This window comes from Ensifer sp. Root954, from assembly GCF_001429005.1.
Classification (GTDB): domain Bacteria; phylum Pseudomonadota; class Alphaproteobacteria; order Rhizobiales; family Rhizobiaceae; genus Ensifer; species Ensifer adhaerens.
The window spans coordinates 549,103-599,827 of the sequence record NZ_LMJM01000052.1; the positions used below are offsets into that span (position 1 = coordinate 549,103).

At 63.6% G+C, this 50,725-nt stretch carries 52 protein-coding genes, 1 tRNA gene and 1 other RNA gene (1 of these 54 cut by a window edge); 25 read left to right on the plus strand and 29 right to left on the minus strand.

The window, feature by feature from the left end; translation table 11 throughout:
• From infB to rimP, 4 genes are all read right to left on the minus strand, one after another.
• Nucleotides 1–1,908, minus strand: partial view of a translation initiation factor IF-2 gene (gene infB / locus ASE71_RS33245; protein ID WP_034804758.1) — the 5' portion only. The gene continues 804 nt to the left of window position 1, outside the view; only the first 1,908 of its 2,712 coding nucleotides appear in the window; it begins with the start codon at nucleotides 1,906–1,908; its stop codon lies beyond the left edge, outside the window.
• Nucleotides 1,909–2,013: 105 nt separating this feature from the next.
• Entirely contained in the window at nucleotides 2,014–2,721 is a 708-nt protein-coding gene (locus ASE71_RS33250) for an RNA-binding protein (RefSeq protein ID WP_029742363.1), read from the minus strand.
• A gap of 5 nt (nucleotides 2,722–2,726) precedes the next feature.
• On the minus strand, nucleotides 2,727–4,346 hold the full coding sequence (nusA, locus tag ASE71_RS33255; protein WP_029742362.1) for a transcription termination factor NusA: 1,620 nt from the start codon (nucleotides 4,344–4,346) through the stop codon (nucleotides 2,727–2,729).
• Between the two features lie 46 nt (nucleotides 4,347–4,392).
• Complete coding sequence (gene rimP, locus ASE71_RS33260) at nucleotides 4,393–5,013, minus strand: ribosome maturation factor RimP (RefSeq protein ID WP_029742361.1); 621 nt, start codon at nucleotides 5,011–5,013, stop codon at nucleotides 4,393–4,395.
• Nucleotides 5,014–5,286: 273 nt separating this feature from the next.
• On the opposite strand from rimP, the gene ASE71_RS33265 reads away from it, so the two are divergent.
• Nucleotides 5,287–6,921 carry an MFS transporter gene (locus tag ASE71_RS33265; RefSeq protein WP_029742360.1) on the plus strand — a complete coding sequence of 545 codons (1,635 nt, stop codon included), beginning with the start codon at nucleotides 5,287–5,289 and terminating at the stop codon, nucleotides 6,919–6,921.
• A gap of 109 nt (nucleotides 6,922–7,030) precedes the next feature.
• On the opposite strand, the gene ASE71_RS33270 is transcribed toward ASE71_RS33265, so the two are convergent.
• The 5 genes from ASE71_RS33270 to ffs form a co-directional block, all read right to left on the minus strand.
• Nucleotides 7,031–8,269 (minus strand): lytic murein transglycosylase, encoded by a 1,239-nt coding sequence (locus tag ASE71_RS33270; RefSeq protein ID WP_029742359.1) that lies wholly within the window; start codon nucleotides 8,267–8,269, stop codon nucleotides 7,031–7,033.
• Between the two features lie 42 nt (nucleotides 8,270–8,311).
• Nucleotides 8,312–8,917, minus strand: coding sequence for a recombination mediator RecR (gene recR / locus ASE71_RS33275; RefSeq protein WP_029742358.1), 606 nt, complete (start codon nucleotides 8,915–8,917; stop codon nucleotides 8,312–8,314).
• Nucleotides 8,918–9,079: 162 nt separating this feature from the next.
• On the minus strand, nucleotides 9,080–9,403 hold the full coding sequence (locus ASE71_RS33280) for a YbaB/EbfC family nucleoid-associated protein (RefSeq protein WP_029742357.1): 324 nt from the start codon (nucleotides 9,401–9,403) through the stop codon (nucleotides 9,080–9,082).
• Nucleotides 9,404–9,442: 39 nt separating this feature from the next.
• Nucleotides 9,443–11,311, minus strand: a complete 1,869-nt coding sequence (locus tag ASE71_RS33285) for a DNA polymerase III subunit gamma/tau (RefSeq protein WP_060519509.1) — start codon at nucleotides 11,309–11,311, stop codon at nucleotides 9,443–9,445.
• A gap of 45 nt (nucleotides 11,312–11,356) precedes the next feature.
• An RNA gene (gene ffs / locus ASE71_RS33290) (signal recognition particle sRNA small type) lies at nucleotides 11,357–11,454 on the minus strand.
• A 64-nt stretch (nucleotides 11,455–11,518) separates the two neighbouring features.
• Here ffs and ASE71_RS33295 point away from each other — a divergent pair.
• From ASE71_RS33295 to ASE71_RS33310, 4 genes are all read left to right on the plus strand, one after another.
• Complete coding sequence (locus tag ASE71_RS33295) at nucleotides 11,519–11,971, plus strand: HIT domain-containing protein (RefSeq protein WP_029742355.1); 453 nt, start codon at nucleotides 11,519–11,521, stop codon at nucleotides 11,969–11,971.
• 2 nt (nucleotides 11,972–11,973) lie between these two features.
• On the plus strand, nucleotides 11,974–12,954 hold the full coding sequence (nudC, locus tag ASE71_RS33300; RefSeq protein ID WP_034804765.1) for an NAD(+) diphosphatase: 981 nt from the start codon (nucleotides 11,974–11,976) through the stop codon (nucleotides 12,952–12,954).
• Nucleotides 12,955–12,979: 25 nt separating this feature from the next.
• On the plus strand, nucleotides 12,980–13,687 hold the full coding sequence (locus ASE71_RS33305) for a helix-turn-helix transcriptional regulator (protein WP_060519507.1): 708 nt from the start codon (nucleotides 12,980–12,982) through the stop codon (nucleotides 13,685–13,687).
• An 80-nt stretch (nucleotides 13,688–13,767) separates the two neighbouring features.
• The gene (locus ASE71_RS33310) at nucleotides 13,768–14,136 is read left to right on the plus strand and encodes a VOC family protein (RefSeq protein WP_034804768.1); all 369 of its coding nucleotides are present in this window, start codon (nucleotides 13,768–13,770) and stop codon (nucleotides 14,134–14,136) included.
• Nucleotides 14,137–14,200: 64 nt separating this feature from the next.
• On the opposite strand, the gene ASE71_RS35445 is transcribed toward ASE71_RS33310, so the two are convergent.
• From ASE71_RS35445 to ASE71_RS33320, 3 genes are all read right to left on the minus strand, one after another.
• Nucleotides 14,201–14,338 carry a DUF1127 domain-containing protein gene (locus tag ASE71_RS35445; protein ID WP_064817013.1) on the minus strand — a complete coding sequence of 46 codons (138 nt, stop codon included), beginning with the start codon at nucleotides 14,336–14,338 and terminating at the stop codon, nucleotides 14,201–14,203.
• 423 nt (nucleotides 14,339–14,761) lie between these two features.
• A complete protein-coding gene (locus ASE71_RS33315; RefSeq protein ID WP_029742350.1) occupies nucleotides 14,762–15,616 on the minus strand; it encodes a prephenate dehydratase in 855 nt (284 codons plus the stop codon).
• A 26-nt stretch (nucleotides 15,617–15,642) separates the two neighbouring features.
• Complete coding sequence (locus tag ASE71_RS33320; RefSeq protein WP_060519505.1) at nucleotides 15,643–16,398, minus strand: 3-deoxy-manno-octulosonate cytidylyltransferase; 756 nt, start codon at nucleotides 16,396–16,398, stop codon at nucleotides 15,643–15,645.
• Between the two features lie 156 nt (nucleotides 16,399–16,554).
• Here ASE71_RS33320 and ASE71_RS33325 point away from each other — a divergent pair, with 156 nt between their 5' ends.
• Entirely contained in the window at nucleotides 16,555–17,238 is a 684-nt protein-coding gene (locus tag ASE71_RS33325; RefSeq protein ID WP_060519503.1) for a c-type cytochrome, read from the plus strand.
• 146 nt (nucleotides 17,239–17,384) lie between these two features.
• Here the strand turns inward: ASE71_RS33325 and ASE71_RS33330 are convergent, their stop codons facing one another.
• The gene (locus ASE71_RS33330) at nucleotides 17,385–18,329 is read right to left on the minus strand and encodes an AEC family transporter (RefSeq protein WP_060519858.1); all 945 of its coding nucleotides are present in this window, start codon (nucleotides 18,327–18,329) and stop codon (nucleotides 17,385–17,387) included.
• A gap of 241 nt (nucleotides 18,330–18,570) precedes the next feature.
• Between ASE71_RS33330 and ASE71_RS33335 the strand changes: the two genes are divergently transcribed.
• From ASE71_RS33335 to ASE71_RS33350, 4 genes are all read left to right on the plus strand, one after another.
• The gene (locus tag ASE71_RS33335; RefSeq protein WP_029742346.1) at nucleotides 18,571–18,852 is read left to right on the plus strand and encodes a BON domain-containing protein; all 282 of its coding nucleotides are present in this window, start codon (nucleotides 18,571–18,573) and stop codon (nucleotides 18,850–18,852) included.
• Nucleotides 18,853–19,094: 242 nt separating this feature from the next.
• Nucleotides 19,095–20,291 (plus strand): CmlA/FloR family chloramphenicol efflux MFS transporter, encoded by a 1,197-nt coding sequence (gene cml / locus ASE71_RS33340; protein WP_060519501.1) that lies wholly within the window; start codon nucleotides 19,095–19,097, stop codon nucleotides 20,289–20,291.
• A gap of 104 nt (nucleotides 20,292–20,395) precedes the next feature.
• A complete protein-coding gene (locus ASE71_RS33345) occupies nucleotides 20,396–21,202 on the plus strand; it encodes a MerR family transcriptional regulator (protein ID WP_060519499.1) in 807 nt (268 codons plus the stop codon).
• A gap of 39 nt (nucleotides 21,203–21,241) precedes the next feature.
• Complete coding sequence (locus ASE71_RS33350) at nucleotides 21,242–22,171, plus strand: hypothetical protein (RefSeq protein WP_060519497.1); 930 nt, start codon at nucleotides 21,242–21,244, stop codon at nucleotides 22,169–22,171.
• Nucleotides 22,172–22,288: 117 nt separating this feature from the next.
• Here ASE71_RS33350 and ASE71_RS33355 read toward each other — a convergent pair whose 3' ends face one another.
• Genes ASE71_RS33355 through ASE71_RS33365 form a run of 3 tightly spaced genes read right to left on the minus strand, consistent with a single transcriptional unit; the run spans nucleotide 22,289 to nucleotide 23,736 of the window.
• The gene (locus ASE71_RS33355) at nucleotides 22,289–22,912 is read right to left on the minus strand and encodes a dihydrofolate reductase family protein (protein WP_060519495.1); all 624 of its coding nucleotides are present in this window, start codon (nucleotides 22,910–22,912) and stop codon (nucleotides 22,289–22,291) included.
• A gap of 12 nt (nucleotides 22,913–22,924) precedes the next feature.
• Complete coding sequence (locus tag ASE71_RS33360; RefSeq protein WP_060519493.1) at nucleotides 22,925–23,401, minus strand: SRPBCC family protein; 477 nt, start codon at nucleotides 23,399–23,401, stop codon at nucleotides 22,925–22,927.
• Nucleotides 23,402–23,403: 2 nt separating this feature from the next.
• Nucleotides 23,404–23,736, minus strand: a complete 333-nt coding sequence (locus tag ASE71_RS33365; RefSeq protein ID WP_060519491.1) for an ArsR/SmtB family transcription factor — start codon at nucleotides 23,734–23,736, stop codon at nucleotides 23,404–23,406.
• 351 nt (nucleotides 23,737–24,087) lie between these two features.
• Between ASE71_RS33365 and ASE71_RS33375 the strand changes: the two genes are divergently transcribed.
• Complete coding sequence (locus ASE71_RS33375; RefSeq protein ID WP_060519483.1) at nucleotides 24,088–24,486, plus strand: DoxX family protein; 399 nt, start codon at nucleotides 24,088–24,090, stop codon at nucleotides 24,484–24,486.
• 102 nt (nucleotides 24,487–24,588) lie between these two features.
• On the opposite strand, the gene ASE71_RS33380 is transcribed toward ASE71_RS33375, so the two are convergent.
• From ASE71_RS33380 to ASE71_RS33410, 7 genes are all read right to left on the minus strand, one after another.
• Nucleotides 24,589–25,227 (minus strand): class I SAM-dependent methyltransferase, encoded by a 639-nt coding sequence (locus ASE71_RS33380; protein WP_060519481.1) that lies wholly within the window; start codon nucleotides 25,225–25,227, stop codon nucleotides 24,589–24,591.
• Nucleotides 25,228–25,410: 183 nt separating this feature from the next.
• Entirely contained in the window at nucleotides 25,411–26,283 is an 873-nt protein-coding gene (locus tag ASE71_RS33385; RefSeq protein ID WP_060519479.1) for a sigma-70 family RNA polymerase sigma factor, read from the minus strand.
• Between the two features lie 103 nt (nucleotides 26,284–26,386).
• Entirely contained in the window at nucleotides 26,387–26,692 is a 306-nt protein-coding gene (locus ASE71_RS33390; RefSeq protein WP_060519477.1) for a putative quinol monooxygenase, read from the minus strand.
• 190 nt (nucleotides 26,693–26,882) lie between these two features.
• Entirely contained in the window at nucleotides 26,883–27,515 is a 633-nt protein-coding gene (locus ASE71_RS33395) for an ATP-dependent Clp protease proteolytic subunit (protein ID WP_034804815.1), read from the minus strand.
• A 44-nt stretch (nucleotides 27,516–27,559) separates the two neighbouring features.
• Nucleotides 27,560–27,916: an SRPBCC family protein gene (locus ASE71_RS33400; RefSeq protein WP_060519474.1), complete on the minus strand. Its 357-nt coding sequence runs from the start codon at nucleotides 27,914–27,916 to the stop codon at nucleotides 27,560–27,562.
• The gene (locus ASE71_RS33405) at nucleotides 27,913–28,227 is read right to left on the minus strand and encodes an ArsR/SmtB family transcription factor (RefSeq protein WP_034804822.1); all 315 of its coding nucleotides are present in this window, start codon (nucleotides 28,225–28,227) and stop codon (nucleotides 27,913–27,915) included. The genes ASE71_RS33400 and ASE71_RS33405 overlap by 4 nt, the downstream gene beginning before the upstream one ends.
• A gap of 185 nt (nucleotides 28,228–28,412) precedes the next feature.
• A tRNA-Ser gene (locus tag ASE71_RS33410) sits at nucleotides 28,413–28,502 on the minus strand.
• A gap of 380 nt (nucleotides 28,503–28,882) precedes the next feature.
• Between ASE71_RS33410 and ASE71_RS33415 the strand changes: the two genes are divergently transcribed.
• From ASE71_RS33415 to ASE71_RS33425, 3 genes are all read left to right on the plus strand, one after another.
• The gene (locus ASE71_RS33415; RefSeq protein WP_060519472.1) at nucleotides 28,883–29,200 is read left to right on the plus strand and encodes a hypothetical protein; all 318 of its coding nucleotides are present in this window, start codon (nucleotides 28,883–28,885) and stop codon (nucleotides 29,198–29,200) included.
• A gap of 39 nt (nucleotides 29,201–29,239) precedes the next feature.
• Nucleotides 29,240–29,893: a peptide-methionine (S)-S-oxide reductase MsrA gene (gene msrA, locus ASE71_RS33420; RefSeq protein WP_060519470.1), complete on the plus strand. Its 654-nt coding sequence runs from the start codon at nucleotides 29,240–29,242 to the stop codon at nucleotides 29,891–29,893.
• 305 nt (nucleotides 29,894–30,198) lie between these two features.
• Complete coding sequence (locus ASE71_RS33425; RefSeq protein WP_034804831.1) at nucleotides 30,199–31,191, plus strand: BMP family lipoprotein; 993 nt, start codon at nucleotides 30,199–30,201, stop codon at nucleotides 31,189–31,191.
• Between the two features lie 84 nt (nucleotides 31,192–31,275).
• Here ASE71_RS33425 and ASE71_RS33430 read toward each other — a convergent pair whose 3' ends face one another.
• Nucleotides 31,276–31,485, minus strand: coding sequence for a SlyX family protein (locus ASE71_RS33430; protein ID WP_034804834.1), 210 nt, complete (start codon nucleotides 31,483–31,485; stop codon nucleotides 31,276–31,278).
• Between the two features lie 75 nt (nucleotides 31,486–31,560).
• On the minus strand, nucleotides 31,561–32,292 hold the full coding sequence (locus tag ASE71_RS33435; protein WP_034804837.1) for a sulfate transporter family protein: 732 nt from the start codon (nucleotides 32,290–32,292) through the stop codon (nucleotides 31,561–31,563).
• 194 nt (nucleotides 32,293–32,486) lie between these two features.
• Between ASE71_RS33435 and ASE71_RS33440 the strand changes: the two genes are divergently transcribed.
• The 3 genes from ASE71_RS33440 to ASE71_RS33450 are packed head-to-tail and all read left to right on the plus strand — an operon-like array spanning nucleotide 32,487 to nucleotide 35,487.
• Nucleotides 32,487–33,848, plus strand: a complete 1,362-nt coding sequence (locus ASE71_RS33440; RefSeq protein WP_034804840.1) for an amidase — start codon at nucleotides 32,487–32,489, stop codon at nucleotides 33,846–33,848.
• Nucleotides 33,845–34,756, plus strand: a complete 912-nt coding sequence (locus ASE71_RS33445) for an ROK family protein (RefSeq protein WP_060519468.1) — start codon at nucleotides 33,845–33,847, stop codon at nucleotides 34,754–34,756. The genes ASE71_RS33440 and ASE71_RS33445 overlap by 4 nt, the downstream gene beginning before the upstream one ends.
• Complete coding sequence (locus tag ASE71_RS33450; protein ID WP_034804846.1) at nucleotides 34,753–35,487, plus strand: copper homeostasis protein CutC; 735 nt, start codon at nucleotides 34,753–34,755, stop codon at nucleotides 35,485–35,487. The genes ASE71_RS33445 and ASE71_RS33450 overlap by 4 nt, the downstream gene beginning before the upstream one ends.
• Nucleotides 35,488–35,573: 86 nt before the next feature.
• Here ASE71_RS33450 and nagA read toward each other — a convergent pair whose 3' ends face one another.
• The 4 genes from nagA to ASE71_RS33470 are packed head-to-tail and all read right to left on the minus strand — an operon-like array spanning nucleotide 35,574 to nucleotide 39,432.
• A complete protein-coding gene (gene nagA, locus ASE71_RS33455) occupies nucleotides 35,574–36,734 on the minus strand; it encodes an N-acetylglucosamine-6-phosphate deacetylase (RefSeq protein WP_060519466.1) in 1,161 nt (386 codons plus the stop codon).
• On the minus strand, nucleotides 36,731–37,753 hold the full coding sequence (locus ASE71_RS33460; protein WP_043626593.1) for an SIS domain-containing protein: 1,023 nt from the start codon (nucleotides 37,751–37,753) through the stop codon (nucleotides 36,731–36,733). The genes nagA and ASE71_RS33460 overlap by 4 nt, the downstream gene beginning before the upstream one ends.
• A gap of 33 nt (nucleotides 37,754–37,786) precedes the next feature.
• Nucleotides 37,787–38,551 (minus strand): GntR family transcriptional regulator, encoded by a 765-nt coding sequence (locus ASE71_RS33465; RefSeq protein ID WP_034804855.1) that lies wholly within the window; start codon nucleotides 38,549–38,551, stop codon nucleotides 37,787–37,789.
• Complete coding sequence (locus tag ASE71_RS33470) at nucleotides 38,548–39,432, minus strand: N-acetylglucosamine kinase (protein WP_060519464.1); 885 nt, start codon at nucleotides 39,430–39,432, stop codon at nucleotides 38,548–38,550. The genes ASE71_RS33465 and ASE71_RS33470 overlap by 4 nt, the downstream gene beginning before the upstream one ends.
• Before the next feature lie 198 nt (nucleotides 39,433–39,630).
• On the opposite strand from ASE71_RS33470, the gene ASE71_RS33475 reads away from it, so the two are divergent.
• From ASE71_RS33475 to ASE71_RS33510, 8 genes are all read left to right on the plus strand, one after another.
• The gene (locus tag ASE71_RS33475; RefSeq protein ID WP_060519462.1) at nucleotides 39,631–40,527 is read left to right on the plus strand and encodes an N-acetylmuramic acid 6-phosphate etherase; all 897 of its coding nucleotides are present in this window, start codon (nucleotides 39,631–39,633) and stop codon (nucleotides 40,525–40,527) included.
• Nucleotides 40,528–40,584: 57 nt separating this feature from the next.
• Nucleotides 40,585–41,844, plus strand: a complete 1,260-nt coding sequence (locus ASE71_RS33480; RefSeq protein ID WP_034804866.1) for an ABC transporter substrate-binding protein — start codon at nucleotides 40,585–40,587, stop codon at nucleotides 41,842–41,844.
• A 342-nt stretch (nucleotides 41,845–42,186) separates the two neighbouring features.
• Complete coding sequence (locus ASE71_RS33485) at nucleotides 42,187–43,137, plus strand: carbohydrate ABC transporter permease (protein ID WP_034804869.1); 951 nt, start codon at nucleotides 42,187–42,189, stop codon at nucleotides 43,135–43,137.
• 11 nt (nucleotides 43,138–43,148) lie between these two features.
• On the plus strand, nucleotides 43,149–43,988 hold the full coding sequence (locus tag ASE71_RS33490) for a carbohydrate ABC transporter permease (RefSeq protein WP_060519460.1): 840 nt from the start codon (nucleotides 43,149–43,151) through the stop codon (nucleotides 43,986–43,988).
• Nucleotides 43,985–45,049: a Gfo/Idh/MocA family protein gene (locus ASE71_RS33495; RefSeq protein WP_060519458.1), complete on the plus strand. Its 1,065-nt coding sequence runs from the start codon at nucleotides 43,985–43,987 to the stop codon at nucleotides 45,047–45,049. The genes ASE71_RS33490 and ASE71_RS33495 overlap by 4 nt, the downstream gene beginning before the upstream one ends.
• A 13-nt stretch (nucleotides 45,050–45,062) precedes the next feature.
• Nucleotides 45,063–46,064, plus strand: a complete 1,002-nt coding sequence (locus tag ASE71_RS33500; RefSeq protein ID WP_034804877.1) for an ABC transporter ATP-binding protein — start codon at nucleotides 45,063–45,065, stop codon at nucleotides 46,062–46,064.
• A 256-nt stretch (nucleotides 46,065–46,320) separates the two neighbouring features.
• On the plus strand, nucleotides 46,321–47,544 hold the full coding sequence (locus ASE71_RS33505; RefSeq protein WP_034804880.1) for an efflux RND transporter periplasmic adaptor subunit: 1,224 nt from the start codon (nucleotides 46,321–46,323) through the stop codon (nucleotides 47,542–47,544).
• Nucleotides 47,545–47,553: 9 nt separating this feature from the next.
• Nucleotides 47,554–50,694 (plus strand): efflux RND transporter permease subunit, encoded by a 3,141-nt coding sequence (locus ASE71_RS33510; protein ID WP_034804897.1) that lies wholly within the window; start codon nucleotides 47,554–47,556, stop codon nucleotides 50,692–50,694.
• Nucleotides 50,695–50,725: the final 31 nt, after the last annotated feature.

Sequence of the window (50,725 nt, forward strand, 5' to 3'; positions counted from 1 at the left end):
CATGGACGGACCGGCTTCCTTGACGTGTTCGCCCTTGTCGTTGACGAGCGCGCGCACACGGCCCCACTGATCACCGGCGACGATGATCTGACCCGGACGCAACGTGCCCTTCTGAACGAGGACGGTGGCAACCGCACCGCGACCGCGGTCAAGCTCGGCTTCCACGACCGTACCTTCGGCCGTCCGGTTCGGATTGGCGCGCAGGTCGAGGATTTCCGCCTGAAGCAGGATCGCTTCGAGCAGCTTGTCGAGGTTGGTGCCGTTCTTGGCGGACACTTCCACGTCGAGGACTTCACCGCCCATGGATTCGACGAAGACTTCGTGCTGCAGCAGTTCGGTGCGAACCTTCTGCGGATTTGCCGACGGCTTGTCGACCTTGTTGATCGCCACGATGATCGGAACACCGGCCGCCTTGGCGTGGTTGATCGATTCGATCGTCTGCGGCATCACGCTGTCGTCAGCCGCAACCACCAGGATCGCGATATCGGTCGCCTGGGCACCGCGAGCACGCATGGCGGTGAACGCCGCGTGGCCGGGGGTGTCGATGAAGGTGATCTTGTTGCCGTTCTGCTCGACCTGGTAGGCGCCGATGTGCTGGGTGATGCCACCGGCTTCGCCGGCCACCACGTTGGCGTGGCGGATCGCATCGAGCAGCGAGGTCTTGCCGTGGTCGACGTGACCCATGATCGTGACGATCGGCGGACGCGGTTCCATTTCTTCGTCCGTGTCCGAAACGTTGAAGATGCCCTCTTCGACGTCGGATTCCGAAACGCGCTTGACCGTGTGGCCGAATTCGCCGGCGATGAGTTCGGCCAGGTCGGCATCGATCAGATCGCCGGGCTTCATCATCTGACCTTCCTTCATCAGGAACTTGATGACGTCAACGGCGCGCTCAGACATGCGCTGCGACAGCTCCTGAATGGTGATGGTCTCGGGCAGGATGACTTCGCGCGAAATCTTCTCGCGGGTTTCCTGCATCTGGCTGCGCTTGAACTTCTCCTGGCGGCGACGCATGGCCGACAGCGAACGGGCGCGCTGGCCGCTATCCTCGTCGGCAGCGGTGGTCAGTGTCAGCTTGCCCTGGCGGCGGCCGTCGTCGCCCTTCGGGCGGGCCGGAACCTTGGCAGGCTCGGGACGCACGACCTTGCCGCGCGCCGGACCTGCGCCGGGACGCGGACCACGATCGTCATCCTTTTCGTTGTCGACCTTACGGCCGCGCAGTGCGCCGGCCGGAGCCGGGGTCGGAAGTCCACCTGCCTGGTCGGCGGGCCGTCCTGCCTGCGGGCGGCTGTCAACGCGACGCTCGGTGGAAGCCGGTGCGCGAGCAGCCACGGGGCGCTCTTCAACAACCTCTGCGGCCTTAACTTCGGCTTTGGCTTCGGGCTCGGCCGCCGCGCGGGCTGCTTCCTCGGCAGCGCGGCGTGCGGCTTCTTCCTTCTCCTGCTGGAGACGGGCTTCTTCCTCACGCTTGCGGCGTGCTTCGTTCTCAGCGCGGATGACCGCTTCTTCGGCGTCCCGGATCTGGGCTTCGGCCAGAGCACGGCGGCGCGCATCGATCTCACCGGCGGATAGCTGGTTCAGAACGACACCGACGCGCGGACGATTGGCCTGGTTGGCTTCCTGACGCGTCGAATGCTGCTGCGGCTGCGGTGCCGGGCGACCCGAAGGCTGCGGCTGAGCCGGGCGCTGATCGGCCGGGCGCGCAGCGGGAGCTGCAGCAACCGGTGTGATCGGACGCTCGTCCTTGGGGCGGTGGAAGGGGCGTTTCTTGGTTTCGACCACGACCGCCTTGGTGCGGCCACGGCCCATGTCCTGACGCACGGTCCCCTGCGAAACCCCGTGGGGCTTCAGGGTCAGCGTCTTCTTGCCCGCTGCGCTGCCTGTCTTGTCGTCGTTGTTGTCGGTCATTCCGTTCCGTTCCTAGCGATCAGGGCCGGATGCGTATCACCTGACCCTGTCTTCCAAATTGTCTCAAACAATGTACGCGATGCCAGACTGTGCCGGTGACGCGGGTCATTGCTGTGGCTTGCCAGCGCCGCCGTCGGCCCGGACCGGGACGGATCCTCGGTACTTTTCGAGCATGATTGCGCGCTTCACTACACCTTCACCCGCCTGCCCTGCAAGCGCTGCGGCATGGATAAAAGCATTACTTCCTAAAAGGCCCTCCATTTCCGCCCCGGTGAAGGGACGGAACGAAGGTATTTCCATTTCATCGTCGGCCACAAAGCTCATCGCCTTGCGGGCCTGGTCTATCTTGCGCACGCCGTCGGCCGCAGCGTCGGACGCGTGAAACACGGCGAGTGCCGCCAGTCCCCTGACGGCCTGCTCCGTCTTCGTTGCGCCGGAGATGAACTGGGCCGCCTTGCGCGCCATGTTCATCATTCCGGCCAGTTGCTCGGCGAGCAGCCGGTCGACATCGTCGGCGAGCGTCGCGTCGGCCTTGACGTCCGCCTTCAGGGCGCGGGCGAAGAACTTCTTCGCCACCGCCTTCTCAATCAGCGCCCGCTCGGCCTTGACCCAGCAGCCGCGCCCCGGAAGCTGACGCTTCAGATCGGGAACGACGCGACCGTCTGGCCCAGCCACGAAGCGGATCAACTCGTCTGGCGAACCGCTTTCACGGGTGACGATGCAGGTCCGCGTGCTGCCGTTGCGATCCTTCGGCCCCCCATCCGTGGGCAGGGCGTCCGAAGGCAGGCTGTCGGCATGATCAGAGGCGATCATCGTCCTTAAGCGTCCTGCTCGGCGCCTTCGGCAACGTCGATCGGCTCTTCACCTTCGACCTCTTCGCTTGCCAGGTCCTCTTGCGTGATCCAGCCGGCTGCGAGGCGGGCCTGAACGATCATGGCTTCGGCTTCGGCGCGCGAGACGTCGAACTTCGAGAAGGTGCCTTCGAAACGCTTGGTCTCGCCGTCCTTGCGTTCGCTCCAGCCGACGAGATCGTCAGCGGCGCAACCAGCAAAGTCCTCGACCGTCTTGATGCCTTCTTCGCCCAGCGCAACGAGCATCTGGCTCGTCAGGCCGTCGATTGAGCGCAGTTCGTCGGCAACGCCGAGTTCGCGGCGCTTGGCATCCATTTCCGCCTCGATCCGGTCCAGGTACTCGCGAGCGCGGGTCTGGATTTCGTTGGCGGTCTCGTCGTCGAAACCGTCGATCGACGCAATTTCGTCGAGATCGACATAGGCAAGCTCCTCAACGGCGGCAAAGCCTTCCGAAGCCAGCACCTGACCGACCATTTCGTCGACGTCGAGCGCATCCATGAAGAGGTTGGTGCGCTCGGTGAATTCCTTCTGGCGGCGCTCGCTCTCTTCCTGCTCGGTCAGGATGTCGATATCCCAGCCGGTCAGCTGCGAAGCGAGGCGAACGTTCTGGCCGCGTCGGCCGATGGCGAGCGACAGCTGCTCGTCGGGAACGACCACTTCGATGCGCTCGGCGTCTTCGTCGAGAACGACCTTGGCGACTTCGGCCGGCTGCAGCGCGTTGACGATGAACGATGCCGGATCCTGCGACCACGGAATGATGTCGATCTTTTCGCCCTGCAACTCGCCGACGACGGCCTGAACGCGCGAACCGCGCATACCGACGCAGGCGCCGACCGGATCGATCGAGCTATCGTTGGAGACGACCGCGATCTTGGCGCGCGAACCCGGGTCGCGGGCAACCGACTTGATCTGGATGATGCCGTCGTAAATTTCAGGCACTTCCATGGTGAAGAGCTTCACCATGAACTGCGGATGGGTACGCGACAGGAAGATCTGCGGGCCGCGCTGTTCGCGGCGAACGTCGTAGACGAAGGAGCGGACGCGATCGCCGTAGCGCATGTTTTCGCGCGGGATCATCTCGTCGCGACGGATGATGCCTTCGCCACGGCCGAGGTCGACGATGACGTTGCCGTATTCGACGCGCTTGACCGTGCCGTTGACGATCTCGCCGACGCGATCCTTGAACTCGTCGAACTGACGGTCGCGCTCGGCTTCACGCACCTTCTGCACGATGACCTGCTTGGCCGACTGGGCGGCGATGCGGCCAAAATCCATCGGCGGCAGCGGGTCGGCGATGAAGTCACCGAGCTTGGCGTCCGGATTGCGATCGCGAGCAAGCTCGAGCGGGATCTGCGTGGAGTAGTCGTCAGCCTTCTCGACCACTTCCAGAAGACGCTGCAGGCGGATTTCGCCAGTCTTGGAGTTGATGTCGGCGCGGATGTTCGATTCCGACCCATAGCGCGAGCGGGCGGCCTTCTGGATCGCGTCGGCCATCGCGGCCAGAACGATCTCGCGGTCGATCACCTTTTCACGCGCGACAGCATCCGCGATCTGCAGAAGCTCGAGCCGGTTAGCACTGACTGCCATGTCTTGTCTCCGTTGGGTTGCAGGGGGCTTTCAAGCTCCGCCCGACTTATTCCTCAATAGGTGAATCTTCGTCTTCGAAATTCTCGTTCGCGGCACGCGCAGCCTTGGCCTTCTTGTCGGCCGTCAGCGCATCGCGGATCAGATCGTCGGTCAGGATCAGCCGCGCTTCGGAAAGCGTGGTGAACGGGATCACGACGACGGGCTCCTCGCCATAGGCCACCTGGTCGCGCTCAAGCCGGAAACCGTCGTCATCGACAGAAACGATCTTGCCGCGGAATCGCTTGCGGCCATCGACCAGAACCGACGTCTCGCATTTCAGCAGGTGACCCTGCCAGCGGAAGAAGTCGGACTTGCGCACCATCGGGCGATCGATGCCCGGCGACGACACTTCGAGATGATACGCCTTGTCGATCGGATCTTCCACATCGAGCACCGGCGAAATGGCCTTGGAGATCTCTTCGCAGTCCTCGACGGTCATGGTGCCGTCGGTGCGCTCTGCCATGATCTGCAGCGTCATGCCGTTCTGGCCCGACATGCGCACGCGCACGAGCTGGTAACCCATCGGCACGATCACCGGCTCGATGATGTCGGCGACGCGCTGGTCGAGACCGGTTTCGGTGATCAGGCGGGGTTCATTTGCATTTTCAGCCGTTGTCGTATCGGACAAACGATCATCTCCTCATCGGACCGGCTAATAAAAAAGAGCGGGTCCTGACGGGCCCACTCTTCATCTACCGATCAAGAATTTGAGGCTCATATACGCCCCATCGCCGCAAATTGCAAGGCATTGGGCCGTCCGACGCAAATGGCCGGACGAACCGCCGGCGAGCATCTTCGCCAACAAGGTCAGTTTCAGCGGGTGGCACTTCGCGTTGTCGGGCCTATAACAGGAGACGAACCGCTTCGAGACGACAATCAAGAAACGAAGAGAGAAGACGAGGTGCCAACCCGTATTTCGCCGCTTGCCCCCTTCAAGCACGACATCTTCCGCACGATATGGATCGCGAGCCTCGCCTCCAATTTCGGCGGCCTCATTCAATCGGTCGGGGCCGCCTGGCTGATGACCTCCATTTCCTCGTCGGCGAATATGGTGGCGCTGGTGCAGGCTTCGACCTCGCTGCCGATCATGCTTTTCTCGCTTGTCTCTGGCGCGCTTGCCGACAATTTCGACCGGCGGCGGATCATGCTGGTGGCGCAGTGTTTCATGCTCTTCGTCTCGGCGCTCTTGACGATCTGTGCCTATGTCGGGCTGATCACGCCCTGGCTGCTCCTGCTCTTCACCTTCCTCATCGGCTGCGGCACGGCGCTCAACAACCCGTCCTGGCAGGCGTCGGTCGGCGACATGGTTCCGCGCGAAGACCTGCCGGCAGCGGTCGCGCTCAACAGCATGGGCTTCAACATCACCCGAAGCGTCGGCCCGGCGATCGGCGGCGCCATCGTCGCGGCGCTCGGTGCGGCGGCTGCCTTCTTCGCCAATACGCTCAGCTATTTCGCCATCCTTTTTGCGCTGGTGCGCTGGCGTCGCGAGGTGCCGACGAGCACGTTGCCGCGCGAGACGCTGGGGCGCGCCATTTCGGCTGGCCTGCGCTACGTCGCGATGTCGCCGAACATCGGCAAGGTTCTCTTGCGCGGCTTCCTCTTCGGCCTTTCGGCAAGCGCCATCCTTGCTCTTCTGCCGCTCGTCGCCCGCGACCTCGTTCAGGGTGGGCCGCTCACCTACGGTCTGATGCTCGGCGCCTTCGGCCTTGGCGCGATCGGCGGGGCGCTGCTCTCCGCCCGCCTGCGCGAGAAGCTTTCGAGCGAGGCGATCGTGCGCATCGCCTTCACCGGCTTTGCCGCCAGCGCCGCGATCACGGCCTGGAGCACCTATGCCTGGCTGAGCTGTCTCGTGCTGCTCATCTCCGGCGCCTGTTGGGTGCTGGCGCTGTCGCTGTTCAACACCACGGTGCAGCTTTCGACGCCGCGCTGGGTGGTTGGCCGGGCCCTTTCGCTCTACCAGACCATGACCTTCGGCGGCATCGCCGGCGGCAGCTGGCTCTGGGGTACGGCCGCCGAGCAATATGGCGCGGCCAACGCGTTGATGGGCTCCTGTCTGCTGATGTTCGCCGGCGTCGTGGTCGGCTTCCGCCTGCCCTTGCCGGAATTCACCTCGCTCAACCTCGATCCGCTGAACCGCTTCAACGAGCCGCCGCTCGAACTGGACCTGAAACCGCGCAGCGGCCCGATCGTCATCATGATCGACTACGAAATCGCCGACGACGACATCCCGGAGTTCCTGACCACCATGGCGGAACGGCGGCGTATCCGCATCCGTGACGGCGCCGGACACTGGGCGCTGATGCGCGACCTCGAAAACCCGACCACCTGGACGGAGACCTACCACGTGCCGACCTGGGTCGAATATGTGCGTCACAACCAGCGGCGCACCCAGGCGGACGCGGCCGTCGGCGACAGGCTGACGGCGCTGCATAGCGGCAAAGCACCACCGCGCGTGCACCGGATGATCGAGCGCCAGACGATCGTGCCGACCCATTACGAGCGCTACAAGCGCCAGGTGAATGTGGACATGCACTAGCTTGTGCCGGCCCTCGCGCCGATCTCGACCATACAACGAAAAAGGCCCCGGTGACGGGGCCTTTTCTTTTCGGCAGTCGGCACACCAGTGCCTCCGGCTGCAATTGGCTCTATCGCAGCTTCGCCTTCAGCGAAGCATCGGGGAAGCAGGTGGCGGCAAGGCCGCTCTTTGCCTGCCAGTCGCCGAGCGAACGGCGCGTCTTGTAGCCGGGGAGACCATCGACCTTGCCGACGTCGTAGCCCTTGGCAACCAGCGCCTTCTGCATCTTCAGAACGTCCGAGCGCAGCATGTTGCCGACGTCGCCCCAGGTGCCGCGGAACGCGCCGCCGCCCGTCGCAATGCGGTCGGCGAGGTTGCCGATGAAGAGCGCGTAGAGGTCGGAGTTGTTGTATTCCTTGAGCACGTAGAAATTCGGCGTGACGATAAACTCCGGCCCATGGCGACCAGCGGGCACCAGCATCATCGAAGATGCGGACAATTCGTGCGACGGAAAGGCCTTGCCGGAAATCCTGACGATCCCCTTGTTCGCCCAACTCGACAGGGGCTGGGCGAGGTCCGGCCCTTCCTGCGCGCAGGAGACGGCTTCGGGAATCGATACTTCGAAGCCCCAGTCACGCTCGCGCTGCCAGCCCTTCTTGACCAGATAGTTGGCGATCGACGCCAGGCTGTCTGGCACCGAATTCCAGATGTCGCGGCGGCCGTCGCCATCGAAATCGACGGCATATTGCAGGAAGCTCGACGGCATGAACTGCGGCTGACCCATCGCGCCGGCCCAGGAGCCGCGCATCGCCGCCTCGTCGACATCGCCGCTGTCGAGAATGTGCAGTGCCGCGATCAGCTCGCGGCGAAACAGGTCTGGCCGCGTCGACATAAACGCCTTGGTCGCGAGCACATCGACCACCGGATAAGGGATCTTGGCGCGGCCGAAGCCGGATTCGCGGCCCCAGATGGCAACGATCACCGAGCCCGGCACGCCATAGGTGCGCTCGATCTTCTTCAGGGTCGACGCATGGGTGGAAGCCAGGCTGCGGCCGGTGGCGGCGAGCCCCTGCAGACGCTTTTCCGAGAAGTAGTTTCCGGGCGAGGAAAACTCCGCCTGGCTCTGCTTCTGTTCCTTCGGCTTCGGGAAGCCGGGCGGCGCCAGATCCGGCAGGTCCCAGTTGAGCTTCACGTCGGAAAAGGCCGCCTTGAAGGATCCGGCGGAAATGCCGGCCTTCTTCGCCTCCGGCCACAGATCATTCTGCAGCCAGGTACGAAACTGCGCCTCGACGTCGGCTTTGGTCGCGGCTTGCGCGAGCCCCAGCCAGCCACAGAGCAGCAAGGTCGTCAGTGAAAGAAGTCTCAGCATAAGGCTTCCCCATCGGTTGGATTGCAGCGTCCGAAATGACGCTCAGATCGACGTGCGGGCGCGAAGGGCAGCCGCCAAGGTGCCTTCGTCGAGATAGTCGAGCTCGCCGCCGACCGGCACGCCATGGGCAAGCCGGGTGATCTTCACCTCCATGCCTTCGAGCTGGTCGGTGATGTAGTGCGCCGTCGTCTGGCCCTCGACGGTGGCATTGACGGCGATGATCAGCTCGCGGACGCCGCCATTGGCGACGCGCTGGACGAGACCCTTGATGTTGAGATCGTCGGGGCCGACGCCGTCGAGCGGCGAGAGCGTGCCGCCGAGCACATGATAGGCGGCGTTCATAGCGCCGGCGCGTTCCAGTGCCCAGAGATCGGACACGTCCTCGACAACGATGAGAACGGAGTGGTCGCGACGCTCGTCCGAACAAACGGTGCAGGGATCGATCGTATCGACATTGCCGCAGCAGGAACAGATGCGGACCTTGCGGTGCGCTTCGCCCATCGCGTCGGCGAGCGGACCCAGCAACTGGTCCTTCTTCTTGACGAGATGCAGGGCGGCGCGGCGTGCCGAACGCGGTCCGAGCCCCGGCACTTTCGCCAGGAGCTGGATGAGTTTTTCGATTTCGGGGCCGGTGACTCGTTTTGCCATGCGGCGCTTTTAGCCCATATCGCGCCGAAACGGAATCGCCTTCGAAACGCCCGCACGCGAAGCGGCGGGTATCGACGCGGTACCCGGCGGCTACCACCGCCGGCGCGCAAATGCTGCGGGCGGCAGACCGCCCTGCTTCCCGAACCTACTGCCTGGAGACGATCAGAAGGGCAGCTTCATGCCGGGCGGGATCGGCAGGCCGGCGGTCAGTTCGCGGGTCTTTTCCGCCTGCACGGCTTCGGCCTTGTCCTTGGCGTCCTTGTGGGCGGCGACGATCAGGTCTTCGAGGATCTCGACGTCGTCTTCCTTGAACAGCGAGGGATCGATCTTCAGGCTCTTGAGGGTGCCCTTGCCGTCGAGGCGAACGGTGACGAGGCCACCGCCGGAGGTGCCGTCGACTTCGAGCGCGGCGATTTCCGCCTGCATCTTTTCCATCTTGGCCTGCATTTCCTTGACCTTGCCCATCATCCCCATGATGTCGCGCATCGTCGTCTCCTGTCTTTCTGTTTCTGCTCGCAGACGGGACTATTCGATGTCGTCGCCAGGGACGATATCGCCGTCGGCGGATTCGGCTGTGGCCGGAGCCTGGCTCTCGGCCTCTTCTTCAACGGCGCGAATGCGCACGTCGGTGATCTTGGCGCCCGGGAACCGGGCGAGAATGGCGGCGACATCGGGGTCCTGGCGCGCGTCGTTGACGCGCTGCTCCTGCGCCCGCTGTTCCGCCTCGATCAGCGTCGGCTCACCGGCCTCGCGGCTGTAGCTGACGATCCAGTGGATGCCGGTCCATTCCTTTAGCTTGACGGCCACTTCGCCAAGCAGCGTCTTCGGCGCGTCGTCCGAGACGTTGACGTCGAGACGGCCGGGCTCGATCCGCACGAGCCGCAGAAAGCCGCGCACCAGCGTCTTCAGCTTGATGTCGCGGTTCTTGGCGCAGAGATCGGCGATGTCGGCGATCGAATTGACCGGCACCGACGGCTGCGGCTTGGCCGCAGGCGCCGCCACCGGGCGTTCTTCGATGTGGCCAACGGCAACCGCCTGGGGCGCCACGTCCGGGACGGCGCGCAGCATGGTCGCGCCATTGCTCGTCGGGCGCTGCACCGGCATCGGCTGCGATGCCTGCGCCGACACGGACACGGAAGCCTCGGCCTGTGCGCCGCCGCCGTTGCCACCTGAAGGGCCAGGGCGAGCGCCGCCGCCTTCATTGCCGGAAAGTTCCAGCAAGCGCCGCGCGGCCTCTTCAGGCGCCGGCAGATGTGCCGCATGCGCCAGGCGGATCAGCACCATTTCGGCGGCACCCGCCGGGCGCGACGAGCTTTCGGCTTCCGGAATGCCCTTCAGGAGCATCTGCCAGATGCGCGAGAGCGCCGTAACCGCCACGCTCTCGGCAAAGCCGGCACCGCGGGTGCGCTCGATCTCGCTCAAGGACTGGTCGTTGACCGCCTCCGGCACGTATTTCATCCGGGTGACGAGATGGGTGAAATCGGCAAGGTCGGTCAATACGACCGTCGGATTGGCGCCGGCCTCGTATTGTGCGGTGAATTCCTTGAGGGCCGCGGCGACATCGCCTTTGACGACGTGCTCGAAGAGGTCGACGATGCGGGCGCGGTCGGCAAGGCCGAGCATCGAACGCACGGTTTCGACTTCCACAGCGCCGCCGCCATGGGCAATCGCCTGGTCGAGCAGCGACAGGCCGTCGCGCGCCGAGCCTTCGGCAGCGCGGGCCACCATCGCAAGCGCTTCCGGATCGAAGGATACGCCTTCCTTGCCGAGGATCGTCGAAAACAGGCCGACGAGATCGGACGCGCTGATGCGGCGCAGGTCGAAGCGCTGGCAGCGCGACAGAACCGTGATCGGCACTTTGCGGATTTCGGTGGTCGCGAAGATGAATTTCACATGCTCTGGCGGCTCTTCGAGCGTCTTCAGCAGGCCGTTGAAGGCCTGGGTCGAGAGCATGTGCACTTCGTCGATGATGTAGACTTTGTAGCGGGCCGAAACCGGGCGGTAGCGCACCTGTTCGATGATCTCGCGGATATCGTCGATGCCGGTGTGTGACGCCGCGTCCATTTCGATGACGTCGACGTGACGCCCATCCATGATCGCCTGGCAATGTTCGCCGGGAACGCGCAGGTCGATGGTCGGCCGATCGATATCCGGTGTCTTATAGTTCAGCGCGCGGGCGAGAATGCGGGCGGTGGTGGTCTTGCCGACCCCGCGCACCCCGGTCAGCATGTAGGCTTGGGCGATGCGGCCGGTTTCGAACGCGTTGGTGAGCGTGCGCACCATCGGTTCCTGGCCGACCATCAGGTCGGAGAAATCCTTGGGGCGATACTTGCGCGCCAGAACACGGTAGGCGGCTGGTTTCTCAACGGATGAAATGGACGTATCGTCGCTCATCGACCCTGCCGCTGTTCGAACTCTTGTCCCGACAGGACGGAGAAGGTGGGAGGCTGGCACGATGACCCGTGCCGGAGCTCGTTGGGGCTGCTTCCTTCCGGACCTGACCCGGTTGGCGAGTGGCTCGTCCACCACCAACCTCCCGGCTTCCATATCGGCAATATCGAAAGCAAATGCAAGCCAAGCCGTCAAAAAACTGATATCGATATGCAAAACAAGGCGAATCCGCCATTCTCAATAGCCGAGGAGACCCAGTTGACGACCTTCACCCTCGACGAGCGGCTCGAGCGCGACGGCATTCCGATCGCCTCGATCGGGCTTTGCCAGATGCGGCTGATGAACGACCGCCGCTGGCCCTGGCTCGTGCTCATTCCTCAGCGTGAAGGCATTTCTGAGATCTTCGACCTCACCCCGCTCGACCAGACGATGCTGACCTTCGAGACGACCATGGCAGCGACGGCGCTGAAGAAGGTCACGGGCGCCGAGAAAATCAATATCGGCGCATTGGGCAACATCGTCCGGCAGCTTCACGTGCATATCATCGCCCGCAGCGACGGCGACCCGAACTGGCCGGGGCCGGTCTGGGGCTTCGGCAAGGCGGAGCCGTGGGACGAAAAAGAACATCAGGCCTTCGCAGCCCGCATTCTGGAAAACCTCTGAACATGACGAAATCGATCTTTGACCTTCGCAGCCCGCATCCAGAGCCAAGCACCCTCGTCGCCTTCTCGGAGAATCATCTGGATCGCCAGTCGGAGCACCGGGCCGACGATTGCGTCCAGGTGGCACTGAAGCACCCGGGTGCGCATTTCCTGGCCTTCTCCGGACCGAAGCTGATCGTCAAGCATGACGAGAAGATCATCGACCCACTGTTTGCGCCTTATGAGCTTGAAGGTCTCGAACCCGTTCTCGACGAGACGATCCTGCTCGGCTACCTCGCCAACGGCGAGCCCCGGCTGGCCGTGCCGACGGGCCTGACGGACGAGACGATCACCGAGCCCTTCAAGATCGCCGACGGCCGCACCCTCTATCGCCAGCAGATGCTGCCGGAGGAACTGCTCGGCCAGTTCGCGCAAGGCTCGAGCTTGATTACCTGGAATGCCAACAACCGCTTCTGCGGTCGCTGCGCAGGCCCGATGGAAGGCAAGGCCGGCGGCTATCGCCGGGTCTGCACCGCCTGCGGCCATATGGTCTTCCCGCGCACCGACCCTGTCGTCATCATGATGACGATCGACCTTGAGCGCGATCTTTGCCTGCTCGGCCGCAGCCCGCATTTCGCGCCGGGCATGTATTCCTGCCTTGCCGGCTTCGTCGAGCCGGGCGAGACGATCGAAAACGCCGTTCGGCGGGAAACGCTCGAGGAGTCCGGCATCCATATCGGCCGGGTGCGCTACCATGCCTCGCAGCCCTGGCCGATGCCGCACACGCTGATGATCGGCTGTTATGCGGAGGCGAAATCAACCGTCATCAAGCGCGACGAGCACGAGCTGGAAGACGTGCGCTGGTTCACGCGCGATGAAACGATCGCGATGCTCGAAAGGTCGACCGGGGTCGCCGACACCGGCGACGCGCATATTCCACCGCCGAAGGGCGCGATCGCGCACCAGCTGATGCGCGACTGGCTCGCCTGGGGCGAGCGGACATAAGGCGACGGATACAGGGAGATCGACCGTGTCCCGCTCCGAACGGCTGCTCGACCTTCTGCAGGTGCTCCGGCGCTACCGCCAGCCGGTGAGCGGCCAGCGACTGGCGGAAGAAACCGGCGTCAGCCTCAGAACGCTCTACCGCGATATCGCCAGCCTCCAGGCGCAGGGCGCTGATATCGAGGGCGAGCCGGGGCTCGGCTATGTGCTCAAGCCCGGCTTCATGCTGCCACCGATGATGTTTTCCGCCGAGGAGATCGAAGCCTTGGTGCTCGGCTCGCGCTGGGTCTCCAAGCGCACCGACGACGATCTCGCCGGCGCTGCCGCCAATGCGCTCGCCAAGATTGCCGCGGTGCTGCCGGCCGAACTTCGCGAGGAGCTCGACAGTTCGACCCTGCTCGTCGGCCCGAGCCCGCCGGCCACCAACGGCATCGACATCGCCGCGCTTAGGCGCGCAATCCGCAACGAGCGCAAGGTGGAACTCGACTACGTCGACAATGACGGCAGCGCGACGCAGCGCACCGTCTGGCCCTTTGCCCTCGGCTTCTTTGAGAACGTGCGCATGGTCATGGCCTGGTGCGAGCTGCGCCTGGACTTCCGGCACTTTCGCGCCGACCGCATGCAGAAGATGACGGTGACTGAGGCGCGCTATCCCCGCCGCCGGCAGGTGCTGATGAAGGATTGGCGCGCGAGCCAGAACATGGCGGCGTCGAAGCGAGAGACGGTCGGCTCCTGACGGGTGTTGGTGCGCCGATGCTGACAGAAACTGGCAGCGGCCAGCCCTAGCCTGCACCTTCCGCAACAAGGAGGAACAGCATGGCCAAGGCAAATCTCATCGTTCTCTACGTCAAGGACCCGCTCGCAAGCGTGACCTTCTATCGCGCGCTTCTCGCGCAGGAACCAAGCGTCACCTACCAGACCTTCTCGTCCTTCGAGCTGCCGGGCGGCTTCACGCTCGGGCTCTGGGCCGAACATACGGTCGCGCCGGAGCCGGCGGCATCGGGCAGCCGGTCGGAACTGGCCTTCATGGTGGAAGACGAGAGCGCAGTGCGCGCACGTTACGAGGATTGGAAGGGGAAAGGCCTGCCGATTGCGCAGGAATTGACCGAAATGGATTTCGGTCCGACTTTCGTCGCGCTCGATCCGGATGGTCACCGGCTGCGCGTCTGCCTCTACGATTCTTAAGCGAGAGGGTATGCTGCGCGCATCCCGCCAGCCTGAAGCGGCGGGATGCGCGAATGGTACGGAATTAGCGGCCGTAAACGGCGGCCTGGATCTGCGAACGGGACAGACCGATGTCGCTCAGTGCGTGATCGTCGAGAGCATTCAGCTCGCGGATCGCACGGCGGGTCTTCGCATATTCCATGATCTTCTGACGGATCTTCATCTTTAACACTCCTTACTTGACGAGCGTCAAATAGGCATTTGCCTAAAATTTGTGTAGCGCCACGATTGCAAACTAGGCATGCGCCAGACGCGTAGCCGGTTAACGAATTTTTGCCACTTTCACCCCCGTAGGGCGTGGCGAAACCAATGAATCTCTCGGAAAATAACCGCAAACGGTACACTCAGGACTTAAACGTGATGCTCTGAAAACCTTAGCCAGATGGCAGGATCAGATATGTGCGGCGCAAGAAGACCACAACCGCAGGCTTCATTTTGGTCAGAAATCAGGCGCATTCGCGGCCTTCAGGCGGAGCTGAGGGGCCAAGCAGCGTGCTAGCGATAGCGACCGCCTCACCGCTTTGGGAGGCGGTCGAGGCCTGCCTACGCAGGCCTTTCTCAACAACTTGGCGCCGGAGCGGCCTGTTCAGAGAACGCCGCGCATCGGGTGCGCGTTATAGGTTCCGAGGATGCGGACCTTTTCGGAGAAGAAGCGAAGCTCGTCCATGGCATGGCGCACGCCGACGTCATCCGGGTGGCCTTCGATATCCGCATAGAACTGCGTCGCCACGAACCGGCCACCAAGCTGGTAGCTCTCGAGCTTGGTCATGTTGATGCCGTTGGTGGCGAAACCGCCCATGGCCTTGTAGAGCGCTGCCGGGATGTTGCGGACATTGAAGACGAAGGTGGTGATGATCAGCTCTTCGTCGCTGGTGCGGGCGATCCGCTGCTCTTCCCTGGACAGCACGACGAAGCGGGTGACGTTGCTCTCGGTATCCTCGACGTTCTCGGCGATGATTTCGAGGCCATAGAGATCGGCGGCAAGCCGCGGCGCGAGCGCTGCCATCGAGCGGTCGCCCTTTTCGGAGACGAGCTTTGCCGCGCCCGCCGTATCGCCGGCGACGACCGGCTTCCAGCCGTTGGAGCGCACGATCTTGCGGCACTGGCCGAGCGCATGGATGTGGCTGTGCACGGTGCGGATCTCGTCACGCGTGACACCCGGAAGCACCATCAGCTGAAAACGGATCGGCATGAAATATTCGCCGACGATGTGCAGCCGCGATTCCGGCAGCAGGTGATGGATGTCGGCGACCCGGCCGGCGATCGTGTTCTCGATCGGGATCATCGCCAGATCGGCGTCGCCGTTCTCGACCGCGACGAAGGCATCCTCGAAGGTCTGGCAGGGCAGCGGCTCCATCGACGGGAACATGTCGCGGCAGGCCATGTCGGAATTGGCGCCATAGTCGCCCTGGAAGGAAATCCTGTTGGTCTTGGCGGTCACGGTAGCGTCCTTCTCAGGTTCTGATATCAGCGGGTACGGGCAGACAGGATGCGGCGGGCCTTTTCCAGCTCCACCGGCGTGTCCACACCAAGCGGGACCGAATCGACGATCTCGACATCAATGCGCATGCCGGCTTCGAGCGCACGCAGCTGCTCCAGCGATTCGCGGCGTTCGAGCACGGAGGGCTGAAGCGAGACGAAGCGTTCCAGCGCCTGCCGTCGATAGGCATAGAGCCCGATGTGATGATAGAGCGGGCCTTCGCCATGAGGCGCGGTCGCGCGGGTAAAATAGAGCGCACGCAGGCGCGTGTCGGAAAGCGGCGAACCGACGACCTTGACGATGTTCGGGTTGGTCTTCTCGCTCTCCTCAGCGATCGCCACCGTCAGCGTGGCGATATCGGTGGCGGCATTTTCGAGCGGGTTCAGCGCCGCGCGGATCGATGCCGGTTCGACCGTCGGAAGGTCACCCTGGACGTTGATGACGATCTCGGCTTCGCCGTTCGGATCGGCCTTCTGCAGCGCTTCGTAGATCCGGTCGGAGCCGGACTGGTGGTCGATGCGGGTCATTATCGCTTCGAAGCCGGCCGCGCGCACGACGTCGAAGACCTGCTGGTCGTCAACGGCAACGACGACGCGGCCGACGTCCGCTTCCTGCGCTCGGGTCGCGACCTGGACGATCATCGGCAGGCCGCAAATATCGGCGAGCGGCTTTCCGGGTAGGCGTGTCGAGGCCATGCGCGCCGGAATGAGCACGATGACTTTACCTGAATTTTCGCGATTCATGATCTGGCCTTCAAAAACCCCGCCGAAAGTGTCAATAAGTCTCAGTTAGGGGCCGATAATCACTGTTGCAACGCAGAGCCAAAAGACATAGGTTCCGCGCGATTTCAAGATAGGCCGGGTTTTTGTTTGCGCCGGTGGCAAAGGGAGCGTTTGCAGATGAATTCATATGTGAACATGGGCGTGGGCGCCTTTCTGGGAACGGTCTTCGTTCTGATGTCCGTGTCCATTGCATCGGAAGGCATTTTCCATTCCGAAGCTCCCGAGAAGGAAGGCTTTACGATCGTTGCGGAAGAAGGCACGTCTGAAGCAGGTGCCGGTGGTGCCGCGGAAGTCGAAGTCGACATCAAGCCGCTGCTGCTCAAGGCCGACGCTTCTGCCGGTGAAGCCGTGTTCAAGAAATGCGCAAGCTGTCACACCGCCGACAAGGGCGGCGCAAACAAAGTCGGTCCGAACCTCTGGGGCCTCGTCAACCGTCCGATCGCTTCGCATGAGGGCTTCAGCTACTCGGCCGGCATGAAGACGTTTGCCGAAGGCGGCAAGGTCGTCTGGGACTACGACCACCTCAGCTACTTCATCGAAGCACCGAAGAAGCACGTTCCGGGCACCGCCATGGGCTTTGCCGGCGTCAAGAAGCCCGACGAGCGCGCCAACCTGATCGCCTGGCTGCGCGAGCAGTCCGACGCTCCGGCAGCACTGCCGGACGCATCTGCCGGTTCTGCCGAAGCCGCACCGGCTGCCGGCGAAGCAGCACCGGCTGCTGGCGCCGAAGGTGCAAAGCCGGCCGAAGCGCCGGCAACCGAAGCCAAGCCTGCCGAAGGCCAGCCGGCACCGGCTCAATAAGTTCAGCGGTCGGAAACGATCCCATGCAAAAGGCCCGGCTCGCGCCGGGCCTTTTCGTATTCGGGGATAGGCAGAGATGTTGCGCACGGAACGTTCAGGCGGATCCAAGCCTCTGCGGCGAAACAGTTTGCCGGAGAGGGCGGTAATCACATCAGCAGATAGGCCCAGACCGAAACGCTGATGACGCCGAGCGCGGTCGTCAGCGTGATCGTCGAGGATGCCAGCCCATGGCCGACATTGAAATGGTTGGCGATCAGCCAGGCATTGACACCCGTCGGCACGGCCGACGTCAGCACCAGCGCCGTCGTCCAGTTGTCGTTGAGGCCGAGCAGGTGGCAGCTCGCATAGACGACCGCCGGCATGACGGCGAGCTTCAAGACGCTCGTCACCGAAGCGAGCCCGAGATTGCCGGCAAGGCCGTATTTATCCAGCGCCATGCCGATCGAGATCAGCGCCGCGGGTGCTGCCATCGACGCCAGTTGATCGACGACGGTCTTGACCGGACCGCCAAGCGGCTGGCCGATAAGGTGGAAGGCGGCGCCGCAGGCAAGGCCGATCACCAGCGGGTTGCGCACCAGATTGCGGGCGACACCGGCCAAGAGCTGCAGCGGGCTTTGCCCCGGCTTGCCGCCGGCGCGCCGCTCCGCACGCTCCATCAAGAGCGTGCCCGCTATCATCATGACGGGCAGATGCACCGCAAGCAGGATCGAGATCGCAACGATGCCCTCCTCGCCGACGATTCGCGACACCAGCGGCAGGCCGATGAAGACCGTGTTGGCGAAGGCGGAGGAGACGCCAGCGAGAACCCCCATGCGCGCATCCCGCCCGAAGACGAGCGTCGCCGCCACGTGTCCCAACGTCCAGGTCACCGCGACGCCCGAGAAATAGGCGACCCAGAGCGGCCAGGGCGAACCGTCCTTGAAATCCGCTTCCGCAATCGTGCGAAACAGCAGGATGGGCACGGCGACGCGAAAGACGAAATCGCCCAAGGCTTCGCCGACGGCCGGTTTCAGGTAACCCAGGCGCACCAGCAACCAGCCGGCAAGGATCAGGATGAAGATGGGCAGGACGTTCTGGAAGATGTCGGACATGCGCGGGCCCTGGATCACGATGACCTTGGAGCGTATCGATCCAAGATCTTCGGGGTCTGTTCTCATGAGGTAGAGCGGGAGACGGACGGAAGACCGCAGATGCTTTCCTCTTTCCGCTCCTGGAATGGTCCTGCCAGCAATAACGTTGTTTGCACCCGCGCCGCAAGCGCGCGAGCAGCGGGCACAGGGAGGGGAACATTCCCCGGCCGCAGGCGTTCCGAAACAGCATGAGGAACGAGCCATGCCGACAGAGAAGTCCATTTACGCGCACAAAGATGACGATCCGCATCTCATCGACGATGCGCTCGCCGACAAGGTGCTGCGCTACATCCAGTATGCGGCGATGATCGATACGCGCGAGATCTCGGTGATGGCGCTCGGCGGGATCGTGGTGCTTTCCGGTCATGTGGCGCAGGCATCCGACATCGCTTGCGCCGGCGATGCCGCAGCATCGGTGATCGGCGTCACCAGCGTCGAGAACCGGCTGGCGGTGATGCCGGGCGCGGCCGAGGCTGATAGCTGAGCCAGGAGTTGCCGTCCGGAAATCCCGATGATAGGACATGCCGGCATGAGATTTCGGATGGCTTGGCGTTATCGCTGGAGAGCCGCCATAGGAGCCGCAGATGAGGACCGACCCGTCAGCAACCAGGTAAGCCGCAACAACGGTTGAATAAGTTGTTGCGGCGTCTGTCGGCTCACATTCAGAAGATTTGATGAAGTGGCAGATCGCCGCCGAATGGTTTTCATTTGCGCGGATGTTTCATCATGCCCGATCGTAATTCCCTCACCTGGTCCTATTCGCTGCCGGCAGCCCTTTTGCTGATGGCGCCCTTCGATATCCTGGCGTCGCTCGCCATGGACATTTACCTGCCCGTCGTGCCCGACATGCCGGCGATCCTCGGCACGTCGCCCGCAGTCGTCCAGCTCACGCTCAGCCTCTACATGCTGCTTTTGGGGCTGGGTCAGCTGCTGTTCGGCCCGCTGTCCGACCGCGTCGGCCGCCGTCCCGTTCTTCTCGGTGGCGCGACGCTGTTTGCGCTGGCCTCGCTGGGACTGGCCGCAACCACCTCGGCACCGGTCTTCGTCGCCTTGCGGCTTGTCCAGGCGGCCGGCGCCTCGGCCGCACTGGTCGCGACCTTCGCGACCGTGCGCGACGTTTATGGCGCACGTCCGGAGGGTGTGACCATCTATGGCCTCTTCAGCGCCATGCTCTCCTTCGTGCCGGCGCTCGGGCCGATCGCCGGCGCGCTGATATCAGGCGCTTTCGGATGGCGGGCGATCTTCCTGACGCTTGCCATGCTTGGCCTTGCAGCACTCGGCCAGGCCTTGCCGCGGTGGTCGGAAACCCGGCCTGACGCCGCGGCACCGATGAGGCCGAGGTTCAGGCCCATGCTCGCAAGTGGCGCCTTCTGGACCTATACGCTTGGCTTCAGCACGGCGATGGGCGCGTTTTTCGTGTTCTTCTCCACGGCGCCACGCCTGCTCATCGATCGCGCCGGCTATTCGCAGCTCGGCTTCAGCCTGGCATTCGCCACCGCCGCCGTCGTGATGATCATCGCCACGCGCTTCGCCAGGGGCTTCGTCACCCGCTATGGGACCTCCGGTTGCCTCGCCCGCGGCATGGCCTTGATCATCCTCGGCGGGCTGCTGCTTGGCGCGGGCGAAGCCTCGGCGGTGCCGTCGTTCCAGAGCTTCGTGCTGCCAATGTGGGTGATCGCCTTCGGCATCGTCATGAGCGCCTCGGTCACCGCCAACGGAGCGCTCAACGCCTTCGATGCCATCGCCGGGACGGCGGTCGCGCTCTACTTCTCGATCCAGAGCCTGATCGTCAGCCTTATTGGCACCGGCGCCGTTCTCCTGCTTGGCGGTGATACGGCCTGGCCGCTCGTCGGCTATTGCCTCGGCATGGCGACGATCACGCTGCTGGCGCTGGCGTCTCACAACCGGCGCGAAAATCGATAGCCTTGCCCCTCCCGGAGCGGTCGCCTGCTCCGGGAGGTCTTCAACAGGAAAGGCGGCAACATGCCCCTTGACCTCGCCCCTGGGGCTGGCCCCAGACTACCTTCATGACCGATTCCTACTTCCTCGCAGGCCGCTTCGGCGCCGCCACACGATTGTCGCCGAAAGCACTCAGGCTTTATGCCGAGCAGGGCCTGCTGGTGCCTGCCCATGTCGATCCCGCGACTGGTTACCGCTATTACGCCGCCACGCAGGCAAGCCGCGCCAGGCTGATTGCCCGGCTGCGGCAGCTGGGGCTGCCGATCGCACGGATCGCACGGCTGATCGATCTTCAGCCCGACGTTCGCCTCACGGAGCTGCGCGCGTGGCTGGAGGTGCAGAGCAAACGACTCGAGGATCAGCGCGAGCTGGTGGAGGCAATCATCCGGCAATCGAGCGGCGGCGACGATCCGCTGGTCAGGGCCGTTGCCGTGCGCGACGTCGCGCCTTCGAAAATCGTCTATCGCCAGCACCATGTGACGGTGGATGCGCTCGAGGCCTTCACCGAAAGCGCTGAAGCGGAGATCCGCGGCTATCTTGCGCAATCGGGCGAGAGCGACGACGGACCGATGACGCTGCATTTCCACGAGCCGGTCAATCACGACGGCAAGGGTCTCGTCGAGGTGGCGATCGGCTATGACGGCAGCCTCGAACCCACTGGTGATCTGCGCATCCGCCTTCAGCCGGCGGGACGCGAAGCGTTCCTGGCCGTGGCCGAACCGTTCGAAACCTTTCCGGCCGTGCTCCGCGTCTATGACGCGATCGAAGCCTGGTTCGAGCAAAGCGACGATCTCAGCTGCTTCGGCAGCCCTTACGAAATCTATCCCGGCAGCGGCGGTACCCGCTTCGATGTCGCCTACCCCATCGTGCGTTAACCCAATCCCCGCACGCTCCAATCACTCAAGGACCAACCGATGCAGCACTTTTCCTATGTGGGCTCCGGCCCCTATTGCTACGCCAACTCATTTGCAATGATGTTCGGCGAAGCCGCGCCCTCGACCTCGACCATTGAGCTTGCCACCGGCAGCCCCTTCGGCATGCAGATCGTCGGCGGTACCCTGCCGTTCTTCGACCCCTACGGCTGGGATCCGGAGGCCGGGTTCGACGGCGCGCTGAAGGCGCTCGGCTGGACGTCGCAGGTCAGTAGCGGCGGCGAGCCCGAGGACGCGCTTTCCCGCCTGCGCTCGGCGCTGAAGGATGGTCCCGTCTGGGTCGGCCCGGTGGAGATGGGGCATCTGAGGCACCAGCCCGGCATGACGGGACCGATCGAGGCCGATCACTATGTCGTGGTCCTCGCGATCGACGAGACGCGCGTGCTGATGCACGACCCGCAAGGATATCCCTACGCCTCCCTGCCGCTCCACGATTTCATGACGGCCTGGGGCGCCGAGACGCTGAGCTACGGCGACCCCTACACCATGCGATGGGGATTCTCTCGTGTCGCCGACGTGAGCGAGGTCGAGGCAATCCGCGCCTCGGTGCCGGCCGCGATCCACTGGCTCTCGATGACCACGGACCGGCTGGTGCCGACGGGCAGCCTTGGCAATGCCGACGCAGCCGAAGCGCTCGCCGCTCTGATCGAAGACCATTGCGACAAGAACCTGCGGGCGCACCTCGTGCACTTCGCCGTTCGTGTCGGTGCCCGCCGCGCCGGCGATGCGGCGTCCTGCCTGGCGCGGGCAGGCCTTGCCAAATCCGCCGCCATCGCCGGCGAACAGGCACGGCTGATCGGCGCGCTGCAGTATCCGCTGGTCCTGCGCAGGGATGCCGAGGCGGCCGCAAGCCTACGCCTTCTGGCGCCGACCTACGACCGGCTGTTCACCACCCTGCAAGCCGGGGAGTGATCCCAAAAGCCGCGCAACTCCGGACGGAAAACCGCTTCGCACTTTTCCTGGAATTCGCTCGCTTGGCTGGCGCAATTCCGGACGGAAAACCGCTTCGCACTTTTCCTGGAATTGCTCTTAGGCAATGAGCTCCGAGAAGCTTTTCGGTCGCGCCGACTTTACGTCGCGTACCGTCGCGTAGTGGAGCCCAACGACGCCGTTGTCGTAGTGCTCGCTGCCGATCAGCTGCAGCTCGTTCTTGTCGCGAAGCCGGGCGAACCATGGTTCGCCCGGCGATACGACCGGGTAGACGAAGAAGTGGTAGCGATCGACGAGGCCGAGGCCGATCACCGTCTGCGCCAGGCTCGCGCCGCCGGACAGATGGATATCCCGGCCGGGCTCAGCCTTCAGGTCGGTCAGGTAGCGCGAGAGCGCCGCATCATCAGGAACCACCGCCCGCTCGGCATTGTGCCAGCGGCTGATCGCCTGCTCTTCGGTGCGGGAGAACACGATCTTGCGATAGTCGTGCATACGCCCTGCCATCACCCGATTGGTCTCGCCGCCCGCCTCGTCCTTCAGCGCGCCCGGCCAGTAGCCGACCATCTCCTCATAGGTGGTGCGGCCGACCAGAACCGTGTCGTAGCCGGCGTAGAGACGGTCGATCGCCCGGTATTGTTCGTCGACCACCGTCCCCATCCAGGCAAGCGGATCGTCGAGGCGGCCATTCAGTGTCGTCATCATCTGCAGCACGATATTGCGCATGGGATCGTCTCCTCAGTGAGTTTGCTCGACGAACCGGGCCAGTTGCCCGGCAACCGTTCCCCAGCCGTCGTGAAAACCCATCTCCTCGTGCATCTTCCGGTCCGCGCCGCTCCGATGCATTACATGGGCAGCGTATTCGGTGCCGGCTGGATGATCGCTGAGGGTGATGATCGCCGTCATGAAGGCGTTTTCCGCCGGCCGCCAACCGGCAACGAGCGTGTCGGTGAAGACGATGCGCGAGAGTTCGTCGACCGCGAGAAAACAGGCGTCGATATGCGGCACGAATGCGCCGCCGCCTTCGCTGATCCGCGTCACGAAACTGCCGCCGGGCCTGAGATCCATGTCGATCACCTTGCATCTTGCCGGCTCAGGAACCCACCATTGCTCAAGCCGAGTGGGATCGCTCCAGGCGCGCCAGACCGTCGCGCGCGGCGCCTTGATGATGCGCGCCATCGTCAGGTCGAGTTCAGGATCGGGAGAGCGGATCATGGTCATTCCTCCTCGTGTTCAGTGACGAATTTCTCCAGCCGGTCGGCGCGGCCTTCCCAGAGCGCGCGCTGCGCCGAAAGCCAGCTCTCTACCGCGGCGAACTGCGCCTTCTCGATGGCGCAGGTGCGCACCCTGCCCTCCTTGTGCGTGCGGATGAGCCCGCTGCCTTCAAGGTAGTGGATGTGCTTCAAGAAGGACGGCAGGGCCATGTCGAAGGGTCTGGCGAGATCGCTGATGCTCGCCGGACCGCCGCCGAGCCGCGCAAGCACCGCACGGCGGGTGGGATCGGCGAGCGCCTGAAAGATCACGTCCAATCGGTCTGAATACTGTTCCATAAGGCTAAGTATCACGCGTCAATACTTAGCGCAAGAGCTAACTATTCATCGAACGACCGCCCCCAGCGCCACCCAATTTGTCGCATGGCCGTTTTCTTGACCTCAAGCCTGGTTGAGATTCTACAAACCCCGTCGGTTCAATCGGAAATGGGGGCCGACGTGGCATTGGAAAACCAGATAAGGACTGACAATCCCGGGACTGGAACGGCATCTGCGGGCATCGCCGAGCCCGGCGGCGCCGCTGCATCGAGCGCCGCCTGCTGGCTCGCTGGCCTGGTCGCCATCGCACAGACAACGGCGATTGCGAGCGCGCGCAGGGTCGCCTTTCTCACCGCAAGGCAGGGATGATCCATGTCAGGCCCTATCGCAAGCATTCTCGATTCGCGCGCCTTCGGCATTCTCGCCCGCGTGCTGCTGACGCTCGTCTTCTGGTCAAGCGGCCTTGCCAAGCTCTTCGACTTCAACGCCAACGTCGCGATCATGGAAGGCTTCGGCCTGACGCCGGGATGGCTGTTCAATTCGATGACGTTGATCCTGCAGATCGGCGCCTCTCTGCTGATCATCCTCAACCGTTGGGTCTGGCTTGCCGCCGGGGCGCTCGCCGTCTTCACGGTGCTGACGATCCCGATCGCCCATCCTTTCTGGCTGAAGGAAGGCGAAGAGGCCTTCCGCGACATGACCGTCGCGCTGGAGCACGTCTCCGTGATCGGCGGCCTGGCGCTGGTATCGATCCTGTCGCGCAGGCGTTGAACGTCAACAACCGGCGGCTCGGCAGGACCACTCAGCCCTCGCGGCAGCGCGTGTCTGGAACGCATCGAGACCAGGGCAGCGCGGCTGCTCTGGTCTAACACCTCAGCGCTTCCGGGCGACGATGTAGGGGCGGTTGTCGTTGCTCGCCGATGCGTGATTTTCCGCCGACAGAAGCTCGAAGCCGGCGGCGACGATGTGCCGGCCGAGCTCTGCTGCGCTGAAAGTTCCTGCATAGGGCGCCAGTCCGACGGCCCGCATCGCCGGCAACAGCAGGAGCCGGACGAGCGGGTTCATGTCGCCGACGCAGGGCGTCTTGGAGATGAACACTCCTCTGGAGGCAAGCAGGGTATGGATGTTGTCGAGCGTGGCGGGCAGATCGCGCACGAGATGCAGGTAGTTGAAGCCCAGCACCGCATCGAACTGCCCACGTTCGGCCGCAAGCGTTTCGGCCGTCGCGCTGCGAAAGGCGAGGTTCGGAACCAGGTCGACAGCGTACCTCTCCCGGGCAATGGCGATCATCTCGGTCGAAAAATCGGTTGCAAGGTAATCGCGCACATCGCCCGCCAGCCTAAACGCCGTCGTTCCCGTGCCGCAACCGAGTTCGAGCACGCGGTCATCGGGCAGAAGCATGGCGCGGGTGCGGTCGAGCGTGCGTTCATAGGCGGCCGGGTCCGCGATCGTTCCCTTGGCGTATCGCCGCGACGTCCGGTCCCAGAAACGCGCGTCGCTCGCCAAACTCATGCTGCCTCTCCCCAGAACGCAACCAGTCCCCCCGCGATGCTCGGAGCCGGTGCCTCACCGGCCAGGGAAACCTGCCGAAACCCAACGGCTGCCGATACCAGCGAAGGTCCAAGAATAGCGCGGAACCGTCAACATTTGACGGAGAACGGACCCTCAATCGGCAAAGAGCCGCTCTCTCGCAGTTCAAGCCAGGCGAACCCAATCAACGGTTTCAAGCACATAGGGGGCGAAGAGAAAATCGCGGATCGCGGCGATCTCGTCCCGACGCCAATCGAGAACGACGAAATGCGCCGGTTTTTCCATGGGGCCGGCACTGTCGAAAACCAGCATGGCCGGCCGCCCTTCGATTGCGCCGAGCGCGAAACGCCACTTTGTCTCCTGCGCATAGCGGGTGAAATAGCGGCTGATGCCCTCGCGACCCTCCAGCTTCAGCCTGTTGACCAGCTCAAGTTTTACATCGTCGGCCAGCATGGCGCGGATGGCATCGAAGTCGCCGCCCTGAAAGAAGCGCACGAAACTTGCCAGTTTGTGCCGGTTCGCGTCGGACATCAGCGGCAGACGCATATCCTCCGGGCGTTCGGTCAGGAGCCTGAGCGCCACCCTGGCGCGCTGCAGCGCCGATTTGGCCGCCGCCGGCGTACACTCGGCGATAGCGGCGATTTCCTCGATCGAATGGCCGAGCACATCCTTCAGGATCACCGCGCAGCGCTGAAGTTCCGGCAGTTGCAGGAAGGTTTGAAAGCCGATCGCGACGATGTCCGCCTCGGGCAGCGGCGCATCTTCCATGTCATCGAGCAGCGGGACGATCTTGTGCCTGGACCGCCGGCGCAGAAAATCCAGACTGGTGTTGTGGGCGATGCGCAGCAGCCAGCCTTCGAGATTGTCCACCACCACGCCATCCGCCCGCGCCTGCACGGCCTTGATCAGCGTGTCCTGCAGCACGTCCTCACCATCCACGGCCGAGCCGGTCATGCGCGCGCAATAGCGGTGCAGCCGCGGCCGGAGATCCCTCAAGCGATCCTCGAAGTCTTCCGTATTCATGATATCGAGTTCCATCGGGATATCTCCAGGGGCCGGTTCGGACGATAGCGTGGACTGAAGAAAATGTCCGCTGCCTGACCGATCGAAACCGGCTCCGGCAACGCACAGCGGTTCGACATCAGCTGTGATCGCTGAGGACCACCTCACCGATGACCGATTCGAGGCTCGCCAGTTCGAGGATCTGTGGGAAATAGGCCTTCATCCTGACATCGGCGCGCATCGCCTCGACGGCCGCGGGCGTCTCCCATTCCGAATAGATGATGACGCTGGTGCCATCCTTGGCAGCAATCAGCCGGCTCGTCCGCCAGCCGCCGAGCGTGCGGATGACGGTGTCGATGTTGCGCTTCAACAGCGCGATCAACTGCTCCTGCTTGCCGGGTTCGACCTTCAGAACGTTGACGAGAGTGACGGGTGCAGTGGTCATGGTGCTTCTCCTTCGTTGCGGATGCACGAAAGACGAAGCGGAGAGGCGAAACGGATCGCGCGGGCGACGATTTTTTAGCGCCAGGCGATTCGGACGTCGGGGATACTCCCTTGGCAGGGGAGCGCCTTCGAGGGGCTCGGCAGCGGACCATCCGTTATCGGCCGGTAGCCCGCCGAACAGTGACAGACCGTTAGAGGGCAAAGCCGCTGGAAGCCGCCGGCTCGCCGTCGTCGCGAACCTTCAGGATGGTGTCGATCAGGCCCCATTCCAATGCTTCTTCTGCGGTCATGAAACGGTCCCGGTCCATGGCGCGTTCGAACTCCTCGTAGGTCCGTCCGCAATGTTCCGCATAGAGGCGCGTCATGCGCTGCTTGGTGCGAAGGATCTCCTCGGCATGGATCTGCATGTCGGACGCCTGGCCCTGAAAACCGCCTGATGGCTGGTGCACGAGGATGCTGGCATTGGGCAAGGCGGCCCGTTGGCCCGGCGTGCCGGCCATCAGCAGAAACGAACCCATCGACCGTGCGGTCCCCATGCACAGTGTATGCACCGGTGCCCGGATGTAGCGCATGGTGTCGTACATGGCGAAACCGCTGGTCACCACGCCGCCCGGCGAATTGATATAGAGATGGATGGGCTTCTTCGGGTTTTCCGCTTCGAGAAGAAGCATCTGGGCGCAGACCAGCGCAGAGACCGTGTCGTTCACCTCACCGTTGAGAAAGATGATTCGCTCGCGCAGCAGGCGGGAATAGATGTCGAACGACCGCTCTCCACCGTTCGACTGCTCGACGACCATAGGGACGAGTTGCATCGCTTCGCGCATCGGCGAACTCCATTTATCCAGAGATTGAGGGGAAGCTCGCCGGTCTAGGCGGCGAGCATGAGAGTATCGTTGCTGTTCGCGGCCGTCCTGGTCACGCGACCGCCGCGAACATTCGGCAGTTCGTGGACGATCCGCAGCCGGGTGCCGCCCGAACCAATCGGGGCGATCCGGAATGTGACCGTACTTTCGAGAAACGGAGCTTCGGTTTCGCGCAGCCTGTAGCGGACCTCTTCTCCAGGCACGACGACGGCGCCATCGGGGTCGGCCAATGCCTCTTTCGGTAGCCAGTTTTCGCGAAACGCCGGGATGCTGATTGCGCGCCAGACCTTCTGCGGCGCCTCGTCGAGTTCGTATTCCAGCTCAAGGCTGTTATCGTCCGGGGCGCTGATTTCGCGGTTCATTGGTCCATATCCTTCAGCAAGATCTTCAGAGCTTCGATGCGTGCCGGCCAGTAGGCACGGTATTTCGCGAGCCACTGCGCAATTTGCGCCAGCCCGTCCGGGTCGACTTCGTAGTTTACGAACCGACCTTGCCGCTGCTCCTTCACCAACCCGGCACTCCGCAACACGGAAATGTGCTGGGACATGGCCGGCTGGCTTATGTCCATACCTTCCCGCAAAGCGCTGGCATTCATGCTTCCGTCAGCAAGCTTCTCGAAGATGGCGCGGCGCGTGGGGTCAGCCAGGGCTCGGAATATCTCGTTCTCGATCATGCCAAACACATAAGCACGGACTTATCTCAATAACAAGTGCGCTGTTCAGCAGGAGGAGAAAAGAAAGGACGCGACTTTGCGCACCAAACGACATTGTCACGGCGCCTCAGATTAATACCCGCCAGTAGATGGGACAAGGGTAGCGCTTAATGCGCATTGGTAATGGAAGCAGAACAAGGGGGAAATGGCGGACAGAGAGGGATTCGAACCCTCGATACGCTTTCACGTATACACGCGTTCCAGGCGTGCGCCTTCAACCACTCGGCCACCTGTCCATCCGTCAGCAGCCGATGGTCAATCCGGCTGGATGGGAAGGGCGGGGCCCTTCGGCGTCAGCCGGCTGAGAACCGGCGGACGCGCGTCTATATACCGATGATTTGCCCGGGATCAACTGCTTTCTGACAGATTATTGACATCTTGTGACGCGGGCGGGTCCCGGTCCCCATTGTGCACTCCGGGCAAGGGGCTTATCTCTTGCGTCAGGGCGTGTCCGATGCGTCCGGCCGTCTCGGCCACATCCTCCGGCATGCCAGATTGCCGCATATTTTCGTTGTCGGGCCTTGTCCGAGGCACGGGCGATCGGAGAAGATGCGGCAGGGCGACGCGCCGAGCCGATGACCGGCGCCAGCCAGCGAATTGAAGGGAATGCCGTCCGATGCGATTTCTATTGAGGCTGGCGAGCGCCGTCGTGTTGTTTGCCGCCGTGCTTGCCGGTGCCGTCGACGCGATCCAGTCGGTCGCAGCATCGGAACTGGTCATGACGTCGCTCGGCGACGACCTGGAGGCGCTTGGCGCCGACACGGCAAGCTGGGTCCAGTTTGCGCAACGTTCCGATACCGCACCGACGATCTGGCACGGGATGCTGCATTGGCTGCTGCAACAGCCGGCCTTTGCGGTGCTGGCGCTGATCGCCCTCATGCTATGGATGGTCGGATACAAGAAGCGGCCGGCGGCCGGACGTTTCGCCGCCTGACGCATTGCAGGCGGCCTTCGCATCGAAAGGAGTGTGCTGATGTTCCTGATCGACATGTTCAACAAGAAAACGATCATGCCGGACGCGCAGACGGCGCTGCCGGGCCGTGACGCCGCGATCCCGACGGCCGAGACACATTTCGTTTCCGGCCGGCCGTTGAAAGGCCCCTACCCCGACGGCACCAAGAGCATCCTTCTGGGCATGGGCTGCTTCTGGGGCGCCGAACGATTGCTGTGGAACATCCCCGGCGTCTACGTGACGGCGGTCGGCTATGCCGGCGGGCTGACGCCGAACCCGACGTACCAGGAAACGACGACAGGGCTTACCGGCCATGCCGAAGTGGTCCTGGTCGTCTATGATCCGGAAAAGGTGAAGCTCGCGAGCCTGCTCAGGACCTTCTTCGAGGAACACGACCCGACGCAGGGCATGCGCCAGGGCAACGATATCGGCACCACCTACCGCTCGGCGATCTATGCCTACGACGACGAGCAGTTGGCGCACGCCAAGGCCGCGCGCACCACTTTCCAGACGGCGCTGAAGCACGCCAATCACGGCGGCAGGGTGACGACCGAGATCGGCATGGCGGGACCGTTCTATTTCGCCGAGGACTACCACCAGCAATATCTGGCGAAGAACCCCAGCGGCTATTGCGGCCTGCGCGGCACCGGCGTCAGCTGCCCGATCGGCCACTAGACGCATACCCCGCGGGTGGCATCCCGCGCGCGGTCGCGATACCCACAACCCTGAGGCCGCACCGGACCGACCGGGACACCTTGTCGTGATCTCAAAAAATGCAACAGAACCGGTGCCTTACGAGTGCCGGTATCCGTGGCTTCAATTTTTACCATCTGAAAAATTTTGAGTGTTTTTTTGCCGTGACCGTGCAAGGATGCGCCACCCTAGCCCCAAGGAGAAGGGGGTGGGTTCCGCAGACAGGCTTCCGTCAGGGAGCCGGCGGGAGGACCCAATAAGATCAATAGCGACAACAGGGCTGCACGATGAAAAAAACAATTCTCGGTCTTTTTGCCTTTTCGATGATGTCCGCCACGGCACTGGCCGCCGACATCAAGCCGGCGATCATCTACGATCTCGGCGGCAAGTTCGACAAATCCTTCAACGAGGCTGCCTTTAACGGCGCCGAGAAGTTCAAGACGGAATCGGGCGTCGAATACCGCGAGTTCGAAATCGCCAACGATGCCCAGCGCGAACAGGCGCTGCGCCGCTTCGCCAGCGACGGCAACAGCCCGATCGTCATGGCCGGCTTCAACTGGGCGGCTTCGCTCGAGAAGATCGCGCCGGAATATCCGGATATCAAGTTCGCGATCATCGACATGGTCGTCGAGAAGCCGAACGTCAAGTCGGTCGTCTTCAAGGAACAGGAAGGCTCCTACCTCGTCGGCGTTCTCGCCGGTCTCGCTTCCAAGTCGAAGACCGTCAGCTTCGTCGGCGGCATGGACGTTCCGCTGATCCACAAGTTCGCCTGTGGCTACGTTGGCGGCGCCAAGTCGACCGGCGCTGACGTCAAGGTTCTGGAAGCCTACACCGGCACGACGCCGGACGCCTGGAACGACCCGGTCAAGGGCGGCGAAATCGCCAAGTCCCAGATCGACCAGGGCTCGGATGTCGTCTACCACGCAGCGGGCGGCACCGGTGTCGGCGTTCTGCAGGCAGCCGCAGATGCGGGCAAGCTCGGCATCGGCGTCGATAGCAACCAGAACGCCCTGCAGCCGGGCAAGGTCCTGACCTCGATGCTGAAGCGCGTCGACGTCGCCGTCTACGAAGCCTTCACGGCAGCCAAGAACGACAAGTTCGAGTTCGGTATTTCCAACCTCGGCCTCAAGGAAGACGGCGTCGGCTACGCGCTCGACGACAACAACAAGGCGCTGATCACGCCCGAGATGCTCGACGCGGTGGAAAAGGTGAAAGCCGAAATCATTGCCGGCAAGGTCCAGGTCCACGACTACATGAGCGACGAGTCCTGCCCTTACTAAGAGCAGCGCTTGCGTCATGAAAAAGGCCGCCGGTTCATTGGACCGGCGGCCATTTTTTTGCTGGTCCTGACGTGAGCGCGGCGATCAGTAATGCGGCGGCTTCGTGATTGCCGGCGCGTCGAGCGACTGCTCTTCGAGCGTCAGGAACCTTTCAGTCAGCCGGTCGAGCTTGGCGCGCGCCTGCTCGACCACCTTCCATTGCTCGGCAAGCTGATCGGAAAGCTCCTCGATGGTCTTGGCCTGATGGGCCACGGTCTCCTCGAGGCGGGTGATCCGTTCGTCGGTGTTGCTCATTCTTGCAAACTCCATGGGCGCGCGGCGCCGTTTGCCGGCAGATTGGCCACAGCCGGCCTTATGTCAAGCAAGGCCTTATGCCTTCGCCGCCACACGCAGCGAGAACCCGGGATCCCTAGCCGAAAGACGCTTGTGCAGGTGCACCATCAGGCCGGCGGCAAAGAGCGGCGTCAAAAGGTTGACGAAGGGCACAGCCAAGAAGCCCGCGAGCAGCAGACCGGCGAGAAAGACGGTCGAGCGGTGCTTTTCCCGGAAGAGCCGCGCTTCCGCCGGCGCGCGATAGCGCATCGCCGCAAACTCGAAGAATTCGCGGCCGAGCAGATAACCGTTGACCAGGAAGAAGGCGACGAGATTGACGCCCGGAACGAGCAGCAGCACCAGCGCCAGGAGGTTGCCGAGGATCACGACGCCCAGGAACTTCAGTGAGCCGGCAACCGCCTCGCCGAGCGGCAGCGGCCGTCCTGGGGGCTCGTTCGGATAGTCACGCTTCTCGATGACGTCGGCGACGTCATCGAGGAAGAAGCCGGCGATCAGTGCGGTGACGGGCGCAAGAAGCAGGGCGAGCGCCAGGGCCAGGCCAAGGCTTGCGAAGATGCCGAGCACGAAGGTCAGCCAGCCGGCCCAGACGGGTGTGCCCGGCATCAGCGTGTCGATCCAGGGCAAGGCGAGCCAGATGAACACTTCGCGCACCGCAAACCACAGGGCGACAAGCGCAAGGATCGTCAGGCCCAGCACCTTCCAGAAGACCGATCGGGTCTCGGGTGCAAACAGATTGGCAAGCGACAGTCGCGCCGCGTCCAGGATCATCATCGCTCTCCAGCATGGGCCAAGGTTCGATGGTGCATGTAGGCAGAGGCGCTACCGGCGACAAGATAGTCCCGGCAGGCACCCGTCTTTATGCAAGATTCATGCGCCTCGTCTAAGGGAAGCATGGAAAACGCCGGGAGCGGCGATATTGTAGACATACGGGATGCCGGCAGCAGCGCTCCGCGGAGGATGACATGACAGAACAAAAGACACTCGCCAGCCTTTCAGTGCTGGTGCAGAGCGGCAAGCTGGATCCGGTGGAGCTCGCCAAGGAAACCTATGCGGCGATCGACGCACACGGCGATTACGCCATCTTTGTCGAGCTGACGCCGGAGCGCGCGACGCGGGATGCGGAGGCTGCCTCGAAGCGTCTGAGGGCCGGGCGGTCGCTCGGTCTGCTCGACGGCCTGCCGGTCGCCTGGAAGGACCTGTTCGACACCGCCGGCAACGTTACGACCGCCGGCTCGGCCGTGCTTCGGACGAACGCGCCGGCAACGAGCGACGCGCCTGTGGTCGCCGCCGTTTCCGCCGCCGGCATGGTCAGTGTCGGTCGCACCAACCTTAGTGAATTCGCCTTCTCCGGCCTTGGCCTCAACCCGCACTACGGCACGCCGCGCAACCCGGCGGCCACCGACGTCGAGCGCATTCCCGGCGGCTCGTCGTCGGGCTCGGCGGTCGCGGTTGCGGCCGGACTGGTGCCGGCGGCCATCGGTACCGACACCGGCGGATCTGTCCGCATTCCCGCAGCCTTCACCGGCATCGTCGGCTACAAGGCGACGCGCGGCCGCTATGCGATGAAGGGCATTTTTCCGCTGGCTGAAAGCCTCGATTCGCTCGGGCCACTCTGCCACACGGTACAGGATGCCGTCTGGGTGGACGCCGCCATGCACGGGCTGACGGCGCCGACCGTGCGCCGCGCCGACCTCTCGAGCATCGCGCTGGTGATCCCGGAAACAGTGGTGTTCGACGATGCGGAGCCGGAAGTCGTCGAGGCCTTCGAGGACGCGATCAAGCGGCTCGAGAAGGCGGGCGTTGCCGTCAGCCGCCGCGCTTTTCCATCCTTCTCGGCGGTGTTCGGGCTGATGGCCCGCCACGGCGCCCTGGTGACGGCGGAGGCCTATGCGCTGCACCGCGAGCGTCTGGCCGGGCCGGAGGCCAACGCGATGGATCCACGCGTCGTCGCCCGCACGCGGCTCGGCGAGAAGATCTCCATGCCCGACTACATCGCGCTCCTCGACGCGCGCGACCAGCTGATCCACGAGACGGTCGAAAGTCTGAAGCCGAACGAACTCATCGCCCACCCGACGCTGCCCCATGTCGCCCCGCCGATCGCGCCGCTTCTCGAAGACGACGAGCTGTTCTTCAAGATCAACGGCAAGACGCTGCGCAACACCTCGATCGGCAACTTCCTGGATTTCTGCGGCATCTCCATTCCTTGCGGGCTCGGGGCGGCGGAAATGCCGGTCGGCTTCCAGCTTGCGGCCCCGCATCACCAGGACGACCGGCTGCTTTCGGTGGCGCTTTCGGCCGAGGCGATCATCCGGGGTGAGGCATGATCGTCTGTTTCGATATCGGCGGCTCTGCAATCAAAGGCGCGATCGTGCATTCGCGCGACCGGATCTTTCCGTTGCCGCGCCGAACCACGCCGCTTACCAATTTCCGCCAGTTCGTGCAGGCGCTCGAATCGGTTCTGGACGAAGCGGGCGGACACCCGGACTGCGTGGCGATCTCGATCACCGGCGTGATCGATCCCGAGACGCGGCGCATCAAATGCGCCAACATTCCCTGCATCGACGGGCTCGAACTGGTTGCTGAACTCGAGGCGGCGCTGCATCTGCCGGTGAAGATCGCCAATGACGCCGACTGTTTTGCGCTGGCCGAGGCCGGAGCGGGTGCAGGGCGCGGTCATCGCATCGTCTTTGGTGCCATCCTCGGCACCGGGGTCGGCGGCGGCCTTGTCATCGACGGCCGGCTGATCAATGCCGATGGCGGATTCGCCGGCGAATGGGGCCATGGCCCGGCGATCGCGTCGGAGGCCGGGGATCCACCAATGGCGATTTCCGCCTATGCCTGCGGCTGCGGCCAGAAGCGCTGCGTCGATACCGTCGGCGGCGCCCGCGGGCTGGAACGGCTGCACCAGACGGCCCATGGCAAGACGCTTTCGAGCCACGAGATCATCGAGGCCTGGAAGGTTGGCGACGCCGAGGCGAAACGCACGGTCGACCTGCTCGTCGATCTCGTCAGCTCACCGCTGGCGCTCGTCATCAACATCACGGGTGCGACGATCGTGCCCGTCGGCGGCGGCCTTTCCAATGCCGAGGAACTGCTCGCCGAGATCGACAAGGCGGTGCGTAGCCGGATTCTGCGGCGGTTCGACCGGCCGTTGGTTGTGCGCGGCGAATGCCGGATCGAGCCCGGCCTCATCGGCGCGGCGCTGCTCGGGCTTTCAGGAGACAAGGCATGAGCGACATCAAACTCGAAGTCTGCGTCGACGATGCCGACGGGCTTTACGCGGCCATCGAAGGCGGCGCCGACCGGATCGAGCTTTGCGCCGCCCTTTCCGTCGGTGGCCTCACGCCCAATCCCGGCCTTATGGCGCTGGCTGGCCCGCCACGAGTGCCCGTCTACGCGATGATCCGGCCGCGGCCCGGCGACTTCATTTTCTCAACCGCTGACCTCGACGCGATGCGCCGCGATATCGACGCGGTGCGGGATGCCGGTCTGGCCGGCGTCGTGCTCGGCGCCTCGCTTGCCGATGGCCGGCTCGACACGTCGATGCTCACCAAGCTCAGCGGCCATGCGGCCGGACTCGGCATGACGCTGCACCGGGCCTTCGACCTCGTCCCGGATTTCGCCGAGGCGATGGAAATCGCAGTCGACCTTGGCTTCGAGCGCATTCTCACCTCAGGCGGGGCCAGGAGCGCGCCGCAGGCGATCGACCGCCTTAGCGAAATCATCGGCCTTGCCAAGGCCAGGCTGTCGATCATGCCGGGATCCGGCGTCACGCTGAAGACGGTCGACGCTCTGCTCGATCACCTCACGGTCAGCGAGGTGCACTCCTCCTGCTCGATTAGTGAGCCGGCTCAGGATCCACGCTTGGTCGATATGGGGTTCGTTTCTTCCGATCGGCGCCGCACCGATCCGGAGACGGTGCGGGCGATGAAGGTGAAGCTTGCGGCCCGCAGCCCGCGCTGATCGGCGCCTTTCCTTCCCTCATAGGAAAGACCCGGAGAGCGGAGCGCTTTCCGGGTCTTCTTGTCAAATCTTCTCGTAAGCGGCAATCAGGCTGCGTAGACCTGGTCGCCGCCAATCCAGGTGGAGCCCATGCCGAGTTCAGGCGTGAGCAACACGAAATCGGCGTCCGCTCCGGGCTTCAGCCGTCCCTTGTGAGTGGCAAGCCCCATGGCATCGGCCGGATAGGCGGACGCCATGCGAAGGGCTTCCTCGACCGGGAGGCCAAGCTTCTCGTGCACGAAGCGCACCGAAGACAGCATGTCGATGTCGGCGCCGGCAAGCGTGCCGTCGGCAAGCGTCAAGCGGCCACCTTCGCGCAGGATTTCGCGGCCATTGAGCTGGAAGCTCTTCATGTCGGTGCCGATCGGCGACATCGCGTCCGTGACGAGAAAGATCTGGCCCGGCCCCACCTTGGCGCGCAGCGCCACGCCCATCGACGCCGGCTCGACGTGATAGCCGTCGGCAATCAGGCCCGCATGCAGCGTGCCGGTGGCAAGCGCAGCACCGACCACGCCCGGCTCGCGATGGCCGAGACCGCTCATGGCATTGAAGAGGTGAGTGACGGTACGTGCACCCGCCTTGGCGTAGGCGACCGCAGTTTCATAGCCGACATCCGTGTGGCCGAGGCTGACGACGGCACCGGCATCGGCGAGCGCCTTTACCTGCTCCCTCGTGGCGTTTTCCGGCGCCACAGTCACCATCAGGACACCGAGCGCCTTGGCGCAATCGAGCATTTCGGCGAGATCGGCATCGTCCATCGACCGGATCAGTTTCGGATCATGAGCACCCTTGCGCGCGACCGAAAGATGCGGGCCTTCGAGATGCAGCCCGAGGAAACCGGGCACACCGGCCGCCTTTGCCTCAAGGCCGGCCTTGATGGTGGCGCTTCGGATTTCGCGCGTATCGGTGATCAGCGTCGGCAGAAGCGCCGTGGTGCCGAACTTGGCATGGGCCGAGCAGATCTGCCGGATGCCTTCGACGGTCGGCTCCTCGTTCAGAAGCGCACCACCGCCGCCGTTGACCTGCAGGTCGATGAAACCCGGCACCAGCAGCATGCCGTGGGCATCGATCCGTTCGGCGCCGGCGGGAATGTCGGCCGACGCCACGATCGCCTTGACGCGACCAGCTTCGATGACGAGGGCGCAGCCGTCGTGCCATTCGACGCCGTCGAACAGGCGGGCGCCGGTGATTGCCTTCCTCTCGCTCATCTCGTCTCCGTTACCTTCTTGAGGCTTGCCGGCGCATCGGGATTGAGACCGCGCGAACGCGACCAGGCCTCGACGAAACCGTAGAACGGCAGGATCAGCGTCAGCGCGTCGGTGATCGGGTGACCGGTCTCGACGAACGGCAGGCGCTTGGCCTTGGCGGCGAGGTTCGAGGTAGCATGAACCACCGCGCCCTTTTCCGCCATACCGTCGGCAATGCCGGCAACCGACGTCTCGGCCGCATCACGGGCTGCAAGCGTCAGCACCGGGAACTTGGCGCCGACGAGCGCCACCGGTCCGTGCAGCACTTCGGCCGCCGAATAGGCTTCCGCATGCATGCCGGAGGTTTCCTTGAACTTCAGCGCCGCTTCGCTGGCGATGGCGAGCGCCGGGCCGCGGCCAAGCACATAGAGCGATTCGGCTTCGCCGAGATCGTCGGCAAAGGCCTGCCAGTCGAGCTTCACGGCCTTGGCAAACTGGTTCGGCAGGTCGGCGACCGCGCGCTGAAGTGCAGCGTCGCCGGTCCATTCGCCGAGCACGGCAAGGCCGGCGACGATCGAATTGACGTATGACTTCGTGGCGGCAACGGCGATTTCCGGACCGGCCAAGATGTCGAGCGGGTTGGTGCAGGCCTCTGAAATCGGCGACGGCAGCGTGTTGGTGAGCGCGATCGAGACCGCGCCGGCATCGGTCGCAGCCTTTGCCATGGCGACGATATCCGGGCTCTTGCCCGACTGCGAAATCGCGATCGCCGCGGCACCGCCGAGCTTCAGCTTGGCACCGTAGATCGAGGCGAGCGACGGGCCGAGCGAAGCGACGGGCACGCCGGCTTGCAGCTCGATCGCATATTTGAGGAACAGCGCCGCATGGTCGGAGGAGCCGCGGGCGATAGTGACGAGGAAGGCCGGATCCTTGGCGCGCAGTGCGGCGCCGGCCGCCTTGAGCTGGTCGGCGGAGCGTTCCAGCAGACGCTGGGCGGCTTCGGGGATCTCGTCGATTTCTCGGCGCATATTGGTCTGCATGGTCAATTCCCTTTCTTGGCGGAGCCGTCGCTTTTAGGATTCCGACAGCGTCAGTTCCGCGACAAAGTCATAGGCATCGCCCCGGTAGAGCGAGCGGGTGAATTCGACGACGCGTCCCGATGCGAGATAGGAGACACGTTCGATGGAAAGGCCGGCCGAACCGACGGCGACGCCGAGCATCGAGGCATCCGGATCCTTGATGTTGCAGGCGGAGATGCGCTGCACGGCGCGAACCGGTCGCGAGCGGGTCTTGTCGAGCGCAGTATAGAGAGACGAGGTGACGGCCTGCGGGTCCGGCAGGAACTCCGCCGAAATGCTGGCGCGCTCGATGGCAAGCGGCATGTCGTCGGCGATGCGCAGGCGCCCGAGCCGGGCAACCAGCGCGTCGGCCGGAAGGCCGAGCGCCATCATCTCATCCGGAGAGGGGTGAAACAGGCCGCGCTCCAGCCAGCGGGCATGGGTGTTCAGGCCGCGGCGCGCCATGTCTTCCGTGAACGAGGTCAGCCGCGAGAGCGACTGCTGCACCTTGGAGACCGGCTTGACGACGAAGGTGCCGGAGCCGTGGCGGCGAACCAGCAGGCCGTCGCGCACGAGATCGTCCACCGCCTTGCGCACGGTGACGCGGCTGATGTTGGCGTAGTCGGCAAGATCACGCTCGGGCGGCAGAGCGTCGCCGTGGTTCAACTTGCCCGACTGGATCGCGTCTTCGAGCGATTGCCGAAGCTTGAGATAGAGCGGCCCCGACCCTCCGGACTGCAGACCCTCGAGCGGCAGAATGGAAGCGAGCTGGTGCGTCATGCGCCTGCCCTCGCCTGGGTGCCGAAACGCTGGGCGGCAACGGCGACCGATCCGGTCAGCGCGTCGGCTTCCGCCTCGACGAGCAGGGCCTGATGCCGATCGGCAAGCCAGGGGCGATAGAGCGGCGCCAATCCGCCAAGAAGGCACAATCTTTCGCAGCCTCTTGCAACGACGACATCAAGCGCCTCATCCACTGTGAGGGCAGCGGCTTTCAGGATGCGCACGGCAACCGGGTCGCCGGCGGCGGCGCCTTCGAAAACACGCGGCGCATAGCGGCCGAATTCCCCGGGCTTGGCGAGGCGGGCGAAATCGACGACGTCGCGCGCCTCGTTGTTGAATTCGGCAAGGACGCTGTCGGTGACCGCCGAGGCTTCATGAATATTGTCGAAGGCAAGCAGGCTTTCCTGCAGAAGCGCATGGCCGATGCGTGCACCGCTGCCATGGTCGCCGATGGTGAAGCCCCAGCCGCCGACATAGCTGACGGTTTCGCCCTGGCGAAGGATATAGATGCTGCCGGTACCGAGAATAGCGACCGCACCGTCACGATTGCCGAGCGCGCCCTGAAGGGCAATCAAGCCATCGGATTCGATATCGGCTGCGGCGAACGGCAGGCGGCGCTTAACATAATGCACGGCGTCGCCGACATTGTGCCCGGCGACACCGACGATCGCCTTGGCAGCGGTTATGCCCTGGGGATCAAGGCCCGCTTCCATAAAGGCGGCGCGTGCGGCCTCACCGATATTGGCAAGCGCGGTTTCCGGGTCTGTCAGGATATTGGCCGCACCCGCCTTGCCGCGCCCGAGAATGCGCCCGTCCGCCGATGCCACAGCAGCCCGGCAGCTCGTTCCGCCGCCATCGATTCCGATCAGGTAATTTGTCATGAGTACCTCCGCTCATTGAGGATACCAAAAAAATACCAATAACCAAGCCTGAATCCGTCTGCAGTTTCGTTTTCGTTGCAATACGTTGAAATTCAATGGCTAATTTAGCTGTTTAGTTTTTTAAGACGTCAAAACTTAAATTCTGCTGGACAATTGGTATTTTTTTGGCATTAATTTGACCAAGAGGAGATACAACCCATGCCGTCAGCCAAGACCGAAGAGCGCCACGACAACGCCAAGGGCCTGGATCTTATGCATCCGGCGCTGGCGCTCCGGCTGCTCGCGTCCGGCCAGCAGGCGGCCGCCAAGGCCGTCGACGCGGCGATCGAGTCGATTGCGGCTGCCGCATCGCTCGCGGCCGAATCCCTCGCATCCGGCCGGCGTCTCGCCTATGCGGGCGCTGGCAGTTCCGGCCTGATGGCCATGGCCGATGCGCTCGAACTGCCCGGCACCTACGGCATTCCCCAGGACCAGATCGTCGTTCTGCTTGCCGGCGGCACCGCCAGCCTGAGCGACCTTGCGGGCGGCTATGAAGACGACATGGACCTTGCCCGCAACGACGTCCGCAAGGCCGGCATCGGCGCGGGCGACTGCCTTGTTTCCGTTTCCGCCAGCGGCTCCACCCCTTACGCGCTCGCCGCGGCCGACGAGGCCCGCAAGCTGGGCGCCAAGGTGATCGCTGTCGCCAACAATCCTGGTGCGGCGCTGTTCAAGGACGCCGACGTTTCGATCCTTCTGCAGACGCCCCCGGAAGTGGTTTCCGGTTCGACGCGCATGGGTGCCGGTACCGCGCAGAAGATCGCCTTCAACATGTTCTCGACGCTGGTCGGCATTCAACTCGGGCACGTCCTCGACGGCCACATGGTCAACCTGCGCGCCGACAATATCAAGCTGCACGGCCGCGCAATCCGCATCGTTACCGACATTACCGGCATCAGCGCTGGCGAGGCCGGCCGGCTGATCAACATGGCCTCCGGCTCGGTCAAGGTCGCAATCCTTCTCGCCTCTGGCGCGAAGGACGTTGCGGTCGCGGAGGCGGCACTGAAAGAGGCCAGACAGAACCTGCGCCGGGCGATCGATATCGTCACGGCCTGACATAAGCCTGGGATTCAAACCGCGCCAAAACGGCGCAACATAAGAGGGAGAAGCTGAATGACCCGTACGACTATCAAGGGCCTGCTGCTTGCGTCGAGCATTCTCGGCACGGCCGGGCTGGCGCACGCCGAGGACGTGACGCTGACCATCGAAAGCTGGCGCAACGACGACCTGGCGATCTGGCAGGAAAAGCTGATCCCGGCCTTCGAAGCCAAGAACCCGGGCATCAAGGTCAAGTTCGCCCCGATGGCACCGACCGAATACAATGCCGCGCTCAACGCCAAGCTCGACGCCGGCTCCGCAGGCGACCTCGTCACCTGCCGTCCGTTCGACGTCTCGCTCGAACTTTACAACAAGAAGCACCTCGCCGACCTGACGAGCCTGCCGGGCATGGAAAACTTCTCGCCGGTCGCCAAGTCCGCCTGGACCACCGATGACGGCAAGGCCACCTTCTGCGTGCCTATGGCATCGGTCATCCACGGCTTCATCTACAACAAGGACGCCTTCGACCAGCTCGGCATCCAGATCCCGACGACGGAAGCGGAATTCTTCGCTGCCCTCGACAAGATCAAGGCCGACGGTAACTACATCCCGATGGCGATGGGCACCAAGGATCTCTGGGAAGCCGCAACCATGGGCTACCAGAACATCGGCCCGAACTACTGGAAGGGTGAGGAAGGCCGCGCCGCGCTGATCAAGGGCGAGCAGAAGCTGACCGATGAGCCGTGGGTCGAGCCCTACCGCGTTCTTGCCAAGTGGAAGGATTATCTCGGCGACGGCTTCGAAGCCCAGACCTATCCGGACAGCCAGAACCTGTTCACCCTCGGCCGTGCCGCCATCTATCCGGCCGGCTCGTGGGAGATCGGCCTGTTCAACACCCAGGCTCAGTTCAAGATGGGCGCCTTCCCGCCGCCGGTCAAAAACGCTGGCGACACCTGCTACATTTCGGACCACAACGACATCGGTATCGGCCTCAATGCCAAGAGCGCACATGCCGAGCAGGCCAAGACCTTCCTGACCTGGGTTGCTTCGCCTGAGTTCGCCGACATCTACGCCAACGCACTGCCGGGCTTCTTCAGCCTCAACTCGACCCCGGTGAAGATGACCGATCCGCTCGCCCAGGAATTCGTCTCCTGGCGCGAAAAGTGCAAGCCGACGATCCGCTCGACCTACCAGATCCTGGCACGCGGCACCCCGAGCCTGGAAAATGAGACCTGGGTCGAATCGGCCAACGTGATCAACGGCACGGATACGCCTGAGGTTGCCGCCGAGAAGCTGCAGAAGGGCCTCGACGCCTGGTACAAGCCGGCGAAGTAAGACGTAAGCGCAACAGGTTCCCTCCCCTTCTTGGGGAGGGTCGGCCCTACAGCGCCGCACGTTCTGGACGTGCATAGAGCACCTTTAGCCGGATGGATTTAAGGATGCCGTAGGGACCGGGCGGGGCGACATGCCGAATCACGGCACTCCCCCAGCCGAAGCGTCACCGGCCTCCCACAGTGGGAGGCCACCGACGCAGTCGTTTGCAAAAGAACGCGATAGACTTAACCTTCGTCATGAGCCCTCGATAAAGGGGCAGACGGCATGCGGCGCGACCGGCCGCGTGGCGCCGGTGCGCATCATGATTGTCTGGGGACCGGTCTTCTAGAAACGGATGGATCCATGAGTGACGCTCTTTCAGTGCAAGAGGGACAGCCGACCGCAAGGCGGCCGAAACGCTGGCACATCCTCGTCTTCCTGCTGCCGGCCTTCCTGGTCTATTCGGCGGTGATGATCCTGCCGTTGATCGAGACGCTCAGGCTTTCGTTGTTCAACACGGTCGACGGCCAGTCGACCTTTGTCGGCCTTGCGAATTTCCAGACGCTGTTTGGCGAAGAGCGCTGGGCGCACGACTTCTGGAATGCGCTGAAGAACAACGTCATCTTCTTCATCATCCACATGTGCGTGCAGAACCCGATCGGCGTTGCGCTCGCCGCCATGTTGTCGATCCCGAAGCTGCGCTTCGTCACCTTTTACCGCACGGCGATCTTCCTGCCGACGCTGCTCTCCTTCGTGATCGTCGGCTTCATCTGGAAGCTGATCCTGTCGCCGATCTGGGGCGTGGCACCCGGCATGCTCGACCTCGTCGGCCTAAAGTCGCTGTTTGCCCCCTGGCTCGGCAAGCCGGGCTCGGCGCTCATCACCGTGTCGCTGATCTCGGTCTGGCAATATGTCGGCATCCCGATGATGCTGATCTATGCCGCCCTGCTCAACATTCCGGATGAGGTAATCGAGGCTGCCGAATGCGACGGCGTCACCGGCTGGAGCCAGTTCTGGAAGATCAAGCTGCCGCTGATCCTGCCGGCCATCGGCATCATCTCGATCCTGACCTTCGTCGGCAACTTCAACGCCTTCGACCTGGTCTACACGGTGCAGGGCGCGCTTGCCGGTCCCGACGGCTCGACCGACATTCTCGGTACGCTGCTCTACCGCACCTTCTTCGGTTTCCAGCTGCAGCTCGGCGACCGCTCGATGGGCGCGACGATCGCCACGGTGATGTTCCTCATCATCCTCGCCGGCGTCTCGCTCTACCTCTTCGTCATTCAGCGCCGCATGCGCCGCTACCAGTTCTGAGGAGACCGGAGATGTCGAAAGTACGCGATTCATTTCTCCGCACCGGCTTCGTGCATGCAGCGCTCATCGCCTACACGCTCATCTCGCTGTTTCCGGTGTTCCTGACGATCATCAACTCGTTCAAGGATCGCAACGCGATCTTTCGGGCGCCGCTGACGATCCCGACGCCGCAGACCTTCAGCCTGATCGGCTATCAGACCGTCCTCGGCCAGGGCGACTTCGCCACCTATTTCCAGAACAGCTTCATCGTCACGATCGTCTCGATCGCGCTGGTTCTGCTCTTCGGGGCGATGGCCGCCTTCGCGCTGTCGGAATACCGCTTCCGTGGCAACACGCTGATGGGCCTTTATCTCGCGATCGGCATCATGATCCCGATCCGTCTCGGCACCGTCGCAATTCTGCAGGGCATGGTCGCTGCCAACCTCGTCAACACGCTGACGGCACTGATCCTCGTCTATACGGCCCAAGGCCTGCCGCTCGCAATCTTCATTCTCTCGGAGTTCATGCGCACGGTCTCGGATGACTTGAAGAACGCCGGGCGCATCGACGGGTTGTCGGAGTATTCGATCTTCTTCCGCCTGGTTCTGCCGCTCGTCCGTCCGGCCATGGCAACCGTCGCGGTCTTCACGATGATCCCGATCTGGAACGACCTCTGGTTCCCGCTGATCCTCGCACCGGCGGAAACCACCAAGACCGTGACGCTCGGCTCGCAGATCTTCATCGGCCAGTTCGTCACCAACTGGAACGCGGTTCTGGCGGCGCTGTCGCTCGCCATCCTTCCGGTTCTCGTCCTCTACGTCATCTTCTCGCGGCAACTGATCCGCGGCATCACGGCAGGAGCAGTCAAGTGAGTGCAAGCAGCAAACCGGTCCGGGTCCTCGTCGCGGGGCTCGGCAACATGGGGCGCAGCCATGCGCTCGCCTATCACAACAATCCCGGCTTCGAGATCGTCGGCCTCGTCAACCGCTCGAAGGTGCCGCTGCCGGAGGAACTGAGCGGCTACACGATCCATCCGGACTTCAAGACGGCCCTGGCCGAATTGAAGCCCGAGCTCTGCTCGATCTGCACCTATTCTGACAGCCATGCGGACTTTGCGGTCATGGCGTTCGAGGCCGGCGCCGACGTCTTCGTCGAAAAGCCGCTCGCAACCACCGTCGCCGACGCCGAGCGCGTCGTCGCGGCTGCGAAGAAGCACGGCCGCAAGCTGGTGATCGGCTACATCCTGCGCCATCACCCCTCGTGGATCCGGCTGATCGCCGAAGCGCGCAAGCTCGGCGGTCCCTATGTCTTCCGCATGAACCTGAACCAGCAGTCCAGCGGCCCGACCTGGGAGACGCACAAGTCGCTGATGAAGACGACGTCGCCGATCGTCGATTGCGGCGTGCACTATGTCGACGTCATGTGCCAGATCACCGACGCCAAGCCGGTGGAAGTGCGCGGCATGGGGCTCCGCCTCTCTGACGAGATCGCGCCCGACATGTACAATTACGGCCACCTGCAGGTGATCTTCGAGGATGGTTCGGCCGGCTGGTACGAAGCCGGCTGGGGGCCGATGATCTCGGAAACCGCCTTCTTCGTGAAGGACGTGATGTCGCCGAAGGGATCGGTGTCGATCGTCATGGACCAGAATGCCAAGTCCGACGACATCGACATGCACACCAAAACCGCGGTGATCCGGCTGCACAATGCCGAAACCGGTCCCGATGGCCGTTTCCTGAAAGCCGACGAGGACCTGAAGATGGACGGCGAGCCCGGCCACCAGGAACTCTGCGACCGCGAGCAGGCCTATGTGCTGAAGGCCATTCGCGAAAACATCGACCTCGACCGTCACATGAACGACGCCGTGCAGTCGCTACGCATCTGCCTCGCCGCAGACGAAAGCGTGCGCACCGGCAGACCAGTCAAACTTTAAAGGGGGCAACCAGGTGGGATCGCTTCAACTCAAATCCATCCGCAAGGCCTACGGTAGCCATGAGGTGCTGAAGGGCATCGACCTCGAGGTGAAGGACGGCGAGTTCGTCATCTTCGTCGGCCCGTCGGGCTGCGGCAAGTCGACCTTGCTGCGCACCATCGCCGGTCTCGAGGACGCGACCTCCGGCAGCGTGCAGATCGACGGCACGGAAGTCGGCCACGTGGCGCCCGCCAAGCGCGGCATCGCCATGGTGTTCCAGTCCTACGCGCTCTATCCGCACCTGTCGGTGAAGGACAATATGGGCCTTGGCCTGAAACAGGCCGGCGCTCCGAAGGCGGAGATCGAGGACAAGGTCGGCAAGGCAGCGAACATGCTGTCGCTCGATCCCTACCTCGCCCGTCGCCCGGCGGAGCTTTCGGGCGGCCAGCGTCAGCGCGTGGCGATCGGCCGCGCGATCGTGCGCGAACCGAAGCTCTTCCTGTTCGACGAGCCGCTTTCGAACCTAGACGCGGCGCTGCGCGTCAACACCCGGCTTGAGATTGCCCGGCTGCATCGAAGCCTGAAGGCAACGATGATCTACGTGACCCACGACCAGGTGGAGGCGATGACGCTCGCCGACAAGATCGTCGTCCTCAACGCCGGCCAGATCGAACAGATCGGCTCGCCGATGGATCTCTACAATCGCCCGGCCAACGTCTTCGTCGCTGGCTTCATCGGCTCGCCGCAGATGAACTTCATCGAGGGCGCCCGGCTCGGGGATGTCAAAGCCAAGACGATCGGCATCCGCCCGGAGCACATGGCGCTTTCACGCGAGAGCGGCGACTGGAAGGGCAAGGTCGTGCATGTCGAGCACCTCGGCGCCGACACCATCGTCTATATCGATTCCGAGCAGGTCGGCACCATCACCGTCCGCCTCTTCGGCGAACATCGCTACGCGCCTGACGACATCGTTTATGCGACGCCGACGGTCGGTGCCATGCACCGTTTCGGCGACGACGACCGCGTCCTCGCCTGATCCGTTTTGAGGCTAAGGCCTCATCACAGCTGCGTGAAAACCAGCCGCCACGGGACTAACCCCTTGTGGCGGCTTATTTATTTTTTGAATAGCCGTGCTGAATGACTCTGTTGCGCTGCAAAGCGATTTAACATACATTTGTGTTTGTATATTAGCTTTCCGGTATTTTCCCCAAGCAATACCGGTCTCGCTCCCCTTCACTTCCGGACCGCACGGGCACCTTGCGAGATGCACCTGTCGCCTGCGGTCACCGAATATGGACATCGCTATGCGCATGAACCGACCGACACTGGCCGCCGCCTTGGCAACTGTGATTCTTCTTTCCGGCTGCCAGAAAGAGGAAGCACAACAGGGCGCCGCCGCATTCCCACCGTCCGCCGTCGCGGTCTTCACGACCAAGACCGAAACCCTGCCGATCACCAACGAGCTTCCGGGCCGCATCGCCGCGACCCGTGTCGCCGAGGTCCGTCCGCGCGTTTCCGGCATTGTCGTCGAACGCGTCTTCCAGCAGGGCTCCAAGGTCAATGCCGGTGACGTGCTCTACCGCATCGATCCCGCGCCCTTCCGCGTCCAGGTCGAAAAGGCAGAGGCAACGCTTCGGCGCGCCCAATCCATTCGCCAGCAGGCCCAGCAGAAGGCCGATCGCCAGGAGCAGCTGAAGAAGGCGAACGTCGTCGCCGCGCAGCAGCTGGAAGATGCGGCTGCGCTGCTAGCTACCGCCGACGCCGATGTCGCGATCGCCGAAGCCGGCCTCGCTGCGGCCAAGCTCGACCTGCAATATGCCGACGTGACGGCACCGATCAGCGGCCGCATCGGCCGTGCGCTGATCACCGAAGGCGCGCTCGTCAGCACCAACAGCTCGGAAAATCTCGCGACGATCCAGCAGCTCGACCCGCTCTACGCCGACTTCACCCAGTCGGCGACCGACCTCATCCGCCTGCGCAAGGCGCTCGAGGACGGCCAGATGATGAACGGCGACGGCGAGGAAGCCGAAGTCCAGCTCGTGCTCGACGACGGCACCACCTATGAGCACAAGGGCAAGCTCCTGTTCTCGGAAGCCGCCGTCGACGCGACGACCGGCCAGGTGACCCTGCGCGGCGAATTCCCGAACCCCGACAACGACCTGCTTCCCGGCATGTATGTTCGCGTACTTGTGCAGCAGGGCGTCGAGAAGGACGCGATCACCGTTCCGCAGCAGGCCGTCCAGCGCAACAACGCCGGCCAGTCGCAGGTTTATGTCGTCGGCGCCGACAACAAGGTCGAGTTCCGCAACGTGACCCTCGGCCGCACGATCGGCACCCGCTGGCAGGTGACCTCCGGCATCAAGGCCGGCGAAAAGGTCATCGTCGAAGGCTTCCAGAAGATCGGCCCCGGTGCTCCCGTCGAGCCGACGGACTGGAACCCGGACGCCAAGCCGACTGCCGAAGCAGCGCAGACGACGGCCGCTGCCGACGAAAAGCCTGCCGAAGCTACAAAGTGAGTTTGATTGATGCCTAGTTTTTTCATCGACAGGCCTATTTTTGCCTGGGTGGTGGCGATCTTCATCATGGTCGCCGGCGTCATTGCGATTCCGCTTCTGCCGGTATCGCAATATCCTGACGTCGCGCCGCCGCAGATCTCCATCAACACGAGCTACCCCGGCGCCTCGTCGCAAGACACCTATCAGAGCGTCACGCGACTGATCGAAGACGAGCTGAACGGCGTCGAAGGCCTGCTCTATTTCGAGTCGACCTCCAGCGCCTCCGGCTCGGTCGAAATCAGCGCCACCTTTGCACCGGGCACCGATCCGGGACAGGCGGCCGTCGACATCCAGAACCGCGTTCGCCGCGTCGAACCGCGCCTGCCCGATTCGGTCAAGCGCCAGGGCGTCCAGGTCGATGAAGCCGGCTCCGGCTTCCTGATGATCGTGGCGCTCACCTCGACCGACGGCTCGATGGACGCCATCGGTCTCGGCGACTATCTAAGCCGCAACGTGCTTAGCGAAATTCAGCGCGTGCCCGGCGTCGGCCGTGCGCAGCTGTTTGCCACGGAACGCTCGATGCGCGTCTGGCTCGATCCGGACAAGATGCTGGGTCTGAACCTGACGGCTGCGGACGTGACCAATGCGATCACGGCGCAGAACGCCCAGATCGCTTCGGGCTCGATCGGCGCACAGCCGAACCCGATCACCCAGCAGATCAGCGCGCCCGTCGTCGTCAAGGGTCAGCTCGAAAGCGCCGAAGAGTTCGGTGCGATCGTGCTTCGCGCCAATCCGGACGGCTCCTCCGTCCGCCTGCGCGACGTTGCCCGCATCGAGATCGGTGGCGAAAGCTACGCCTTCTCGACGCGCCTGAACGGCAAGCCGTCGGCGGCTATCGCCGTCCAGCTTTCGCCGAGCGGCAACGCCATGTCGACCTCGGCCGCCATCAAGGAACGCATGGACGAACTGGCGAAGTTCTTCCCGCAGGGCCTCGAATATTCGGTTCCCTACGACACCTCGCCCTTCGTCGCCGTTTCCATCGAGAAGGTGCTTTCGACGCTGGTCGAAGCGGTCGCGCTGGTGTTCATCGTGATGTTCCTGTTCTTGCAGAACATCCGCTACACCATCATCCCGACGCTCGTCGTGCCGGTGGCGCTCCTCGGCACCTGCGCGGTCATGCTGGCGATGGGCTTCTCGATCAACGTTCTGACCATGTTCGGCATGGTGCTGGCGATCGGCATTCTCGTCGACGATGCGATCATCGTCGTCGAAAACGTCGAACGCATCATGTCCGAGGAAGGGGCAACGCCGAAAGAAGCCACCCGCAAGGCGATGAAGCAGATCACCGGCGCCGTCATCGGCATCACGCTGGTTCTCGCCTCGGTGTTCATTCCGATGGCCTTCTTCCCGGGCGCGGTCGGTGTGATCTATCGCCAGTTCTCGCTGACGATGGTCGTCTCGATCCTGTTCTCCGCACTTCTCGCTTTGTCGCTGACACCGGCGCTCTGCGCGAGCTTCCTGAAGCAGGTTCCGAAGGGTCATCATCACGCCAAGCGTGGCTTCTTCGGCTGGTTCAACCGCTCGTTCGACAAGACGTCGCACGGCTATAGCGGCATCGTGAAGCGCCTGGTCCACCGGACCGGTCGCTACATGATCGTCTATGTCGCGGTGCTCGCCGGTCTCGGCTGGCTGTTCATGAAGCTGCCGTCGTCGTTCCTTCCGGACGAAGACCAGGGCTTCGTGATCGTCATGATGCAGTTGCCGTCGGAAGCGACCGGCAACCGCACGACCGAGGTGGTGGAGCAGGCCGAGAAGATCTTTGGCCAGGAAACGGCAGTCGAACGCATCATCGCGATCAACGGCTTCTCCTTCTTCGGTACCGGCCAGAACGCAGCGCTCGCCTTCGTGACGCTGAAGGACTGGAAGGAACGTGACGCCGACAACGCCGCACAGTCGATCGCCATGCGGGCGACGATGGCGATGAGCCAGATCAAGGATGCGATCAGCTTCGCGCTGTCGCCGCCGGCGATCCAGGGCCTCGGCACCACCGGCGGCTTCTCGTTCCGCCTGCAGGACCGTGGCGGTCTCGGCCAGGCGGCGCTGTCGCAGGCCCGCGACCAGCTGCTCGGCATGGCTGCTGAGAGCAAGGTGCTCTCCGGCGTCCGCTTCGAGGGCATGCCCGATGCGGCTCAGGTCAGCGTCACGATCGATCGCGAGAAGGCCAACACCTTCGGTGTGACCTTCGCCGATATCAACTCGACGATCTCGACCAACCTCGGCTCGTCCTACGTCAACGACTTCCCCAATGCCGGACGCATGCAGCGCGTAACGGTGCAGGCGGACGAAGGTCAGCGCATGCAGACCGCCGACCTCCTGAACCTCAACGTCCGCAACGCCAATGGCGGCATGGTGCCCCTGTCGGCCTTCGCGACGGTGGAGTGGGTCAAGGCGTCGACCCAGACGATCGGCTACAACGGCTACCCGTCGGTCCGTATCAGCGGCGAAGCCGCCCACGGCTACTCCTCGGGTGACGCGATCGCCGAGATGCAACGGCTGGCGGGCCAGTTGCCTGCAGGTTTCGGTTACGAATGGACTGGCCAGTCGCTGCAGGAAATCCAGTCCGGCACCCAGGCGCCTCTCCTGATCGCGCTGTCGTGCCTTCTGGTGTTCCTGTGCCTTGCAGCCCTCTATGAGAGCTGGTCGATCCCGGTGGCGGTGATCATGGTCGTTCCCCTCGGCGTCATCGGTTCGGTGCTCGCCGTGATGATGCGCGACATGCCGAACGACGTCTACTTCAAGGTCGGCCTGATCGCGATCATCGGTCTCTCGGCCAAGAACGCGATCCTGATCATCGAGTTCGCCAAGGAACTGCGTGAGCAGGGCAAGTCGCTGATCGACGCGACGCTGGAGGCGGCACATCTTCGCTTCCGGCCGATCCTGATGACGTCGCTGGCCTTCACGCTCGGTGTTCTGCCGCTGGCAATCGCCACGGGTGCCAGCTCCGGCAGCCAGCGCGCCATCGGCACGGGCGTCATGGGCGGGATGATCTCGGCAACGGTGCTCGCCATCTTCTTCGTTCCTGTCTTCTTCGTGTTCGTCACGAAGCTTTTCAGCCGAAAGAAGGTGGAGAACACACCGACAGCCGCAGAAAACCCGACACCCGCCGAATAAAACAAGACTGGACGGCCCGCCTCTGGCGGGG

Excerpts from the sequence above, each read along its gene's own strand:
- ASE71_RS33270 (WP_029742359.1), bottom strand. The coding sequence starts at position 8,269 with ATGCTGAGACTTCTTTCACTGACGACCTTGCTGCTCTGTGGCTGGCTG.
- ASE71_RS33490 (WP_060519460.1), top strand. The coding sequence starts at position 43,149 with ATGTCGAAAGTACGCGATTCATTTCTCCGCACCGGCTTCGTGCATGCA.
- ASE71_RS33415 (WP_060519472.1), top strand. The coding sequence starts at position 28,883 with ATGCGATTTCTATTGAGGCTGGCGAGCGCCGTCGTGTTGTTTGCCGCC.
- ASE71_RS33395 (WP_034804815.1), bottom strand. The coding sequence starts at position 27,515 with ATGCGCGAAGCGATGCAACTCGTCCCTATGGTCGTCGAGCAGTCGAAC.
- ASE71_RS33440 (WP_034804840.1), top strand. The coding sequence starts at position 32,487 with ATGACAGAACAAAAGACACTCGCCAGCCTTTCAGTGCTGGTGCAGAGC.
- nagA (WP_060519466.1), bottom strand. The coding sequence starts at position 36,734 with ATGAGCGAGAGGAAGGCAATCACCGGCGCCCGCCTGTTCGACGGCGTC.
- ASE71_RS33405 (WP_034804822.1), bottom strand. The coding sequence starts at position 28,227 with ATGATCGAGAACGAGATATTCCGAGCCCTGGCTGACCCCACGCGCCGC.
- ASE71_RS33480 (WP_034804866.1), top strand. The coding sequence starts at position 40,585 with ATGACCCGTACGACTATCAAGGGCCTGCTGCTTGCGTCGAGCATTCTC.
- ASE71_RS33450 (WP_034804846.1), top strand. The coding sequence starts at position 34,753 with ATGAGCGACATCAAACTCGAAGTCTGCGTCGACGATGCCGACGGGCTT.
- ASE71_RS33465 (WP_034804855.1), bottom strand. The coding sequence starts at position 38,551 with ATGACGCACCAGCTCGCTTCCATTCTGCCGCTCGAGGGTCTGCAGTCC.
- ASE71_RS33390 (WP_060519477.1), bottom strand. The coding sequence starts at position 26,692 with ATGACCACTGCACCCGTCACTCTCGTCAACGTTCTGAAGGTCGAACCC.
- nusA (WP_029742362.1), bottom strand. The coding sequence starts at position 4,346 with ATGGCAGTCAGTGCTAACCGGCTCGAGCTTCTGCAGATCGCGGATGCT.
- cml (WP_060519501.1), top strand. The coding sequence starts at position 19,095 with ATGCCCGATCGTAATTCCCTCACCTGGTCCTATTCGCTGCCGGCAGCC.
- ASE71_RS33485 (WP_034804869.1), top strand. The coding sequence starts at position 42,187 with ATGAGTGACGCTCTTTCAGTGCAAGAGGGACAGCCGACCGCAAGGCGG.
- ASE71_RS33385 (WP_060519479.1), bottom strand. The coding sequence starts at position 26,283 with ATGGAACTCGATATCATGAATACGGAAGACTTCGAGGATCGCTTGAGG.
- ASE71_RS33510 (WP_034804897.1), top strand. The coding sequence starts at position 47,554 with ATGCCTAGTTTTTTCATCGACAGGCCTATTTTTGCCTGGGTGGTGGCG.
- ASE71_RS33285 (WP_060519509.1), bottom strand. The coding sequence starts at position 11,311 with ATGAGCGACGATACGTCCATTTCATCCGTTGAGAAACCAGCCGCCTAC.
- ASE71_RS33355 (WP_060519495.1), bottom strand. The coding sequence starts at position 22,912 with ATGCGCAATATCGTGCTGCAGATGATGACGACACTGAATGGCCGCCTC.
- ASE71_RS33425 (WP_034804831.1), top strand. The coding sequence starts at position 30,199 with ATGAAAAAAACAATTCTCGGTCTTTTTGCCTTTTCGATGATGTCCGCC.
- ASE71_RS33360 (WP_060519493.1), bottom strand. The coding sequence starts at position 23,401 with ATGATCCGCTCTCCCGATCCTGAACTCGACCTGACGATGGCGCGCATC.
- ASE71_RS33375 (WP_060519483.1), top strand. The coding sequence starts at position 24,088 with ATGTCAGGCCCTATCGCAAGCATTCTCGATTCGCGCGCCTTCGGCATT.
- ASE71_RS35445 (WP_064817013.1), bottom strand. The coding sequence starts at position 14,338 with ATGAAGATCCGTCAGAAGATCATGGAATATGCGAAGACCCGCCGTGCG.
- ASE71_RS33460 (WP_043626593.1), bottom strand. The coding sequence starts at position 37,753 with ATGCAGACCAATATGCGCCGAGAAATCGACGAGATCCCCGAAGCCGCC.
- ASE71_RS33320 (WP_060519505.1), bottom strand. The coding sequence starts at position 16,398 with ATGAATCGCGAAAATTCAGGTAAAGTCATCGTGCTCATTCCGGCGCGC.
- ASE71_RS33505 (WP_034804880.1), top strand. The coding sequence starts at position 46,321 with ATGGACATCGCTATGCGCATGAACCGACCGACACTGGCCGCCGCCTTG.
- ASE71_RS33365 (WP_060519491.1), bottom strand. The coding sequence starts at position 23,736 with ATGGAACAGTATTCAGACCGATTGGACGTGATCTTTCAGGCGCTCGCC.
- ASE71_RS33250 (WP_029742363.1), bottom strand. The coding sequence starts at position 2,721 with ATGATCGCCTCTGATCATGCCGACAGCCTGCCTTCGGACGCCCTGCCC.
- ASE71_RS33350 (WP_060519497.1), top strand. The coding sequence starts at position 21,242 with ATGCAGCACTTTTCCTATGTGGGCTCCGGCCCCTATTGCTACGCCAAC.
- ASE71_RS33335 (WP_029742346.1), top strand. The coding sequence starts at position 18,571 with ATGCCGACAGAGAAGTCCATTTACGCGCACAAAGATGACGATCCGCAT.
- nudC (WP_034804765.1), top strand. The coding sequence starts at position 11,974 with ATGACGAAATCGATCTTTGACCTTCGCAGCCCGCATCCAGAGCCAAGC.
- ASE71_RS33430 (WP_034804834.1), bottom strand. The coding sequence starts at position 31,485 with ATGAGCAACACCGACGAACGGATCACCCGCCTCGAGGAGACCGTGGCC.
- ASE71_RS33380 (WP_060519481.1), bottom strand. The coding sequence starts at position 25,227 with ATGAGTTTGGCGAGCGACGCGCGTTTCTGGGACCGGACGTCGCGGCGA.
- ASE71_RS33470 (WP_060519464.1), bottom strand. The coding sequence starts at position 39,432 with ATGACAAATTACCTGATCGGAATCGATGGCGGCGGAACGAGCTGCCGG.
- ASE71_RS33280 (WP_029742357.1), bottom strand. The coding sequence starts at position 9,403 with ATGCGCGACATCATGGGGATGATGGGCAAGGTCAAGGAAATGCAGGCC.
- ASE71_RS33400 (WP_060519474.1), bottom strand. The coding sequence starts at position 27,916 with ATGAACCGCGAAATCAGCGCCCCGGACGATAACAGCCTTGAGCTGGAA.
- msrA (WP_060519470.1), top strand. The coding sequence starts at position 29,240 with ATGTTCCTGATCGACATGTTCAACAAGAAAACGATCATGCCGGACGCG.
- recR (WP_029742358.1), bottom strand. The coding sequence starts at position 8,917 with ATGGCAAAACGAGTCACCGGCCCCGAAATCGAAAAACTCATCCAGCTC.
- ASE71_RS33295 (WP_029742355.1), top strand. The coding sequence starts at position 11,519 with ATGCAAAACAAGGCGAATCCGCCATTCTCAATAGCCGAGGAGACCCAG.
- ASE71_RS33310 (WP_034804768.1), top strand. The coding sequence starts at position 13,768 with ATGGCCAAGGCAAATCTCATCGTTCTCTACGTCAAGGACCCGCTCGCA.
- ASE71_RS33345 (WP_060519499.1), top strand. The coding sequence starts at position 20,396 with ATGACCGATTCCTACTTCCTCGCAGGCCGCTTCGGCGCCGCCACACGA.
- ASE71_RS33325 (WP_060519503.1), top strand. The coding sequence starts at position 16,555 with ATGAATTCATATGTGAACATGGGCGTGGGCGCCTTTCTGGGAACGGTC.
- ASE71_RS33445 (WP_060519468.1), top strand. The coding sequence starts at position 33,845 with ATGATCGTCTGTTTCGATATCGGCGGCTCTGCAATCAAAGGCGCGATC.
- ASE71_RS33475 (WP_060519462.1), top strand. The coding sequence starts at position 39,631 with ATGCCGTCAGCCAAGACCGAAGAGCGCCACGACAACGCCAAGGGCCTG.
- ASE71_RS33435 (WP_034804837.1), bottom strand. The coding sequence starts at position 32,292 with ATGATCCTGGACGCGGCGCGACTGTCGCTTGCCAATCTGTTTGCACCC.
- ASE71_RS33330 (WP_060519858.1), bottom strand. The coding sequence starts at position 18,329 with ATGTCCGACATCTTCCAGAACGTCCTGCCCATCTTCATCCTGATCCTT.